Origin of the sequence: Aequorivita marisscotiae (assembly GCF_029814825.1) — a bacterium.
In the GTDB taxonomy this organism is placed as follows: Bacteria; Bacteroidota; Bacteroidia; order Flavobacteriales; family Flavobacteriaceae; genus Aequorivita; species Aequorivita marisscotiae.
Genome location: NZ_CP122379.1, coordinates 2,768,232 through 2,825,902 on the forward strand (window position 1 = coordinate 2,768,232; position 57,671 = coordinate 2,825,902).

Consider the following 57,671-nt stretch of genomic DNA (forward strand, 5'->3'; position numbering starts at 1 on the left):
TTTAAAAATTAAGGGCGATGGCAAATTAAAAGTTGAAAAAGACGATGCAATGAAATCACGCTCAGACCAAAAAACAATTTCAGAAACACTTAAAAAAATAAATTCTGAAGAAGAATAAGTAAATAAAAAAGACGATTTTTATGGTTGCACAACCTACCGTATATGCCTAAACCCAACCCCAGTAAAGCGGAACAACAAAGCAATATTGATGAAGAACTGGAAAACTCTAAGTCATCAGAGATAACCAGTACCAAATCGCACGGCGAAATCTTAAAACAGCAAATAATTGATGGGCAGGAAACTTATAATAAAAATGCTATAAGTATACTTCTAAGTTCGCTAACGGCCGGTCTGGAAATAGGTTTCAGCTACTTATTAATATGTAGCCTTTTTTTCTTTTTACAAGGAAAAGTTGAAGAAGACACTATTATAAAACTCTTGTCTGTGGTTTATCCGGTAGGCTTTATAATGATTATTTTGGGGCAATCCATATTATTTACCGAACAAACTTCACTATTAACGCTTCCGGTTCTAAATAAAAAAAGAAGTTTCCGAAGTTTATTAAAACTTTGGGGGCTGGTTATTTCAGGAAATTTAATTGGGGGCTACCTAATAGCATTTTTATTGGTTTGGATTGGACCACATTTAGGCATATTCAATTTATTAACTGTCGAAAAAATAGCGGTTCACGTAACCCATTACGATAATTCGGTAATTTTTGTCAGTGCCATTCTTGCCGGTTGGTTAATGGGGTTGCTCTCGTGGTTAATAGCAGCTTCAAAAAGTACGCTAAGCCGAATTGTTTTAATATTTATGATTACCGCAGTGCTTTCATTCACCGGGCTTCACCACAGTATTGTGGGCAATGTAGAGGTTTTTGCTGGCTGGATAAGTTCGTCTGCAATAACATTTGTAGATTATCTGTCCTTTATCCTTTTAGCGTTATTAGGAAATGCCTTGGGCGGAGCCATTTTTGTTGCTTTGCTGAAATATCGTGCCTTTGTTTACGATGTAAAAGGGTAGGTAGAGGAAGCAATTTTTAATTATAAACAACAATAAAAAAACCCTTTTTCAAGGGTTTTATTTTTAAATCTTTTAGCGAGTGGGAATATGTTAACCTGGATTAATATTTGCTCCAGGCTTAGGTTTCGCCTTTGGTTTTGCCGAAGCTTTAGCAGCAATTGGTTTTGCCGGCTTCTTTTTTTCTGTATTGTTTTCTGGTTTTTTCCCCATGGCTATATTTTTTAGTTAACATATACTGTTTAAAGGTACTAAATTAACGAACACCCTGCCGTATTTAATCTAAATATTTCGCGCTTAGGCAAATGATTTTAAGTAACTTAGCGAAACTAACCGAAGAATATGAAGCTTAGCTCCTTTTTTAAGCAGTGCCACGAAAAGGAAGTCTTTAAAATGTTGTCTATTTATGTGGTTTCTGCGTGGATTATCTTACAAGTTCTCGCAGTAACTTGGCAACCATTGGGGCTTCCCGAAAAATCCGTTACTTTTTTAATTATAATTTTATTGCTTTGTTTTCCTATTTATATTTTTCTTCTTTGGAAATTCAGATTAGCCAAAATTCATCAAGCTGAAATCGCGCAAAGCGAAAAGAAACCCAAGAAAGAACTAGCCTTTCGGAAAACATATTTCTCGGCTCTTGGAATAATCGCTTCATTATGTGTAATTGCCGTATTCTTAATAGTAAACAAGAATTTTTTACCCGCTAACAATTCCCTGCCAAAAATTATTAGTAGCGATAAGATTGCTGTGCTAAAATTTGGTAATAATACGGGAGACCATAAATACGACATTGTAAGTAAAATGGCCTCAGACTGGATAATCCACGGCATTACCGAAAACCAAGTAGCGCAGGTAATAACACAAGATTTAGTAGATGAATATAGAACAATTTTAAAAGGAAAAAAAATTGAGGAAGACGAATCAACCATTGTACGCGAATATCTAAAACCCAGTAAAATAATTTCAGGAAATTTCTATCTCAAAAATGAAAAACTTCTCTTTCAAGGGATGTTGATAGATGGAAAAACCAATAAAACCATTATATCGTTTAAACCTACACAATGTCTTGCAACCAACCCTCTAGAGTGTATTGAAGATTTAAACGAATCTATAACTGGCTATTTTATTACAAAAGATAAGCAAAAGTTAATGCTGCAAGAAACACCGCCAAAATATGAAGCGTACAAATTGCTACTTGAAGCTAAAAACAGCAACGAAAACGAAACTTATATTAACCTTTTAAACAGAGCAATAGCTTCAGATTCTACTTATTTTGAACCAAAAGTGCTCCGTGTGGCCCATTACTACAACCAACAAGATTTTAAAACGGCAGATTCTCTCTTAAACTTAATTAAACCAGATTCGTACACCAATAAACGACAGTTAAACCTGCTAAATATGTACGAAGCGCTTTTAAAAGGCGACAATCGTACTGTGTATAAAACGCTTTTAAATGAGTACAAAATTGCGCCTTTCGATTTAACCACCAATAAAACCGCTATGGTGGTAGCGCTGCAGTTTGTTAATAAGCCGGAAGATGTGGAAGCTATTTACAAAGTGATCCCGATGGACAGTATAAACCTTCAAAACTGTTCAGATTGCGTGGCGCGGATTTATGTAAACGCTTATGCCAATATAGAATTGGGCAATTATACGGCGGCGCTACAAACCATTGAAGATGCACAAAATAAGTTTGACGCCAAAATTTTAAACAAACCGCTTGCTATTGCCTACGTTCGTGCCAATAAAATTGAGGAGCTCGACCAATTTCTTAGAAAAATAGAAATTACGAATTCCCCCGCCGAAGTAAACGACTTGTATTTACAGGTAGGGAAGGAGTTTTTATTGAAAAATAACAAAACCAAGGCCATGGAATATTTTAAATATATTCTAAATTCAGACTCCGCAATTGTGGCGCCGGTAATGCTTGCAGAAGCACTGTTTTATGCTGAAGCGTATGAAAAGGCCGAAAAGATTTTAAACACCCACTACGCCAATAATCCCACAGACGTTGAGGCATTGTCAAAGTTGGCAATTTGTAATTTTAAAATGGGCAACCAAATAAAAGCCGAATCGTACCTCGAAAATTTAGAAACGTTGCCTTTAAAATATCAATTTGGAAGTATAAACTACGCACTAGCGCAGTATTATGCTGCCACAGATAATCAGCCTCAATTTCAAAACCATCTGCTGAAAGCGGTAGCTAACGGACATAAATACCATTGGAAGTTTTTCAAAAACGATCCTCAATTTTTGAAATACAGCAACACGGCAGTGTTTAAAGAAGCAATGAACTTTTGGAAATAGTATTTTGTTTTTTTGCACTTCCGTAATTTTAAAAATATGGCAAAATTAAGAAACGCGCACGCACTGTTAATTGGAGTGGGGAAGGACCTGCCCGAGTCTGCTACAGATGCCAAGGCAATTTACAATATCTTGGCAAGTAAGGAGTACGGAGGTTATTTCAAAAAAAATATAAACTTACTCACTAATAAAAAAGCTACACGAAAAAATATTCTCGACGCTTTCGAGAAGCTTTCACAAATTACGGATGAAAATTCTTCCGTATTAATCTATTATTCCGGTCACGGCGGCACATATAGCGATAATACTTTTATAAAAGACGAAGCGCTTAAAAAGCCAGAAATACAAAACCAAAAGTATTTTCATTTATGTCCAAATGATTACGACCCCAACAATTATAAAACCACCTGGGTAAAAGCCGAAGAAATTAAAGACAAAATTCAACAATTAAAATCCCGTCGCTTAATTTTTTTTCTAGACTGTTGTCACGCAGCGGGAATGACGGCGGGCGTTTCCAGCTTTGGAGCACGGCCCCAACTTACAAATGCAGACGGTCTGGCCCAAAATCTGGACGATGGCCGTGGTATGACGATTGTTTCTGCATGCCGTGCCAACCAACTATCGTATATTATGGAAGGGGATGAAAACAGCCTTTTTACAAAATGTATGCTCGAAGTTTTAAAAGGTGAAAACAAACAAGAAGACGATGAGCCATTGGTACGTATTTTTGAAGTAGTACAATATTTATTTAAAAAGGTACCTCAAGTACATCCAGAGCAAAACCCGTATGCTAACTTGCAGATATTTGAAGATTTTGTGGTGAGCTTTGCTTCAAATTCAATAAAAAATAAAACTGAAATAACTAAAACTAAAGCTTTAGAAAATTCACCTAAAATCACTACAAAAGAGCCTGTTACAAAATTTAGGGAAACTAAAAACGGCAATAGCGCCATTCTGTTTATTCACGGTTTTTCAGGAGATGCCGAAAATACCTTTTCCGAAGCCCCAATGTTGCTAATGAACAATAAGGCTTTTGATGGGTGGGATATGTTTCCGTTAGGTTACAGCAGCAATATTGTTCCCGAAATGGGCAAGAATATTTGGGCCTGTGCGAGCGATATTAAGCATAATTCAGATTATTTGTGTTCTTCGATTAAAAATAAGTTTTCAAAATACAAACGCATTGCCATAATTGCGCACGATTTGGGTGGCATTGTAGCCCAACAAGCACTAATTGCTTTAGATCCCGCAGATCTTGAAAGAATAAGCCACGTTTTATTTTTTGCTACCCCCAGTAACGGCCTCCCGGAACTTGCGCTCAAAGACTTTTTTACCTACGCCAATGACGAAAAGGAGTTAAAGGAGGGAAGTGTCTATATAAAAAATTTGCGGGAGCGATGGAATAAAGCTTTTAAACACGGCTATCCCTTCACCTTTAAAACAATTGCGGGCAGCAAGGATGAATATGTACCATTAAGCTCAAGTTTGGCGCCCTTTAACAAAAAATATCACGAGTTAATTGAAGGCAGTCATTTTTCGATAGTACAAGTTGAAAATGAAGCCGATGACGGGTATCAGGCTATTTTAAAAACCTTAACCGATAAAAGTTTTCTGAACAAATTCTCCAATAAAGAAGAAATTAACATTGCTTTGGGCGAATATAAAGCAGTAATAAATTCACTGCTTCCGAAGATAAAAACGCTGGATGGTAAAGGAGTAGAGCGATTAATATACGCACTGGAAGGCGCGGGTAGGGAGGAAGAGGCCGTAAAAATTTTGGAAGCACACCCGTTGGCAAAAAACAACTCAAATTTATTGGGAATACTGGGCGGCAGGTACAAACGGCAATATTTAAAAACGTTTACCGCCCACGATTTATCGATGACATATAAATATTACAACGGTGCTTTAAAAATAGCCGAAGCTAAAAACGATTATTCACAAATTTATTATCACGCTATAAATTTGGCTTTTGTAAGTTTAATGAAAGGCGAGAGGCCCGAAATGACGGTATTTGCCAATAAAGCCTATGAGGCAACCATACTGGATCCGTTCCCCAGTCTCTGGAAGTTTGCCACCGTGGGCGAAGCGTATCTGTATAAAGGAGAATTTGAAAATTCGAAGAACAACTATGCAAAAGCCGCAGCAATGGCTGGATTACGCGAAAAACTGTCAATTTATACCAATGCGTATAACGCGTACACTAACTTAATGCAAACCGATAATCCCAAAGATGTGTTTGTCAAATTCCTAAGAATGAATTTTTTATCGTAATTTAATGGCAAAATTAAACTTAATGTTGAAGTTTACCCAAAACAAGACCCCAAAGCTGAATTTCAAAAAAGCACTTAAAAAGCCTATACCCGTAAAATGTGTTCAGATAGACGAGCCATTTGAGGTAGAAACTATGGAAGGTGTAATGAAAGGCAAAGCTGGAGATTGGCTAATGATAGGCGTTAACGACGAAAAATACGTCTGCGATGCTTCCATATTTAAAAAAACCTACGAGCTAATGAAATAAAATCAGTTTAATGTAAAACCCGTAAGCCATGAGTGGAAAAAGAATTTTTATCAGTTATTCCAGGCGAGATATAGATTATGTAAAATCGTTAGTAGAAGCGTTGCGCTCGCAAGGCTTTGAAGTTTGGTTTGACAAAAATATTATGACGGGCAACGATTGGGACGATACCATAGAAGAAGAAATAAAAAAGGCAGATGCGCTGGTGCTAATTCTGTCTAAAACTTCGGTATCTTCAGATCCTGTAAAAGATGAAATGTCCTACGCATTAAGCTTAGGAAAGAGTTTAAACCCTATAAAAATAGAGGAGTGCGACGTTCCCATGCGCTTGGCACGAAAACAATTTATAGACTTTGAAGCACTTGGTCACGAATTGGGTTTTGAGAGATTGGTAAAAGATTTAACCCTTCAACTAACCGATAAGCCAAAAGAGAAAGTAACCGTACAAAAAGGTACATTTAAACCCCCGGTGAAACAGCAACAACGCCCCCAAAATTATACGGCAAGACGGCCAAAATCTAACAATAATTCATTGATTATTGGTGGGATAATAATTGGTGGAGGCGCAGTGGTTATTTTGATAGTTTTTCTTATAGTAGTTTCGTTACAGTCAGATTATTCAGAAGATTACGACACATACGACAACACAGACTCTTTTGTAGATTACAATGTTCCCCAACAAACGGGAACAATAGAAGATCAAGATTGGAATACTACTTTAAACAGCAATAACTTAGACGGGTATTTAGCCTTTTTATATACCTATGGAAGGACTAGTAAATATTACGATCAAGCTTATGAAATAATTAACCAAATGTTGCCAAAATCGGCTACGGTCTGGTACGGCGTACAAGGAGGTAATTACAACTTTACGAAATATTTATTCTATGATGGCGACAATTCTACACCGCCACAATACGACGATATAATTACCCCAATCTATAAAAGCGAACTCTATGAGGGCGAAAACTTTGTACGCAATGGAAATTATGTGCAACCGGGCCAGCGATTATTGGTTTACGACACTTGGGTAGATGCCAATTACAATATTTGGGCAAGGATTCGGTATAATTAGTGATTTTGCTTCTTAAAATACTTTTTATAGTACAAAGGGAGGAGGCATAAAGTAATAGCATAATATAGGAGTATATTATGGCTTATCGGTTATTCTATTTTACATAATATAAATTATAGGACAAATTATGACTTTAATTTGCCTAATTAAAAACTACAACAAGTTATCGCTACATTCTCCCAAAATCCACATTTAATAATCCGAGTTATTCTAATTGCAGATTTTGCTCATAATCCATTTGCTGACTCAATACCCTAATTATAAAAATTTCGTCTAACGACTTGAAATAAAAAATGGTATGTGATTTAAAACTGAATCTTTTTAAATTATCTATAAATTCAGAAGCATCTCGACCTAAATTTACATTTCGGCCTAGAAGTTTAAAAGTTTCTTGCATCTCGAAAAAATACTTCTGAGCTTGAATAAGTCCAAATTTACTTATCCCAAATTCATACATAATTTCTAAATCAAACTCAGCTTTACTCGAAAGTTTATAAACGCCCATCCTTTTTCATACGAGTTTCAACATCCTTCATTATTTCTGGAAGCGTTTTGTTACCCACACCACTATCCAAACCTTCAATAAGTTTAGACTTTAACGCAAGGAAGTCAACACTTTTAGCTTGATCTTGCCTTACTAGATTGCGTATGTATTCGCTATCATTAGTAAATTCTCCCGCTTGGATTTGAGCTTTAATCCATTCATCCTGTTGTTGAGTAAGTGTAATTGTTTTCCGAATTGTTGCCATTGAATAGATTTTTAAAACGTCATACTATTGGTGTAATATAGTGAATAAAATTGAATTTTGAAATTATATTCCACCACACACAGTTTTCTACCAGGTCCCTGTCCTTGCAAAAATGAGTGTTTACTTTAATAATTTAAATAGGTACTCGTGAATCTCTCCCGAAGCCTCGGGATCAATTTCATTACATCCTAAAAGAAATTTTGGAAATGACAACTTTTTGAAAAAGCAGTCTATTTTACTATTGCTATTTTATAACAATTAGTGAGTCCCATTTAATTTAATAATTAGGCGTTTACTCTTTGCATTAGTAACATTTTCATTTAAATGGTTTAATTCCGTTAGTTTTTCTTTTAGAATTAAATTTTTTAAAATTGTGTAATTAGATTGTATTTTAAGTTGGTTGTCTTTACTCTGCACTAACTCAAAAAAATATTCACCTAAATCATTTTTAAAATCTATTTTTCCATTTTCCAGTCCTAACACCTCAATTTTACAGGGAAAGTTTAGATAGAATGTAAAATAATCGGAGTAATTATAATCCAGATAGTAATTTAATTCAGAAGTACCCACCGTTTTCTCCAACTGAAAATGCTGAATAAGTTTATCAATAGAAACACTAACCAAACTATCATTAACAAAGGTAATAGCATTATTTAATGTGCCCTCCCCGCTCATAATATTAACAAATGGTTTATAGCCTTTTTGCAACCTATTAGTAACAGTATCTATCTGAATGGTGTTGTTTTCGCCTTCAAATTCAGATAGTGTACTATAGAAATTGCTTACCTCCTCATCCATACTCAACATACTGTAAAAACTCCGCATTTCGGTTGACATACCACCCGAAATCTCGAGCCTATACCTAAAGGTGGTTTTCTTTTTTTCAATATCTACATTGCCAGAAAATGACTGATTTATATAATTGTAATTTGAATCCATCCCAGGTAGATTAATTGTTGCAACAGACACGGAGTCAACCCTAGCCAATTGTAAATCACGATCAATAAATACAGCTTTTTTCTTTTTATTATCTGCCGCATTCGGTTTAACCAAAACTGCCTTCGTACTGTATAATGACGTAGGAATTTCATCAATTAAATACATGTATAACTCGTTATGTGGATAAAGTAATTGCATATCACCTTCGGCATTTTTAAAAGCAAAAAATATATGATCAAATTCTCCTTTCCTAATATAGTCAGTATCAATAGAGCCTAGGCGTTTGCTTCTCCCAAATACAGCCCAATAATCAATTTCCAAATCTTCTAATAATTGTCTATAAAACCTTCGGATACTTATAGGATCAAATCTTTCTTCCTTTAAAAAATAGCCGGTAGATTTTATAAACTCAGATTCATCAATTGGCAACATCTTGAAATTTGCTAATATTTCATTGTAAAGTAACTGGAATTGATAATATTTGGAACTGTCTTTGGCGCTTCCAATAACTCTACGCATCCATCTATTATAATAGGACGAATTTTCTTTGTCTAACGCCATTGGTTGGGTAAGAAAGTTAAATTCTTCATTATAAACATCGCGCCAAGATCTTAACTCACTGTCCTTTTTTTCTAAGGAATAGTACAAATACGGCTTTTCGCACGGTAAACAACTGTGCTCATTCTCTTCGAGAGCTATTACATTATTCATTGAAAATTGTAAGTACACAATCGTGTCATTGGCAATAACTGCGGGGGATGGAAAATCATTATAGGTTTTGTATCGCACCGTAAGTTGCGGTCCTGTTTTTATAGTATATTGTGAATTTACACTTGGCAAGTTGGCGTATAAATTTATATAGCTCTTCATGTTAGCGGTTTCTATACGCTCCGAATACACATAATGGGTTTCAATGGTGTCTCCCGGTTCTACTGCAGGAATGGGATAATGTATGGCGCCAAATTTTTCACGAGGTGAATTTTTTCGAAATACTAAACTAGAATCCAATTCAACAATGGTACCGTTGGCTTTTAGTGTTCTAATTTTAATGCTTTCTATATTGTTGCTCTCAAATTCATTTAACGTTAAAAAGGCATACTTTTCAACTCCTAAAGGCGTATTAACCACCAATTTATTATCTATTGAAATATGCTTTTTATAACTGCTCCAAAATTTTTCGTAGGTAACATCTTTATAGGAATGGGTAAAATAGGCGTCAGAATTTTTACAGATTGTTAAAAATGGATCTACCGTTGTATTAGTAACAGTAGCGTTAAAACTATAGAAAAGTCCAGCGAGGATGCAAATGGCGAAGCTAGCTCTTTTGGGTTTCGAGAACAATGGGTGCATTGATAATATTTTTAAAAGATTCTAGAATTTCATTTGTGGTATTACTGTTTTCCCTATCAATAAAGAGATGGTCAATAATAAAATTGTAATGGCATTCTATTTCAGTGTTAGATATTGCCCTAACATTTAAATGTAACGATACCCCCTCGCCTATTTTGCTGTGCTCAATGGGATTAAAAGCTTCTATGGGTTCGTCTAATTTTATGCGTACCACTACCTTTTTTTGATATGGGTTGTTTAAATATGTGCCTTCTATTAATGCCTCCCTACTTTCAGTTTCAATAAGCCTCGGTAAAAAGTCAATAAATAAATACCTGTGAGAGGCATCATTAAAAGTTTTACCGTTGATTACAATATTTCCCTTTAGTTGAAATATATCTGCGGTATTTATGAGTGATAAATCTGAAATGGTCTGGTTTCCAAAAATTTCCTTATAATAAGTCTCTGCATTCAAAGCAAATTTTTCTTCGCCATCATATTTTTGCATTCGGCGTAAATAATTACTTGAAAGCCCAGCATAATCAATCTTAAACGTTCCTTTTATAACATTTTCATTGGCATCTAAATTCAAATTTAAGTTGTAGGAAATTTCATTTTGTTGTGCACTAAATGCATCTATTTTATAAAATGAACCACCTGTCTTGTTCACAATTAAAATAGTACGGTCCTGTAAACTTTGTACAGGAGTTCTCATTAAATGAACTGGATCCGTAGGGTCCAATAGTATTGTTTCGTTATTTATATAAGCAATACAAATAACGTGATTGGCCGAGCTTAAAGAAGGAAAATCACAGTCGCTAATATGTTGAAATGTAGCAGCCAAAGCAATATCACTTTCAATACCCTTGTATTTTAAAGCTTCCGACAAAAAGTTTGAAAGATCCTTACAATCGCCTTCTTTATTTAAATAAACGTCGTTGGCGTGAGACGGAATAAACGCGCCCATCCCAATCTCAATAGCAACATATTTAAAGTTATTTTTAACGTAATTATAAAGAATTTCTACAATTTCTGAAGGTTCGGTAACAGTAGCAGTCAAGGCATCAATCTTTTTTTTAACCGAAGGGTTTAATCCTTTTTTAGAAGAAATTTTATTTAAATACCAATCGTTCATATAATTGATGGGGCGGTCGGAATATGAACTGGGCATAACCAAGGTTCGCATAAAGGGTACATTCATGTTTTTATAAATACCAAACATCTGCAGCGGATCGGGCGCTACCTTTTTTGGAGCCACTTTCATTTTCCACTTAGAACCCGCATTAGTACTGATAGAATCCATAGCAAAAAATGATATGGAATCTTGATAGATGGTATTGTGAACAAATTTAAATTCATTCGGAACATCTATAATATAGTTTAGCGTGTCTATTTGGTTATATGAAAAGAAATCTAAATTTGAAAAATACATCAATTCCTCACAGATTACAGTGTAGGTTAACTGAACCTCTTTGTCTGCGGGAATTGTAACGATTTTTATTTTCTTACTATTTATATAATCCAATTTTACGGCTTCCTCCTCAATATTTTTTATGGGTAGGCTTTTTAGTCGCCTTCCTTTTTGTTCAAAAAGTTGAATGTTTGAAATCTGCTCCAACTCTGTATCGTAGATAATTGGATAAAAACGAGGCTCCTTATTTGATTTAAACTGAATTGAAATTTCGTTTACAAAAGAAGAATCTGCTTGAATTTGAATATTTTCCAATTTCGATTTTAATTGAAAATCTTGCGCAGCGCCCCATTGGCAGTAAAAAATAGAGACTAGTAAAATCGAGGCATTTATAAAACTCTTCATAAAAAGATTTGAGCAGTTGGGGCAGGATAAAACCTACTGCAATATAATCTTTCAATTATATTTTAAAAATTTATTTCAAAAAAATATATTATTAATATCTTTTTATTGATTAGTTCGCTAATGTATATCTATGTATAGTTCAGAGTACATTAATGTATGGTTCAATGAATATATATGTATTGTTTAGGGTGACTTAATGTATGGTTAGGCCACCCTTCGTGCTACCTTAAAGCTACCTTACTCCTACCTAACCCCTAGTATGGTGCTACTTTCTTAATTTTTAAACTACTTTTAAATGTAAATGAACTTATGTATTGTAGAGCACAATAATTATATACGTTCCGAACAAAAATTAATTACTAGGATTCTGCACATAACAATCCCGTGTTGTAAATGACCAGGTATTGCTATTAATGGCCTTTATGGTGTACGAATTAAATAATAAAATATGCTGTGCCCTTCCTGAATTATTTTCTATTTCAGAAATTTTATAATCATTATTATTATTATCAGGGAAAGATTTAATGAAAAATTTACGAGTTGAAGAAACTGTGCTCAGTTCATATACATATGATGGATCATCCGTTGTTTTAACCAGTATTTCAATAGATTTATTATTATTTAAAATATTATTAGTACTATTAGGGCCATCAAAGGCAATGGCAAACGGTTTGTTTAAGACATTAACAGCCTTCGGCAGTTCTATCGTCAATCGGGTAGTAGCGTCTGTATAGGTTGTAATATTATTAGTCCTTAACACCACAATACCTCCATCGGGTAAGCTGTTTAAAGCATTCGTCATTTGAGACGATGTCACGTTTACCTGATTCCCATTACTTCCACTTGGAAGATCAATATTTACATAAATCACTTTATTCGGAACCGCACAATCAGAGAAGTATCCATCAAATTTACCTATAGTTACCCATTCAGCTGTAGAGCCAGTACTCATTAATACCTGCCCAACTTTTCCTTTTGATCCCTGAACTGATTCTGTTCCTCCCAAACGTATTCCTCCATCAATTTGTATGCTACCACCATCGTTATCAGCGGTTTTCACAATATGCAAATCGCTTTTAGGATCAACGGTTCCTATACCAACCTGCGAATAGCCAATAACAACAATCAATAGCGCAATAATTGTTAAACATCTTTTCATAAATAACGGTTTTAGATTCTAATCAATTTTAAAAACAACAAATGTAAGTAATATATAATCCTACAATTATTGAAATATACTAAATATTGAACCAATTAAAAAAGTTTCAACACCAATTAAATAGTAAAAAAACCACCCTATTTTCACTTAACAGAACATTAAACACATCTTATAAATCCTTCCCAATTGCCTGTTAAATAAAATTTAAACCAATCTACACCCCCACCCCTTTTTTATATATTCCCAAAACCATACATGTAAATAATACAAAACCTAAAAAACAAGTAGCTCATGAAGGCTGAGGCCGATACGGAAAAAGAGGAATTAATTGGTGAACTCGCAGACGGAAAACGCACTGTAAAAAGTTTGCCTCATGGCGGTTTTCTGTTTTTGGAGCACGATGTACCTTTTCTCCTAATTTATCGGAAACGCCCTGATGATAAAGCTACATTGCGACTTGCACGAACGGGCGCAAGTTACTTGATTATCGGGGAGGATAATTTTGACTATTTCAGTGAATTTATCCGGCAACTTACCGCAAAAATGAGTGCAAGATTCGGCAGCTTTTTTTTAATGGAAATCTATAGTGGCCCCACAAACAGTACTGAATTTGTAATTCGCGGTCCTTCCCATAAATTACCAGTTTCTTTAGAAGTACTACGTAAAGCCTTAGAAAATATTGAAGGTACAACCTACGGTGTAAAACTTAACGCCACCATAGAACAAACCAAGCAACGGCAACAAAAATCCGAAGATGCCTTAATGAGCATTTCCGAAATAAAAGATTGTGGCGGTACGCTAATTGGTTTAGAAATCCCACCGGTGTACCGCGCTAAAAATGGAGAGGTTTATCCGTTGTACTTTAGGCAATTTCAAGAAAGTGTAGCTGTAGCGATCCATCAATCGGTTTTTGAGTTTTTGCGGGTGCAAACTTCCAGCAATCTGGCCAGCTATTACGCCCTGGGAAAAAGAGAAATTCACAAGGAGGTCTTTAAAATGGACCGGGAACTTACTGCCATAGAAAACAGTTATCAGTTTCTGTTGTTGGTAGCTCCCGTTAATATACAAAGCATCCGATCTAAATTTTTTGAAAGCAATTTTAAAGATGTGGAAGAATATCATTATCGACTTCTGCCAATTGATCCGGATATTCTAAAAAGACGACTGTATAACTTAGCGATAGACCAAATTGACGACCCCGCCTTGTCCTACCTTTTTCAGGAAAAAAGAGAGGAACTGGACCAACAGCTAACTATGCTGAAGGAACGCGGCTCTAAAAACTTTTTTTACAGTAGCGTACGTCTTTACAAAGGATTGGAAAAAACGCTTTCTGCTGAAGCCGAACTAATTCTTCAACATATTCCTGAAGATATTTCAGAAGAAAATAAAGAGATTTTAGATGCAACCGCCTTCGCTAAAATGGCTAAAACAGAATTCGAATTCTTTAAACAACAAGATCCCAATTACCAATGTAAAGTGCATATTCGAAAAGATGTAAACGTAATGATGGTGAGCAACGGCGAACTTTACTTACCGGCAGATTACACTTTAACAAAAAAAGAGGCACAGGCATTAATTCAGCACGAAATAGGTACCCACGCCCTAACCCATTACAACGGATTGCAACAATCATTAAGCCAGTTAAGTGTAGGTTTTGCAGATTACGATCCTTTACAGGAAGGAATTGCGGTGCTTTCGGAATATTTAATTGGCGGGCTTTCTGCCAACCGTCTGCGCATGTTGGCTGGCCGGGTGGTAGCCGGTGCAGCATTAATGGATAATGCCGAATTTAAAGAAGTATTTCATCTGCTTTATACCACCCATAATTTTTCAAAAGAACGGGCTTTCAATATTACGTCCAGAATGTTTCAAGGTGGGGGTTTCTTAAAAGATATTATTTACTTAAAAGGCTTGGTTCAACTGCGCGAATACCTTATAAATGGCGGCAATTTAGAATTTTTGCTAGCGGGAAAATTTGCACTAAAACACGTGCCAATGATTACAGATCTAACAGCCCGTGGCCTTTTAAAACCACCCAAATTAAAACCGAGATACCTACAGAATAAAGATTTTAAAGAACGAATAAACAAACTTAAACAAGGGGTTTCCCTTTCTAAATTACTCTAAAAATGAAAATATGTTTTGTTATAAGCGACATTAAAACCGAAGCCTGCGGGACGACGGTAGTTATATTGAAAAAAGCGCACGAGCGTGGGCATAAAGTGTATGTAATGAGTGTGGGCGATTTTATCTTTCATCGCGATGAAAATATAAGTCTGCGTTGTAAAAAAATACCCGCATCTGTAAAAGGCGAAAGCGTTGAAGAATTTTGGGAACAGGTGCAAGACGATAAATTAAAAGCAAAAGCGGTGCCCAGCACAGATATGGATGTAGTGTTTTTGCGCAATAATCCTACCGAAGAAACATCAGACAGGCATTGGGCAGAACACAGCGGCATTGCCTTTGCGCGAATGATTCAGCAAAGTGGGGTTTTGGTGTTAAACGACGCATTTGCCATGAGCCACGCATTTATTGATAAATTATATTTTGAAGAATTACCTGCCGAAATTAAACCCGACAGTTTAATTACTCGTAATAAAGAAGACTTGCTGGAATTCTGGGAACGAATGGGTAAAAAAATGGTGCTAAAACCTTTGGAAGGCTCAGGCGGTCAAGATGTGTATTTAATTGATAAGGCCAAAAAAAATCTCAATCAAATAGTAGATACTATTAGTGCTAAAGGCTATATAATTGCTCAAGAATTTTTACCAGAAGTAAGCAAAGGCGATGTACGGGTAATTTTAATGAATGGGAAAATTCTCGAAGAAAACGGCGAAAAAGCAATTATTAGAAGGGTAAATAGCGACAATTCCGAATTTAGAAGCAATCTCTCCTTGGGTGCAAAAGCTAAAAAAGCAAAGCTCACTCCCGAAATAGAAAAAATTGTTTCATTAACGGCTCCAAAATTAATTAGAGACGGACTCTTCTTCGTGGGATTAGATATTGTAAACGATAAATTAATAGAAATTAATGTTTTAAGTCCAGGTGGATTGGATTATTGCGAAAACATAAAACTGCCCGCATTTACAGACACCGTAGTTGAAGCTATTGAACGAAAAATTGAATATAAAAAATATTATAAAAATAGCCTGACCAACAAAGAATTAGCCACCATGGATTAATTTGAATTTATACTGTAAGCTGTGTGAAGAAAAATTAAAAATGAAATGAAAAAGTTAGAAAATAAAATACCTAGAATTATAGGAACCTATACTTCTAAAATTGAAGGTCCGTTGCTGTTTATATCTGCTGGAATCCACGGCAATGAGCCCAGTGGTGTTTTGGCCCTTCAAAATGTATTTAAAATATTAGAAGCCGAAAAACCTGAAATAAAGGGTAAAATTGTCGGTGTATCGGGAAATAGAGCGGCGCTCGAAAGAGACGTTCGTTTTATAGATGAAGATTTAAACCGAACGTGGACGGTAGAAAATATTCAAAATAAAATAACAGACAGCCAGGAAAAGAAAGAAATGTTTGAAATTATTGACGTTTTAAATCAATTTTCTAAAGAAGAATTTACCGAACGATATTTTTTAGACTGTCATACCACTTCTGCAGCTAGCCTACCCTATATTTCAGTTCAGGAAGTGAATGACAATGACGCATGGGCACATAAATTTCCCACCCATATTATCCGCGGATTTTCCGATATAGTGCTTGGGTGTATAGACCATTACGAAAGTAGAATTGGAATAACCGGTTTTGTTTTTGAAGGTGGACAACACGAAAGCAAAGTGGCAAAAATGAATCACGAAGGTATTATCTGGCTAGCAATTCAAAATGCCAACGATTTAGATTTAAACAAACTAAACCAATACCCCGAAGCCGCTAAAATGCTTCAAAAAAATAAAGAAGAACAAAAAACTTTTGAAATCTGTTATCGTCACGGTTTAAATAACAACGATACATTTAAAATGCAACCCGGTTATAAAAATTTCCAACCGATTAAAAAAGGTGAGCTATTGGCACAGCAAAACGGAAAACCCATTTATAGCGAATGGGATGCCTATATTTTTATGCCATTGTACCAAAAGCAAGGAAATGACGGCTTTTTTGTAGTAACGGAAGCACAGTAAACAAACCGCACTTTTCGCTACCCTCCTATTATTTCTCCACCGTTTACGTGTATAAACTGTCCAGTTACATAACTGCTATCCTCACAAGCCAAATAAACATAAGCGGGCGCCACCTCGCTGGGTTGGCCCGGCCTACCCAAAGGTGTATCTCTACCAAAGTCCGAAACATTGTCTAGGGTTGCAGGAATTAAAGGTGTCCAAATTGGTCCGGGCGCCACGCCATTAACGCGGATTTTCTTTGCTGCAAGATTTTTAGACAAGGAACGTGTAAAACTTACAATTGCTCCTTTGGTACTTGCGTAATCTATTAAATGATCACTCCCCCGATATGCCGTAACCGAACTCGTATTTATTATACAATCGCCTTCGTTTAAATATTTCAAGGCAGCTCGCGTTATGCGGAAATACGAATAAATATTGGTTTCAAAAGTTTGGTGCAATTGTGGATCGTTAATCTGCAATAGACTGTCTTGGGCAAATTGCATTGCGGCATTATTTACTACGACATTCAGCTTTCCGAATTTGGATATACATTGCTCCACCACCTTTTCACAAAAAACAGCATCTCTAAGATCTCCTGCAATAATAATACAGTCGCTCCCTTCTGCTTTAACCATTTCGCTGGTTTTTTTGGCATCTTTGTCTTCTTCCAAATACACAATAGCAATATTGGCGCCTTCTCTTGCAAAATGCACAGCTACGCTCCTACCAATTCCGCTGTCGCCACCGGTTATTAGAGCCACTTTATTTTTTAATTTTTCACTTCCTTTATACCCCTTACGAATAATTTCGGGCTGCGGTTTCATCTTTGTTTCCTTACCGGGTTGCCTTTGTGTTTGATCGGGTATTTTTTTCTCCTTTTTCATAGAAACTTCATTTAAACCATTAAAATAATAAAAAAGAAAAATGAGTATATTATTTTTAATAGGAAATTAACAGCGCTAGTATTTGCTAATCTGCATAGGTGTTAAATTCCACTTAAAGGGGATTTAAAGTTTTATAAATGTGAAGGTTGTGCTTTAAAGTATTATTTAATTTTAAAGTACAAAACACTAAAAATTAATCATCAAATAAATTATATTATGGGAGATACAACGAATGGTTTTGGTAAAAAACGAGATTACAACCAATATGGCGAAGTGGAAAAAGATCCGGAGGACACAAAGAAAGAACGCGATTTACCCAAACCTGCCAATAAGGGTGTTAAAAAGAAAAAATAGGTCTAGACTTTTATTAGAGTGGGTTATAAACTTACTTTTCTGAATTCAAATTATCAATTGCGGCCTCCATTGAAATACCTGTTTGTAATACAGGGGAAAAAATATCGCCCATTTTTTTAATTCGTTCGGGCATGGTCTTTATTGTAAAGTCCAAAATAGATAATCCAGAAGTTAGTTCGCTCCAAAGCAGCGGTGCAGAAACCGGAGCTCCTTCTTTCGGCCGTACACAATAGGGCGCTGCCAAGGTTTGTCCGCGTCGGTTTTGCAAATAATCCAAGTATATTTTCCCTTTGCGTTTTGTTAATGCGCGTTCCATAGTTGTAAACTTTGGGAGTTTTTCTTGAACAAAATAACACAGCAGTTTTGTAAAATCCCGCGCTTCTTCAAAGCTGTATTTGTTATCTAAGGGGATATAAATATGCAACCCCGAGGAACCCGAAGTTTTTGGATAGCCTTCTATATTTGCAATATCCAAAACTTCTTTTACGGCAAGAGCTACTTCAATTACATCTTCAAAAGTGTTTTTAGCCGAAGGATCTATGTCTATAACCGTGTATGTGGGGCGCTCCAAATTTTGAATGGTTGCGTTCCAAGGATTTATTTCAATACACCCTAAATTCGCCATATAAAGCAACGTTGCCACATTTTGGCACAACAAATACGCAATGTTTTTCTTTGACGATTTAGAATATATTTCTTCCGTTTTTACCCATTCCGGCAAAGTTTCATTGTCCTTTTGATAAAAAGAGGCATTGCGAATACCATTGGGATGTCTGTGTAAATTTTGAGGTCTATCTATGAGGTAGGGCAATATGATGTCTGAAATATTTAAATAGTAATCTATTAAATCGTATTTGGTATATCCGGCATCCGGCCAATACACCTTCTCCAAATTAGTAAGAGGCACATGAAAACCATCTACTTCTAAGGTTGAAGAATTTTTTTTCGAATTAGAAACTGATCCTTCTTTTACAGTTTGCGGACTTATTTCTGCGGGTTCCTTATCATTTCGCAGGCTTTTATAAACGGGATGCCGCATTAGACCGTTTTTGGTCCACTCAGAAAATTTTACTTCGCAGATTAATTTTGGAGCTACAAAATGTGGAATTCTTCCTTTTAACGGCAATTTTTTGGCAAATGGGTTTATATCGGTTTCTATAGCTTTCAACTTTTTTAATAATTCCCTTTGCTCTTTATTTGAAAAACCAGAACCACAATTACCAACATACACCAACTTTTCGCCTTTATACATCCCTAAAATCAAGGAGCCGAAAATACTTCCTCCGCTCTCAGACTCGGTGTAACCACAAATTATGGCTTCTTCAGTAGTACTATCTTTTATTTTTAACCACTTTTCACTTCTATAACCAGGTGTATAAGTAGAATCGGCCTTTTTGGCAATTACCCCTTCCATACCTGCAGCAATAGCCCGGTTGTAAAGTGTTGGCCCCATACCTTCAATATGGTCACAATAATAAACGTGCTTTAAACCTTCTAAAATATCGGGAAGCAGACTTTTTCTTTCAAGTAACGATAAGGCAATAGTATCGTGACCGTTTAAGTGAAGCAAATCAAAAACGTAATAGCGCAATTCCCCAACGGTTTTATTAGGATCGTACTTTTGAAGTTTCTGAAAATTGGGCTTTCCTTGTTTATTTACAATAACTACTTCGCCATCCAGAATACAATTATGTGGAATGTTTTGCAATTCGTTTTGCAAGAGTGCAAACTTAGTATTGTACATTACCCCATTCCGCGAATAAAGCGACACTTCGCCATTTTTTATATGAGATAACATTCTATATCCATCCCATTTTAACTCGAAAACCCATTGTGGATCCTTAAAAATGTTTTTTGCCGGACTGGCAAGCATGGGCTTTACAAATTGATCTATATTTAATGAAATTTCACTTGCAACGGTTTTAGATTGTGGTGTGGCTGCAAAAATTTCGGCGTCGTAATGCAGTTGGGTTGCGTATTTATCTGTTTTTTTAATCAGTAGCCATTGGTTTTTCTCTTCGCCTCGCGCAGTGCGTACAAGTGCAAAACTCCCTTTAATTTTTTCCCCAAAGAATTCAATTTTTAAATCGCCGTTTTTTAATTGTTTTACGGGGTCGCTTCCCACTTCACTTTTTAATACGCTATATGTTCCCTGGTCCCAAATGCTCATAACCCCGGCGCCATAGTTGCCTTTTGGGATAGTGCCCTGAAAGCTTAAATATTTTACCGGATGATCCTCGGTCATAATCGCCAAACGTTTGTCCGTAGGATTTAAGGATGGCCCTTTAGGTACTGCCCAACTTTTAAGAACGCCTTCCATTTCCAAACGCAGGTCATAATGCAAGTGGCGCGCTTGGTGCCTTTGTATTACAAAACGCAACCCGTTAGATTTATCTAAATCGCCCGGCGGCTCAGGGGTTTTGTTGAATTCACGTTTCTTTATGTATTCGTTCAATCCCACAATTATGAGGCTTTGGCTTTTTTCTTTTTCTTCTCTAAACTGGCTTTTAACTTAGCCATTAAATCTTTGGCGGGGGTTGGAGTATTGTCAATTTTTGTGGTTTTGGTCTTTTTTCCTGAGCTTTTATTGTCAATTATTTTCATCAACTGTTTGTTGTAAACATCTTTGTATTTATCCAGTTTAAAAGTTTCGGTATAATTTTCAATTAGTGATAGGGCCATTTCAACTTCCTTTTTTGAAACTTTTGTGTCTGATAATTTTAAATCTGCAGGATCGCGAATTTCCTCCGCAAAACGGATAACGTGTAGCACCAGCACATTTTTATAAACCCCGATTAAACTCAGGTTTTCCTTTTGCCGCATTACAAATGTTGCAACTCCCAATTTCCCGGTTTTTTTTAGTGCGTCTCGCAAAAGGTTGTAACTTTTGCCTCCTTCCTTTTGGGGTTCCAAAAAATAAGGGCTCTTAAAAAGTAGGTCGCTTACCTCCTCCTCGTCCACAAATTCTTCAATGTCTATGGTTTTGCTTTTTTTCATATTGGCTTTTTCAAAATCATCTTTCTCCAAAACCACATAGGCATCGTCTTTTTTAAATCCCTTTACTATATCCTTCCAAGCTACTTCCTTCCCAGTTTCCTCATTAACACGTTTATACCGGATACGCGCATTATCGTGTTTATCCAACATATCCAAGTCCAGCCTTCTATCTTCCGTTGCGCTGTACATTTTTATGGGAATAGACACAAGGCCAAAACTGATGGAGCCGTTCCAAATTGATCTCATAATTATATTTTTATTTAAAATTAAAACTATTGTGGGTAATTGCTGTTTCCTTTCACGATTCTTTAGCTTTTTATCCTTTAAGTTGAAGTAGATAGGCTGTGGTTTAAAAGGAATAATAATATGGAAACAATACCACCCTGAGTTGTAAATAGAATCTGGTATAAAAGTAAAACGCCTTTTTTTTGAAGAACAGCCAAATTTCCTTTAATACCCCCTTAACAACCGATGTTAAACAACATATAAATTATTTTATTTTCTAAAGACGATGCGTAGCTTTAGCTTAATTAAAAACCAAAAAAAACTAAAACTATGAGAATTGAAGCCAATTTAGCCTTTAGCGGAAACTGTCGGGAAGCGTTTAATTTCTACCAAGAAATCTTCGGAGGCGAAATTAAAAATACGGAAACCTATGAAAACAACGAAATTGATATTCCAGACAATTATAGAAATAAATGGCAGCACGCCGAACTAAAAGGAAAAAATTTCACATTACTCGGTTATGATGCCTCTCCGGATACTCCGTTAACCGACGGCACAAATATACATCTAGGTGTAGATATGGATACCGAAAACGAAGCCAAGGAAGCCTTCGAAAAGCTTGCCAGCTCGGGTAAAATACACACCTCTTTTCAAAAAACTTCGTGGGGCGCTCAATATGGCAGATGTACTGATAAATTCGGTATTGGGTGGATGATTAATTATAAAAAATAAATGCTGCTCTATAAAATATAGTCTATTGGCGTTAGTAACCTATACGCCACTAGAAACTGCTATTTATTGTTTCCAGCAAATTAAAACAAATTACAGGCTACGCTTGTAATTTGTTTTTTTATATCTGTATTCCTAATAACCTTTAGCGAACTTTATAATTAAAGGCCCGCTGCGCTTTATCTTAATTGTATCTTTGCCTAATTCACTTCTTGTTATAACCCTTTATAAGTAATATGCCTTTTAAAAAACTACACTCCGATATCAAGGAAAAGTTGGAACAACTTGAAATTACAACACCTACCCCCTTTCAGAGTGCGAGTATTCCCGTTATTAAAAGCGGTGCCAATGTATATTGCATGGCGCCAGAAAGTAGTGGCAAAACCACTACACTCATTATTACTACACTTCAAAAATTAAAATGTAGGGCTATAGGAAATGCACCGCGGGCCGTAATTTTAGTTGAAAATAAAGATTTGGCTATGCAGCTGTACGATCAATTTTTAATGTACACAAAACACAGTTCGCTGCGCGTATATGTTGGTTATGAAGAGTTGCACGTAGATGTTCAAAAATCGGAGATTGCCATGGGGATAGATATTCTTATTTCGACCCCAAAATCTATGAACAAGTTATTTTTAATGAATGGCGTAAGCATTGCCGACCTAAAACTTTTTAGCATAGACGACGCCGAATTTTTAACACAAAAATCGGCGTATGCTGCAATTATGTCTATTACCCAAAGTATTCAAAAATGCCAATATGTGCTTTATGCCGAAAAAATGCACCCCATGCTTAAACGGTTCGAAAATTATTTTATGGAGTATTCAAAAAAGGTTTCAATATCTTAAAGTTTTTTTCGAAATCTAAAGTTTCAAATTAAAAATAAAGTCCTAAAATAATAGCCCATCCATCGTTTGCCTTTTTACTTGTAAACCAATGTAAGTTGCAAATTCTGTGCGATTTAAAAATTATCATTCTTTCCCAAACCATTAATAAATGGAGTTTTAATTGTGCATATTGGTCTAAATTGAAATATATATTTCGGCCTCATCAGAAATTTTAATTTAAAAAATCATTTTTTTTTCCGACATTGACCATTCAAATTTTAAAATTTTACAAACTTTAAAAATAGCTACAATGGCAGACGATTTCGATTTATTAGAAACAGATAAAAACACCACGCAGGGAAAGGTTGATGTAAACTGGGGCAAGGCCGTAGACCAAATGAAAAGCAAGTTGGCCCAGGAAGATGATCCCGAAGTTAGACAGCGCATTTTAAACGCAACCTTAGACGACGTTGTTGAAATGGCTGAAAAAGACCGGGGTAACTTGTTAGATGCCATTAAAGACCTCACCGACTATCAAGATGAGGTAGGAATCGTTTTTGAAAAATTTAGCACCTTAAATCCTGCCGAACAAAAAGTAATAGATCAAGCTGTAAAAGCATTGGAACGCGCCAAAATGGAACTGGAAGATGCCGAAAAAGTTACCGATAACTGGTGGAACAATCTCTGGGGCCGAAAGGCGAGAATTAGAAAAAAAGAACAAGAACTTGTCGCCGCACAAAAAACACGCGACGGTGCAGATTTAAAGGCGAAACAAATGTTTCAGGAACGAATTGAAAGCGCCGATGTACAAACCTTACTGAGCGAACTTTCTTTTAAAAGTCAAGCTGCCGTAGATCGTCTTAAAAATAGAGAAGTTGAAATTAAGGAAGTTGAGGAAAAACTGCAAGTAGCAATCGTTGAAGCCAGTAAAAACCACACAAAAGCATTAGAGAAAAAAGAAGAAACCGAAGCTAAATTAGAAGAGCAATACGCACTTTTAAAACAGTCTCGCCAAGCCTTGGAAGAAATTAGCGATAAACAATCGCCAGAATACAGCGAAGCCATAGGAAAAGTTACAACTATTGAACAAAAAGTTGAAGAATTGGAAGGGCTCAAAAACGCCTACACTACCTTGGCTGCAAGTAAAGATAGTTTTGTGCAAAAACACAATTTAACCATAAAAGTATTAACCTCTTTACGTAGCAACTTGCAAACCCATCGCGCCAAATTAAAGAGCGATACAGACGAGCGACTTAAATATTACGACGGTTATGTGGTTGCGTTAAAAGCCAGAACAGATCAAGAGTTTGCCGCCATTCTAGAACACTTGGGTGTAAAAACAGACGAACACATTGGTGCAACCTTAGCTTCAATGCACAGTGCAAGCGCCAAGGCCAGACAGGAAATGATGGACAACATTCCGGTTCACGAAAAGGTAATGCAAGGTGTGTATTCCAGCTATGCCGAATCGTTACAGGAAATTAGAAAGAAAGACGGTGAAATCCAGAAAAATTTCGCAGACCGCTATGGCATTGATATGAAAGAAATCTTCGAAGAATATTACGCAAAAGATGCCAATGCCCCATCCGAAAAAGACGACAATCCTGCGCCAAAAAAGCCAAAAACAGATGTCCCGGACGATTTGCTTAGTTAGTTGGTAGTCTTTTGGTAATGGGAAGATGACGTTTAATATACGGACATAGGACTGAATGGCGTCACACATACAACTAAAAATGTACAAGATTGATTTAGTTTAGTCTTAAATCTTTCAACCAAGCAGTCTTAAGTCCTATAACGTCCACGTGTTGCCAAAGCTTTAGCGGAGGCACAAATGGTCTTACGTCTCAAATCTAAAATCTGAAATCTGAACAAAAAAAATGTCACTAAACTCCATAGTTACTCCTTTAGACAGTGCTATTCTTGAAACCAAGGATCAATACAAAGTGTATTTTAAAATTGTAAATCACGCTTTTAAGAACCTTCAGGATGCTTTGGCAAAAAACGACATTTGTAATCCCATTGAAGTAACCTTTATAAAGCAATACTGCGAACTACTCACCTACTCGTTGGAAGCTTTCAGAATAAAATACCTTTTTGACGATGAAGAAAAAATGCGGGTTGATCTCACCGAATCTGGCTTTCCCAATTATTTAGAATTTAGATATCTTATCAACGACCTTAGTTTACGGTACGAACATCTAAATAAGCTTCCACAAGTAGAAACTTTAAAAAAGGAGTTTTTGGAAACCCTTTTAAAGGATCGCGAACATATTTCAGAAAGAAAGTTACGGCAAGCTGCTTCAATAATTTATTACACTTCGGTAGATAAAAACTATATTTTCAGACGATTTATTCAAGGTAAGATTATTACGAATATTAATAAATCTGATGGTGAATTTATGGTGAGTTGGAGCTTTTACGATATTACACTAAACCGTGCGTTTATCTGCTTTTTAAATTTCGATTTGTACAAAGAATCGGTTAGTGAATATACACCTAAAATATACGAAGTACTTGAGGACGTAGCAAACAGAAGCATGAGTTTAGATATGATGGCCTATGCCATAGATAAAAAATTGCCAAAACTACTGCCCAAAAAATTAAAAGTTATGGATTTTGGCCCCCTTCACAACATTTTTGCAAAAGACGAACTAGATATAACCCACGTTTTATTGCAAGGAATTGTAGATAAAACAGTAGCTATTTCGGCTTATGCTATTTCAATTTCAATAGACGAAATATACAGTTCGGGCAATTTTAGTGAGGGCAATATTTTTAACAGACAGGAATTACAACTTTGGGAGCATAAAAAGCGACAGAAATATTTGTTTACCTCGCATCGGGTCATGCAACTACTGTACGATAAAATTCCCGAAACACTCCATTCACTAACTATAGACCCAATTGAAATCCCCGAATTAAAATTAAATTGATGGAACACAACAGTACATTTCCTATAAAACTTTCAGAATTAGAGGCGCTTCGCAATGAGGCAACTTCCTATTTAAAAGGAATTCAGTGGGAACAAGGCAGCAAAGCAAAACGCCGCGACAAAAACGTGGCAGATACTTCAATTATGATGTATTTGGCCAAGGCAAATGGCACGGCAAACAATGAGGTTATTTCAATTTCAAAGACCATTTTGGCGCTAAAAAAAAGACTATTGCCAGATTCAATAGCCATTCCCTTGCGTTTAAACCAAGGACTTTTAGCCTTACAAGAGGGATTGACAATGGCCATATGGCTTCGCGATAATTACTCCGATGCCTCGGGCCTATCGGCTTTAAGTGAAAAACTCACCACGTTAGATGCTGCACAAAGACACGAATTTGACAGTAAACAACAAACCGCTACGGCATTTATGCTTTACGGTTGCGCCTACAGAATTTTACACGAGTTAAAACCAAGTGTTTCGGACGATCTGGCGGTAATGAAAAACAAATTTGCCGGTATCCCCGAATTATCCCTCATGTCGCCACTCAAGGGTATTTCGTGTATGTTGTTTTACTTTGACAAATACTTAAATCACCCTGAAATTATTACGAGCGACGAAGATGTTGCAATTTTTAGTGTTGTATTTTTTGAAACGATTATCGTTGAAATTCAAATGCGAATTGCTTCCTTAGATTTTACCGAAACCATTGAAGACCGCACCTATAAACTTGAAAAAAGCGACTTTGCCATTTCAGGATGGGAAAACACCTTGGAAGGTACCGCCAAAAGTGTTGAATTCAATAAAATACAATTCGAGGAAATTGTAGGTAATCGCGATGCAAAACACTTCGCTCGCCGTTTAACCGAACGTATGCTGAGCTATGATTTTGAAGCGAAAAAAAATCCTTTTCAAGAATTAGGTGGGTTTATGCCCGTATTTATGGGATATGGAATTCCCGGTACTGGAAAAAGTATGCTAATAGCAGCAATCGCAACAAGATTAAAAATGCATTGCGATAATCTGGATATTCCTTTTCTTTTCCATCCCATGCCAGATACCTTAATCTCTACTTTTCAGGGCGGTAGCGCCGAAAAAATGGTACAGTGGATGAAGCCGTTGAGCGATCCCACAAAACTAATTTTTGCACCAATTGATGATGCAGAAAACAATTTACAGGAACGAACCGCACAAGGCGTTTCGGCAGGTGTAAAAGAAGTTATAGGCGTATTTCTGAGATATACAGAGGGCGCCTACGCCATAAATTACGGCAATAGCAGCATTGGTTTATTTACCAATCTTCCAGAAATGTTAGATAAGGCAGTTATTAGCCGTGTACAAGGTAGGTTTAAGATAGACGGAGCACGAACTATTCCAGATTTTATTGACCAAGATTACCTTTGGTGGCGCAAGTTTGAAAAAACCATGCCCGATTTCGTAAATATGTCAAATCCTGAAAAATATACATTTTTAAGCGAGCAAGGTCTGGTTCAAAATTTAGGCGAAATATTAAACCAAAACGAAAAGCCAACAGAAGCAAAGGTTTTGGAGATATACGAGCGTACGGAAAATAAATACAACCCCAATCAGCATTTGTTTTTCGCAGAATTATATAAAAATATACAAAAGGAATTTGCTTTTTTCTCTTCACGCGATATCCGGAATATTCAGAGTGCTATTTCGCTTAGATTATCAGATTTCGATTTGCCCAAGGAATGGTTTGAAGACCCGACGCTTTACTTCAAAAAAGATTACAACACAAAGTTTAAAATGTTGCAAGACTTGATGAAGCAAAATATGAAAGGCCTCAATTTTAGCGATATTAGAAGGCAGGAAACCGTACGATACCTGGATAATGTTGCAACCATAGCCGACACTGATTTTAAACGACAGGTAGAAGGGCGCATTGCCGATATGAAAGTTCAATTGGCCGCTCGCAGTTTTTTTGACAATTAACCCAAAGATTTCCTGCCGTGGAAAATTACCCACTATAAGCCAAAAAAACTACCGGGAAATAGCCATTGGCATTGAATAAAAACATTTGAATAAACAACTATTTTGGATAAATTAAAACAAGCGGGATTATTTGGCAACGGCCTTGTAAAGGTTACCGGCAGTTTGGTAAAACGCTACAACGGATGTTTGGCATTGCTCGGCGTTTCGGCTAGCAAATTAACCACATTTTCGGTCGATGCCGCTGGATGGAGCCCAGAAATTGCCGATGAAAAAAACAATAATTTTTATCTTAACATTGGAGAAGCAAACGCCAATGCTATCATTGTTTCGCCACAACAAGAAGGTAAGCCCGTCTTTATGCCCTACCACAGTTTTGACCGAAATTTAATGGAGGCGGTCTTTGCGGCCTATCGCAATCAGATTAAGGATATTACCAAAGATTCCGCGCTGGTTGTACAGCTAGATCAGAATATTGATGCCTATTACGAACCTTTCGATTTGTTGAATTACAACAAAATTGCCATTAGTTTTCTTGTACTCGATGACCTTCAAACAAAGCAAAAGGAACAAAATGAACTTATAAAATTATTCGAAACAGGAAATAACTTTATCAATCGTGAAATTCATCAAAAACTAATTGATTCTGCTACAAAATATGGCGATTTGCGCAATCGGAAACTTCAATTAGCAGACCTGAGTTTAGATATTACTTCGTTTTACACAAAAGCTTTTGGCGGTGTATTTGTATTACAGGATTTTATTAAGCCAATTCTCGTTTTTGAATCTAAGGAAACCTTCAATCAAGCCATTAAAAATACAACCTACGACGTTTTATTATTTCACATTCAACACGACGAATTGTTGTCCACGCTTAAACGCGATATAATAACGGAGATTAATTTTGTGAAAGCTGTTAAAAAAGAGCGCTACGAACGTGTAAAAAAACATCTTTTTTCAACTTATTTAAGTAATACAGATCACCCAATTTCCGAGATATTAAATAGTAAATTGTTATTTAAAAAATACTTAAATGAATTGCCTATCGCAGCACAAAAACAAATTATGTGTGTAGAGATCTTTAATCAGAAAAAAAGCATCGAACCCAATTTGGTGGCCGAAAATTCGATAGAACCTTACTTTATAAAAGCCTTACAAGAACCGCACTCGTCATTGCAACCTGAAAATCAGGAGCTAATCTGGCAGCTTTTAACTAAGGTTATGCCTGTAGATCCTGTATATTTATATTGGTATGATAAAGAAAACTTTTACAGGCAATTTGCTTTGTGGACCGATAGTTACAAAGATTGGGCAATAGATTGTATCTTAGAAGCACTTAAAAACGAAACACCATGACCTTTGAAATCATAGTTTTTATCGCCGCTGTTTTATTTGGAATTCTCTTGTATTGGACCGAATCTAAAAGCAACCGACTTTACCGATTTTTCAACAAACTTACGCATAGCAAAGAGTTGCAGATGAAACCGGAAAGCCGAAAGGGATTCGTGCATCAACAAAATTTCCTGATGCGCTTTGTTTGGATTACCCTGATGTATTTATTGGCAGCCATTGTAATTGCAGTGGTTCTGCCTTTTGTGGTTAACTATATTCAATACTTTATTTCGGCAATCGTAGCTACAATTCTCGGAACTTATATTGCTTCGCTTTTTCTTTTTGCACGAGATAAAACGAAAAAAGAAAATCTTGAAAAGGCATTTGCCAAAGGAAAAGAAACCATTGGAGAGTTTACACAGGACATTCGTGATAATTTTGACTCTGAGGAAGAAATTGACCCAGAGCCTAAGACTAGTACAAAACCTGATGAACCCAAGTTAAGTGCGCGCGAAAGATTAAAAAACAAAGGCATGATTAAATAAATAATTACGGCTAGACCATTGACGGAAAAGATATTCTGAGAGCGTACTTTAAATTAAAACTGACGATTTATTTGAAAACAATGTACATTTAATTTTGAATTGATGGGGATAAGAAATTATTGGCAAAAAGGACCAAAGCAAAAAAGAATACTTTTAATCAGCGGGATAATTCTGCTGTTATTGCTATTCTTTCTACGCGACGATTATCAACCTGTGCTACTTTTTCTGCGCAAATTTATTTTTTTAATACTCATTAGCTTGCTGTTTTTATGGTTTACGCTTTCAAAATTTAGAAGTGCAACCAGCGGCGGAAAACGGGTGCTTATATTGTTGGGAATTGCGGCATTTTTTGTAACCAGTTGGTTTTTTGGTTGGCAAATTGGCCTTTATAAATACATGCAATCTTACAATGTGTTTAACAATCTGAAATTAATTGAACTACACGAACTCCCCTTAACCCAAAACGAACGAATTCAGCCATTTAACAATATTGTTACCATGGCTTATGAAAGCATTGGCGAAACTCAAGAGGTATCGCATCCACATTTGGTTCGGGTAGATAGCTCCAACAGATGGACTATGGCCGTACAGCCAGCTAAAGAATATACTTGGCAACGAATTAACGACAATACCAAAGAACTCTTTTCCGTGGAAAGCACCTCCCCTTTTCCGCGATTTTCAGATACCAACAGAATACCAGTAACCTTTTCTATCGGCGAATCGCTCGCTTTTAGCCGAAACACCTACAATGCAGTGGTGCAGCGCTTTAATATTCTTCAGCTATTTAATCTTGAACCTGAACAGGTTTATTATATGAAAAACGACAGCGGCAATTGGGTGCAAGTAGTAAGTTTAATTAGATGGAAAGGTTTCTTTTTTCCTTATCCAGCCTACGGTGGCGTAATGGTTATCGACGCCGGAGCGCATGGTTTTTCAGATTATTTAGAGCGAATTACAATTGGGAAAGGTACGTATATTCCACCCGACGAAATAAAGAACCATCCGTATTTAACCCGTCAAAATACATTGTCGGAAAGGGTATCGAGACTCGAAGCACAGTCCTTGCAATTTTTAGCCGGTTTTACAGATCCTTTACCGTGGAATATGGAAACTGCTGTAAAAATTCCCGATTTGGCAGACGATGAAAATCAGCAACCTTTTGTAACCGATTTCAATTTTAACGGGATGGATGTAGATGCCTTTAGTGGGTTATATCATTGGTTTGGCCTAGAGCCAATTGGCGAGGAGCGTACCAGCTTATCATTTAGCGTCCTCGTACCGGCAGACGGTACAGATAAATTATACTATTATAATCACGCAGCAAAAAAAGAAGGCTTGGCAGGTGTAAGTGCCATGCCCCTAAAGGTGATTGAATCGAGAAAGGAATACGATTGGTCTGTAAATAAACCTGTAGAGTTTAGGCCATTTATAAAAGAAATTGCCGGAAGAAAACGATTGTTCGTTCTTTCAACGGTAACTTCAAAACGCGACAACAGCAAAAAATTTGACGGAGCTGCTACCCCAGATTTAGCTTTAATTGACGTAGAATATCGCGATGTTGTCTGGGTAGATGCGAAACACCCGAGCGAGTGGAATTCAAAAATACTTGAGCAATTGGGCGAAACTTGGAAGGCTTCGGAAGGACTCACGGATAAAGATTTATATCCAGAAAAAGTTGAAATTGATGTACAACCCGTTATTGAGAGAGATTCAGTTTTAATTCAAGTGAATGGAATGTAAAAAAATTTGCCTTGCTACAAAACAAAATCACAAAATCTATTAAAAATAGATACCTACTCTTTCTATTTACTATAATTCTTATTATAGTAACAGTTTTATTTATTGTATATCGCAGCATCACAATTCAAACTTCCAATCTTCAACTTGTAAAAATTACATATAACCAAAGTTTTCTTGTGCAGAAAATCTTTGCGGCCACCCACCTTTTTGATACGCACGAATCTTATAAAATCGATCCGTTGCATGTAAAGGAATTCAGTGAACTAACTGCTAAATTTGAAATTTTTCAAAAAAAATTAATAAATCAATCCACTACCCCTAATGTAAATGCAAAGGGCGATTCGTTAATTAAAGCTAGCTTACCCATTGCAAATATGCTACTTACTTCCGCAAAAACCTTTACTGCGGCCAATGATCCAATTACGACAAAAAATGCGTTGACAGCGATTCAAAATGCGGCAACGGAGTACAATATTATTATCAATAAAATTTCTGACATACACGTAGAACTTGAAGAGGATCGTCTGTTAAATTTAAGACGTTCAATGTACTTTTTTGGCACTATTTCAATTTTACTATTATTGGGAGAATATATTTTTATCATTGTTCCTACATTGAATCAATTATTTCGAAAAAACGAACAACTTACCCAATCTAATAAAGAATTAGCAAGTTCAGAAAGCACCATATTGGCTTACGTGAAAGAACTCGAAAAACTAAAACTAGATTTAGAAAGACAGGAAGAATACAACAAAATATTTATAGAACAAGCGCCTACTGCCATTGCAATGCTAGATAAGGATATGAAGTATATAGCGGTATCGCAACGTTGGATAGAAGATTATAAGATGCAAGACCAAGAAATTATTGGCCGGTCTCACTACGATCTCTTTCCAGAAATTGGTGATGAATGGAAGAAAAACCATCAAAAATGTTTGCAAGGAGCCATAGACACTTGCGATGAAGCAATATTTAAACGTGCTGATGGTAGCGTACAATGGATTTATTGGGATGTACGCCCTTGGTATATCTCTGAAGGTGAAATTGGCGGGTTATTGATGCATACTGGTGATATTACTTCCATTAAAGAAAGAGAATTTGAAAAAACCCGTATTCAAGAAATTTTAGATAAAACCAATGAAGTTGCAAGAATAGGAACTTGGGAAGCAAACCTACAAACCCAGAAAGTACTCTGGAGCAAAGTGGTTTACGATTTACATAAAGTGCCCTACGACACAGAAATAGATATTGAATCTGCAATTAATTATTATAAAGCAGGTAAAAATAGAGACCTTATAAAACAAGTTGTTCACGAAGTTATTACTCAAGGAAAGCCCTACGATGTTGAAGTTAAGGTAGTAACAGCCGATGGATCTGAAATTTGGGCCCGTGTAATAGGACAACCGGAATATAGCAATAATGAGTGCGTTGGAATTTTAGGTGTGTTTCAAGATATTACTAATTTTAAAAAGGCCCAATTAGCTTTAGATAAAGCACATAATGAATTAATGGCAATTCTAAATTCGGGTCCCATATCAATTATTTCTTCAGATACAAATGGAGTAATAACCCATTTTAATCACGGTGCAGAAAAAATGTTAGGTTATTCTGCCGATGAAGTTATAGGAAAGCTGAGCCCCGAGATATTTCATCTTGAGGAAGAAATGGAGCAATTTAGATTAGATATGGCAAATAAAATGCACGTTAATCCAACCAAATTTGATCCCTATGAGGCCCTATTTAAGTTAAATTATGACGACACGCGCGAATGGACATATAAAAGAAAGGATGGCTCATCTTTTCCAGTACTATTAACAGTTACAGCCATTAAAAACCAGCGCGGTAAAAGCTTAGGACTGCTAGGAATGGCCCTTGACATTACTGCCCGTAAAAAAACTGAAAACGAATTAGTAAAGACCAACTACTTACTTAATACAGTGGTTGAGATAACAAAAATAGGCCATTGGCAATGGAATCTTGCAGCCGATAAGGTTGAATGGTCTAGCCATTTACACAAAATATTCGATCTTGAGGAAGTGGAAACCAATTTAAAGTATGATAGTTATTTTAATTTCGTTCATCCGGACGATAAAGATCTAGTAACTACCTCCGTAGAAAATGCCATAGCTACTAAAGTATTTGAAAAATACACACATCGTATAATAACAGCAAAAGGCAAATTAAAAACACTGCAACTCTTAGGAGAGGTATTTACAAATGACAGCGGAGAAGTAGTTGAAATGATTGGTACAGTACAAGACATTACCGAGCAAAAACTGGTAGAAAACAAATTTAGAGGGCTTTTGGAATCTGCACCCGATGCCATGGTAATTGTAAATGAACGTGGAGAAATTCAACTTATTAATAAACAAGCAGAAAAACTTTTTGGATATCACATTGACGAATTGTTAAACCAACCCGTAGAAGTCCTAATTCCAAAAAAATTTAAAGGTCAAAACAATCACAAAAACCAACGAGACAAATTCTTTACAAACCCAAAAGTTAGGTCCATGGGAGCGGGTAAATCTGAAGTTTTATACGGTATAAATAAAAAAGGAAAGGAAATTCCAGTTCAGATAAGTCTGAGCCCTTTGCAAACAGAAGAAGGTCTTTTGGTATCTGCCGCGATTCGGGATATTACTACACAGTTAAAAACAGAACGTAAAATTATTCAAGCCAAAGACAATTTAGAAGTATTAACACAGCATTTATCTGCACAAAACAAACAATTAGCAGAATTCGCTCAAATAACATCGCACAATTTACGAGCTCCCGTAAGTAATTTAAATGCCTTGTTACACCTCTACGATATTTCAGAAAGCCAGGAAGAAAAGGAAGTATTGTTTACCAAATTTGAAACTGTAATTGAACATTTAACTTCAACCTTAAACACGTTAATAGAAGCTCTTAAAATGAGAACTCGCGAAAAAGCCGAGTTAAAAATTGTTTCCTTTCAAGATACATTCAACAAAACAAAAGAAATACTTTCAGGACAAATTATTAATACCAGTGCAAAAATCACAACAGATTTCACAAAAGTTTCTAAAATTAAATACCATCAAACGTATTTAGAAAGTATTTTTCTTAACTTAGTTTCAAATGCTATAAAATATCGATCTCCTGAAAGAATTCCTGAAATTTTAATCAAAGCGGAAATTGTAGATGGAAAAATTAACTTAACAGTTCAAGACAATGGTCTTGGAATTGATTTAGAAAAACACGGTCATAAATTGTTTGGCTTAAACAAAACCTTCCACAGACATCCAGATGCCAAAGGAGTGGGACTTTATTTAACCAAAATTCAAGTAGAAACTTTAAGAGGTTCTATATTTGCCACAAGTGAAGTGGGTAAAGGCTCAGTTTTTACAATCGTATTTAATAATAAACCGTATGAATAATCTTCAAAACATCTGCATAATTGATGATGATAGCATTTACCAATATGCCATTACTGCTACTATCAAAGCTTATAAGTTAGCAGAAAACGTTTTGGTGTTTTCAGATGGCGAAGAAGCGTTAGACTTTATAAGGGAAAATGCTGAGAACAATGATAATCTACCTGATATAATTTTATTAGATATTAATATGCCGGTGATGGATGGTTTTCAATTTATAGATGAATATAAATTGATAAAACCAAGAATGGAGAAAAAAATAGTAGTATATATGGTTTCTTCCTCCGTAGATCCGCAAGATATTGAAAAAGCAAAAGCGATAAGTGAAATTGCAGACTATATTATTAAACCAATCAGACCGAAAGAATTGGCTTCTATTGTAAGTTCATTTTTTTAATTCTGAATATTTTTTAAAGCAATATAGTTGCAAAAATTAGTTACTTCGTTATACTTTAAAAATCATAAAATTATTTTGAAATTTCTAAACCAGCTAAGCAGGATTTACAAACTTATACTATTTCTGATTCTAAATTTTGCTTGTTTTAGATACCAGCATGCTGTTTGCTGGAAAAGGACCAAAATCTAAAATGTTGAAGTTGATGATAAAAATTCTGGTTCTGCATTAAGAGCTTTGCGGAAACTTTCTATTGACTACGAAATTGTTGAATGAACGGCACCCATTAATTAATTCTAAATAAGCATTCAAAAATTGGATATATTATGAAATCAATTCGCTTCTATTACTTTTTCCTTTTTACCCTATTATTTATAGGTTGTAAAACAGCATCAATAGCTGTAATACCTACAACAGAAGTTTCAACCTTTGAGAAATTAGCTTCGATTAAAAATATAGTAAGTATTGAAAAAAGAGCCGTTACGAGTCATTTTGACGAAAACTATGAGCTGTGGTTTGAACAGCCTATCGATTATAACGACGTATCAAAAGGTACCTTTAAGCAACGCGTTTTTTTAGGGTTTGAAAATCCTTCGCAACCTGTTATCGTTGAGCTTAGTGGCTATGGAATAGGTTCAGAAAACGCGGGCGAATTAGCCGGTCATTACAACGCCAATCAACTTTCAATTGAGCATCGTTATTTTAATAATTCACGGCCAGAAGAAATAGACTGGAATACATTAACTGTTGAAAATGCGGCTAAAGATCAGGCTACTATAATTAATGCAATTAGAAATGCCTTATATCCAAATGCAAAATTTATTTCTACGGGAATATCGAAAGGTTGCCAAACAGTTATGGTACATCGCCTCTATTTTCCAGAAAATGTAGATGCCTGTGTTTGCTACGTTGGTCCGTTAAATTTTAAAAAGGAAGACGACAGGATTTTTGAGTTTTTAAAAAATGTAGGGACGGCTGAGGAAAGGCTAAAAGTCAAAAATTTTCAAGAATTATGTTTCGAAAATAGAGCAGCCTTATTAGAAATACTAAAAACAAAGGCCGCAGAAAATGATATGTCTTGGGAATTCGGTATAGAAAAAGCTCTCGATTATTCAATATTGGAATATGCCTTTGCGTATTGGCAATGGGGTGTAGATGGAAATACAATTCCGTTGTCAACAGCTTCCGCAGAAGCTATTTACAAACATTTATTTGATGTTGTAGGTTATGGTTTTTTTGAAGAAAAATCTGTAGAAAAATTACAGCCGTATTTTTGGGCAGCCCTAACGGAACAAGGCATTTATGGCTATGAAACAATGCCGTTTGAAAAATATCTACATACAGATAAAATGTACACTTTTGATTGGGCTTTTCCTGAAGGGGTTACAAAAGCTTTCAATTTAAAACCTATGCAACGTATAAAATCATTCTTAGATACAAAGGCAGAAAAAATGCTCTTTATTTATGGCGAATACGACGCTTGGAGTGCTACAGCTGTTGCCTTAACCGAAAACGCAGACAAACGCGAACTATATAAATTCATAAAGCCTGAAGGTGACCATAGAACACGAATTAAAAGCTTTAGCGCGGAAGAGCAGAACCAAATTTATGGTATTATAGACCGCTGGCTGGAGGACTAGATATAAGACCGCTGCGCTCTAAAACGAGTGATGTTAACTATTCTTCGGTTTTAATAATCACGAATAAGTTGTTATAATTTTTCACACATAGCCTTTAACCATTCCACTTCATCATTATTTAATAATGGCGATAATTCCTGCAAAACCATTTGATGATAGGAATTAAACCATGCTATTTCGGAATCTGTGAGTAGCGATTTGTCAATGAGTTGTCTATCAATCGGGAATAATGTGAGGGGTGTAAAGCCTAAAAACTCACCAAATTCAGTAGTTTCTTTGGCAATTGAGAGCACTATATTTTCAATCCGAATACCATAAACACCCTTTTTGTAACACCCCGGTTCTATAGTGGTTAATTGATTTGGCAAATGTGCTGTGCTCCCACTACTCGTTGCTGGATTGGTTGTAAAACCTTGTGCGGGTTCGTGTACCATTCCAAAACTACCGATACCGTGACCCGTACCGTGAGGATAGTTTAAACCTTGATTCCACAGGTGAAATCGAGCAAATGCATCCATTTGCATGCCAACGGTACCTTTAGGGAATTGCAATTGTTCAAGTGCTATATATCCTTTTAAAACCGAAGTATAGGCTATTTTTAATTCAGAGGTTGGCGTTCCACCCAACCAAACAGTGCGCGTAATATCTGTAGTGCCATCTTTGTATTGCGCGCCGCTATCAACCAGCAAAATGTCTTCATTTTTAACCATTGCAGCGCCATTTTCTGTAGCGGTATAATGAATTATTGCGCCATTGCCTTTGTAGCCCACAATTGCCGCAAAGGATTCGCCCACGTACAAATCCTGTTGTTTCCGAAAGCCTTCCAATTTTTTACCAATTTCATATTCTGAAATTGATCGTGCCGTAAGCTCCTTTTCCAACCACATAAAAAACTTAGTTAGCGCCACCCCGTCTTTTAACATGCAATTTTTTGAGCCGGCTATTTCAGTTTCATTTTTAATAGCTTTCAATTCTTTTGCTAGTGAATTTTGAAATAAAAATTTACTCTGCACTGCACTGTAAACCGCATAATTTAAAGAAGAAACATCTGTAATAATCTTCTTATTGGCGTCTAATTTTTCAAACGCATCAATTGCTAAATGATAATCTATAATTTCAATATTCAAATTTGAAAACGAAGCAATTGCAGAGGCAGAAAATCTATTTCTATCACAAAATAAGTGGGTGTTTTCAAGTCCTACTAAAGCATAAGCGGTGACTAGTGGAGTGAAATCCACATCTTGCGAACGAATATTAAAAAGCCAAGCAATTTCATCTAAACTCGAAAACAGGTAGTAGTCGGCTTTCGCATTTGTAATTTTATTTTGAATCTTTTTTATTTTTGAAGCTGTTGATTCGCCGCTGTATTCTAACGGATGAATATTGACTGGAAAATTCGGCAAAGCAGGTCTATCAATCCAAATTTCATCAATCAAATGCGGTATGTTTTTAAGCGCAATATTTTTCGATTTCGAAATTTCCTTTATATAGTCTATTTGGGCTTTGGAAAACTGTAAAAAATCTAGGCCAATATCAGCGTTTTCCTCCAAACTATCAACAAGCCATTGCACGTGTTCGGGCGCGTGTGGAATAGATTGTTTGTGCAAGTTTATGTTATAGGTTTGGCATTCGTCTTCAAACTGTAAAAAATAACGCGAATCTGTCCAAAGGGCAGCTTCATTCTTCAATACTACCAACACACCCGCCGAGCCAGAAAACCCCGAAAAGTGTTCCCGTATTTTCCAGTGCTCCGCAACGTATTCGGATTGGTGGGGATCGGTAGATGGAATAATCACTGCGTCTAAATTATATTTAGTTAGCTGTTGCTGCAGATTTTCTAGTCTGTTATTGATCATCTTATTATTAAAGTTTTATCGCCGCGAATTCAGAAATGATGGGTTTGGGCACTGTATTTTTTAGTATCGAATTTTAAAAAATAAAAATAACAATAACTATTCAATTAACTGGGAAGTTTGGGAAGAAACCAAACGGTATGGGTTCGGCTGTCAAACTTTTTTAAAAGCATAACAATGAGAAAAATTAACTGTATTTTAGTGGAAGAAAATCTATTGAAACTAAAAAAACGGTTATGAAAAAAATTGTCTTTTGCTTACTCTGTAGCTTTATATCTATTGAAACAAATGCGCAAAGTTTAATAGGTGCATGGGAGCGTGTTTATACGTCGGAAGATGGTGAGAATTTGAGAAATGTGCTGGTTTTTTCAGAAAAACATCAGGTATTCACCACCTACAATGCAGACTCAGGTGAATTTATTTCTACCGTTGGGGGAAGTTGGAAACTGGATGACAATACAATTACGGAAGAAGTTGAATTCAACTCAGCGAATCCCGAAAAAGTAGGTTCTAAATCAAGTTTTCAGGTGGTTATAAACGATTCAATTATTGAATTTGAAGGAAGCAATGTAAAAATGAAAAGGATAGATAACGGTACTCCCGGCCAATTACAGGGTGCTTGGTTGATGTCTGGCAGAATTAAAGACAGAAAAATGGAAATACGAAATACCGAAACCCCAAGAAAAACAATGAAAATTTTATCTGGCACCCGTTTTCAGTGGATAGCATATAATACTGAAACGAAAAAATTTATGGCGACGGGGGGCGGAACTTACACAACTAAAGATGGAGTTTACACTGAAAATATAGAATTTTTTTCTAGAGATAATTCCAAGGTTGGACTACAACTTAAATTTGATTACAATTTAAAGGATGGCAATTGGTGCCATTTGGGTTTTTCAACCAAAGGAGACCCTATTAACGAAGTATGGAGCAAAAGAAAATAATTTTTCTAATTGTTTTAAAAGTTGAAATAACAGTTTCCGAATTTTGAGAATAGCCATAATTACCGATAACTTTAAAGCGCTTAACGAATTAAAAATGCGCAAAAATTTTACAACCACTTTTTGCGTTTAAAATACCACAATAATCCAAAAAACACCAAAATCATAGCGCCCCAAAGGTAGTAGTAGCCATACCTAAAATGAAGTTCGGGCATGTGGTCAAAATTCATCCCGTAAATACCCGCCATAAACGTTAGCGGAATAAATATGGAAGCCATAATGGTAAGTACTTTCATCACCTCGTTCATCTTATTGCTGATGGTGGTCATGTACATATCCATCAAGCCCCAAATCATATCGCGGTAAATTTCAACACTTTCATTCACTTGGATTATATGATCGTATAGATCGCGAATGTATTTATTGGTGCGTTCCTCGATTAACGAAGTTTCAATTTTTTCCAATCTATTTATAACTTCCCGAAGGGGTAGCACAGCGCGACGAATTTTTAAAATTTCCTTTTTAAGTTCTTGAATTTCCTCAGTAATGTTTGGATCTTCCTTATCGTCAAAAAGTTTATCTTCCAGCAATTCAACCTTATTGCTTAAAAATTCAATTACCGAAAAATAATTATCAACCACCGCATCCAAAATTGCAAACATTAAATAATCTGCTCCGGCATTTCTAATTCTACCTTTACCATTCTCCAGACGATCGCGTAAATCATTAAAAACATCACCTTCGGCTTCTTGAAGGGTCACCACATAATCTTTCCCCACCACCATACTAATATGCTCAATAGTAAGTTGCTCATTATCGTAATGCAGCATTTTAAAAACTATAAATAGGTATTCTTCGTATTCGTCAATTTTTGGCCGTTGATATGTACTTACAATATCTTCTTGGATTAATGGGTGCAGTTCAAAATGATTGCCGAGGGCGATAATATCCTGCGTGTTGCTCAGACCGTTAACGTTTATCCACGTAATATTTGTTGAATCCTCATAATTAAATGCTTCCTCAATATTATTTGTTTCAAAACGATGGAAATGTTCCTTGGAATAATCTATAATATCCAGTTCAGTAACCGTAGTGGTTTTTTTACCCGTATAGGCAACCGTTCCTGGTGAAAGATTCTTTGCTCTTTTGGGTTGAATTTTAGTGGGTTGCGTTTTTCTTCTTCTTTTGGCCGCCATATAGAAGTAAATTGTTTTTCTAAAGGTAGGAAAAAAGTATAAATCTATTTTGAAATATGCCGCTTCCGAAGTATTCTTTCAACATCGTTTAACGTAAAACCCTTTGCGCGAAGCAAAATTAAATAATGAAATAGTAGGTCGGCGCTTTCGTTTAAAAATAAGTCGTCATTGCAATCTTTTGCTTCAATAACCACTTCTATTGCCTCCTCGCCTACTTTTTGGGCAATTTTATTGATGCCTTTTCTGAAAAGGGATGCGATGTAAGAATCTTCATTTTCCGAATTGTCTTTTCTATTTTGAATTATGCTTTCCAATTCTGAAAAAAAACCAAAACTTGAAACATTCTCTGCTTTCCAGCAAGTGTCGGTGCCTTTGTGGCAAACGGGTCCCGTGGGATTTACCTTTATTAACAACGCATCGTTATCGCAATCTACCGCGATGGAAACCAGATTTAAAAAATTGCCGCTTTCCTCCCCTTTTGTCCAAAGCCGTCGTTTACTTCTGCTGAAAAAAGTAACCTGTTTTGATTGATTGGTTTTTAAAAATGCTTCCTCATTCATATAGCCAAGCATCAACACTTTGCTTGTTAAAGTATCCTGAATTATAGCTGGTACAAGGCCATCGTTGTATTTTTTAAAATCTATTTCCATATTGTTAGAGTCTAACAGGGAGGCCCTGGATTTGTAATTCTTTTTTTAAATCAACCACAGCTATTTCCTTAAAGTGAAATACACAGGCAGCCAAGGCTGCATCGGCCTTTCCGTAGATAAATGTATCTGTAAAATGCTGAATCCTTCCCGCTCCACCCGAAGCAATAATTGGAATATTCAGCTCTGTGGAAAGTTTTGCCAAAGCATCGTTCGCAAAACCGTTTTTTGTTCCGTCGTGATCCATGGATGTAAAAAGTATTTCGCCTGCCCCGCGTTGTTCCACTTCTTTTGCCCATGCAAACAAATCGAGTTCGGTAGGCACCTTTCCTCCTACCAAATGCACTTTCCAATGGCCGTCAATCTGTTTGGCATCAATTGCCACAACAATACACTGCGAGCCAAATTTTGAAGCCAAATCATTTATCAATTGCGGATTTTTTACTGCGGAAGAATTTATTGAAATCTTATCGGCGCCATTATTCAATAGTATTTCAACATCATCCACAGAAGAAATTCCACCGCCCACAGTAAAAGGAATATTGATGGTTTCTGCGACTCTTAAAACTAAGTCGGCCAATGTTTTTCTGCGTTCTTCAGTTGCTGAAATATCCAGAAAAACCAATTCATCGGCTCCGTTTTCTGAATAGAATTTTGCCAATTCCACAGGGTCACCAGCATCGCGCAAATCAAGGAAATTGATGCCTTTTACGGTTCGGCCATTTTTAATATCGAGACACGGTATTATTCGTTTTGTTAACATAAGAAGTACGAGTTACGACCGACGAGCGACGAACGGAAAGATGAGCCGGGAGTTACGAAGTTTTGAACTATTTTTCATAGTCTTTTTCTTGCAGTTTTTATGGAAGCTACTGTTATTGCCACTAACTCATCACTTTTATTGTTTAATGTTTTGATATTTTCGATATTATTCAAATTAATTTCTAATAATATCTCCAACCAAAACATACTTTCATCTGCTTCCTCCTCTACAATTTTTAACTTGTTTATAAAATCACGATCAGATTTTGCTCTGTTGGCGGCCCGATAATTTTCACCAACAGAGCTTGATGATCTAATAAGTTGACGTACAATCGAGTCGAATTCTCTTGACTTTGGAATTTTAGTACACAATGCCAAACAATCCAAAGTAAAATTTTTAGTTCTAGCCTTTAAATCCTGCATAATGCTATGTTTTAATGTTAGACAAATTCAATTTAAAATTAATTTTAATTATTTATAACCTTTTATTTTATTCATAACAAATAACTCAACCCTCGTTGCCCAGCATTCATCGCTCGTAATTCGCCGCTCGTAATTCGTCGTTCGTCATTCGTCGCTCAAACCTAGTTGTCCAAAATATAATTTTCCAATTGTTTTAAATTAATTCTGTTTTCATAAATGGCTTTTCCAATAATAACTCCTTCACAGCCAATTTCAGCGAGTTTTGGAAGTTCTTCAAATGTTGAGATTCCACCAGAGGCAAATAGCTTCAAGGTAGGTCTCGACTGCGCTCGACCTGACACTGTAATTTCTTTTAAAATTTTACGATACAAATCAAACGAAGGACCTTCCAACATCCCATCTTTACTGATGTCTGTGCAGATAACATATTCAATTCCATGTTCAACATAATTTTGAATAAATGGTATCAATTCCAAAGCTGAATCCTCGGTCCATCCACTTATTGCCACTTTTTCATCTTTGGCATCGGCACCCAGAATTATTTTTTCGCTTCCGAATTTGTCTAACCAAGATTTGAAAATTTCAGGGTTTTTCACCGCAATACTCCCACCTGTAATTTGGCTGGCACCACATTCAAAGGCAATGCGCAAATCTTCATCGGTTTTTAGTCCGCCGCCAAAATCAATTTTTAAATTTGTTTTCGAAGCGATTTCTTCCAAAATATTGTGGTTTACAATGTGCTTGCTCTTTGCACCGTCTAAATCCACCAAATGCAAATATTTTATTCCGTGAGCCTCAAATTGTTTTGCAACCTCCAAAGGGTTTTGGTTGTAGACCTTTTTTGTACTGTAGTCTCCTTTTGAAAGACGGACACATTTGCCGTCTATTATGTCTATTGCTGGTATTATTCGCATTTTTAGAATTGAGATATTAGTATTGAGATTTGAGATTTAAAAAGTTTTTTAAAATTTGTTCCCCAGCGGTGCTACTTTTTTCGGGGTGAAATTGAACGCCGTAAAAATTATCCTTCCGCAAAGCTGATGAATACTGAATTCCGTATTCGCTTGTTGCAATTGCTTCTTTACAAAGCGGCGCGTAAAAACTGTGCACCAAATACATAAACTCATTTTCTGAAATATTTTTAAACAGTCCTGATTTCAGGTTTTGAATTTGGTTCCACCCTATTTGTGGCACTTTCACACTGTTTGGAAACTTTATTACCTCTACATCAAATATTCCCAAACCCTTCGTATTTCCTTCTTCCGAAGAATTGCAGAGCAACTGCATTCCCAAACATATCCCTAAAACCGGTTGTTTCAAGGTAGGTATAACTTCGTCCAAACCCGCCTCCTTCAATTTAAGCATCGCGCTACTAGCCTCACCTACACCGGGAAAAATCACCTTATCTGCTTGGCGGATTTCAATTTCATCATTGCTCAAAATTGCCCTGATCCCTAATCTTTTCAAGGCAAATTTGATACTTTGAATGTTGCCGGCTCCGTAATTAATTATTACGATTTTCATGATTCCTGTTTTAATTTCTCGTCGCTCGTAATTCGTCTCTCGAACCTATAATTTCCCTTTTGTTGATGGCAAAATCATTTTCTCGGCGTCGCGTTTTACCGCCATTTTAATAACCTTTGCAAATGCTTTAAATATTGCTTCAATCTTGTGGTGCTCGTTGGTTCCTTCGGCTTTAATATTCAGATTCGCCTTGGCGCCATCAGTAAAACTTTTAAAAAAATGGTAAAACATTTCCGTGGGCATTTTGCCAATCATTTCTCGTTTGAAGTCCGCGTCCCAAACCAACCAATTTCTTCCCCCGAAATCTATTGCAACCTGCGCCAAACAATCGTCCATCGGCAAGCAGAAACCGTAGCGCTCCATTCCTAATTTTTCGCCTAATGCTTTGTTGAAAACTTCGCCCAATGCAATTGCGGTATCTTCAATGGTGTGGTGCTCATCCACTTCCAAATCACCATTTACAGTAATTTCTAAGTCCAATTGGCCGTGTCTCGCCAATTGGTCAAGCATATGGTCAAAGAAAGCAATTCCAGTGTTAATATTACTTTTTCCACTGCCGTCCAAATTCAATTTTATTGAAATATCAGTTTCGTTCGTTTTTCTCTGTAATTCTGAAACACGTTGCTCAAGTTTTAAAAATTCATAAATTTCTTTCCAATCGTTAGTTTCCTTAGTGATGTATTCTTGAATTTCTTCAGCTTTTATTGATATTTCCGTAGCGCCCAAATTTGTATTATCATTAATAAAAATTCCTTTCGTGCCTAAGTTTTTGGCAAGCTCGATATCCGTTAATCTGTCGCCAATTACAAATGAATTTTGAAGATCGTATTCTTCTGAAAAATACTTTTTAAGCAGTCCTATCCCCGGTTTGCGCGTGTCAGCATTTTCGTGCGGAAACGTACGATCAATTAAAACATCACTAAAATTAACGCCTTCATTTTCAAAAGCTTTCAGTATAAAATTATGCACGGGCCAAAAGGTTTCTTCGGGAAAAGAGTCAGTTCCCAAACCATCTTGATTGGTAATCATTACCAATTCAAAATCGAGCTCCTTTGCAATTTTTCCCAAGTAAGTAAACACTTTTGGGTAAAAATTCATTTTTTCAAACCCGTCAATTTGCTCATCTACGGTTTCTTTTATGATGGTGCCGTCACGGTCTATAAACAATACGCGTTTTTTCATTTATTTAATGTTTTTAATATATTGATTAGTTCTGTGTTTTCGGTTTTTGTACCAATGGTTATACGCAGTGTGTTTTCACAACGTGGCTGTGAACTTCTTTCGCGCACTACAATGCCGTTTTTTAACAATTGTGCGTAGCGTTTTTCGGCATCATCTACTTTTATTAAGATGAAATTCGCTTCGGTTGAAAAGATTTTTTCAATGAAATTAACTTGAACTATAGCTTTAAGTAGTCTTTTCTTTTCTGCTATTATTGAGCGTATATTCTTTTTTATTCTTTCTGTATGTTGAAATTGCCCAATAGCGCTTTGCTGCGTAAGTATATTAATATTGTACGGAGGTTTTATTTTGTTTAAAACCGAAATTATTTCCGCGGAAGCATAACAGATTCCCAAACGGATTCCCGCCAATCCGTATGCTTTTGAAAGGGTTTGTGTGACAATTAAATTAGGGAATTCGTCCAATCTCGAAATCCAACTTTCCGCGTTTGCAAAATCTATATAAGCCTCATCGATAACCACCAATCCATTGAAGGTTTTTAAAAGTTTCAAAATACAATCGGAAGCAATTAAATTACCCGTGGGATTGTTGGGTGAACAGATAAATAGAATTTTGGTACGTGTATCTGCTGTTCTTGAAATTTCATCCAAATCGGGCTGAAAATCTGCATCGAGCAGCACTTCCCTATTTTCAACATCGTTCAAATTTGCCAAAACGCCGTACATTCCGTAGGTTGGCGGTAACGTTATTACGTTATCTTTAGTGGGCTCGCAGAACGCCCTAAAAATTAGGTCGAGCACTTCATCGCTTCCATTTCCCAATAAAATTTGGTTGACAGGAATGTTTTTTTGTTTTGAAAGAATTTCCTTTAGCTTTCGCTGCTGCGGATCGGGATACCGGTTTACGTTAGTTTCAAACGGATTTTCATTGGCGTCGAGGAAAATCATTTCACTATCAAAATCCTTAAACTCATCCCGTGCGGAACTGTATGGCTTCATCTTGGCCACGTTTGGGCGAATTAGATTATTTATATTAAAAGCCATTTTATTCGTCGTTGTTATTTTTTAAACTTTTTAACCTAAGCGTCACAGCATTTTTGTGCGCCTGCAATCCTTCGGCTTCTGCCATTAATTCTATTGTTTTACCAATGTTCTGAATTCCCTTTTCTGAAATTTTCTGAAACGTCATACTTTTCATAAAACTGTCCAGATTTACACCGCTGTACTGTTTTGCGTAGCCGTTGGTTGGTAAGGTGTGATTGGTTCCCGAAGCGTAATCGCCAGCGCTCTCTGGCGTGTAGTTTCCAATAAAAACTGAGCCGGCATTTTGTATGTTTTCAATAAAAAAATCTTCTTCTTTTGAAATAACAATAAAGTGTTCGGGCGCGTAGGCGTTGATAAGCTTCATTGCTTCCGTGTTATTTTTAACCAAAATCAATTTTGAATTTACGATAGCTTTTTCAGCAATAGCTTTACGTGGCAGTTTTTTCAGTTGTTTCTCAACCTCCTTTTCCACTGAATTCAAAAGCTTTTTCGAAGTGGTAACTAAAACAACTTGACTATCTGCGCCGTGTTCGGCCTGCGACAACAAATCGGAAGCAACGAAAGAAATGTTGGCCGTATAGTCAGCAAATACTAGCAATTCCGAAGGCCCGGCGGGCATATCGATCGCTACGCCGTGTTTGATGGCAATTTGTTTGGCAACGGTTACAAATTGGTTTCCGGGACCGAAAATTTTGTAAACCGGAGGAACGCTTTCTGTCCCAAAAGTCATTGCACCAATGGCTTGAATACCGCCTATTTTAAAAATTTTGGTTACTCCGCACAGATTTGCGGTATATAAAATTGCCGGATTAATTTTGCTTTTTTTATCGGGCGGCGTGCATAAAACAATCTCTTTGCAACCCGCAATATTTGCAGGAATAGCCAACATTAACACCGTGGAAAACAAAGGGGCTGAACCTCCGGGAATATACAGTCCAACTTTTTGGATGGGTCTCTTTTCTTGCCAACAATTAACTCCCTCCGTAGTTTCAACCATAACACGTTCCGTTTTTTGGGCACTGTGGAATTTTTCGATGTTTGCTTTAGCAAGATTAATGGCAGTTTTTAATTCTTCGGAAACGGCCTTTTCCGAAGCCGCGATTTCTTCCTTTGAAACCAATATTTCCACTAAGGAAATTCCGTCAAAAAGTTGGGTGTATTTTTTCACCGCTGCATCCCCTTTCGATTTTACTTCAGAAAAAATATCGTTTACCGTTGCTTCTACATCGGCGATGGTTTGGGTGGGGCGTTTTAATAGTTCGCTCCAGCTTTCAGGTGTTGGGTTATATATTTTTTTCATCTTTTTAAATTCCAGATTCAAGGTTCAATTTTTTGTAAGTTTCAATTTATTGCTTACCTCCCGCAATTCGTCGCTCGTCGATCGTCATTCGTCGCTCGTCGCTCGTCGCTCGTATTTTAAAGTATCATTTTTTCAATCGGGCAGACTAAAATTCCTTCGGCGCCGGCTTGTTTCAATTCTTCAATTACTTCCCAAAAAGTATCTCGGTTTACTACGGAATGAATGCTGCTCCAGCCCTCCTCTGCCAGTGGCAGCAAAGTGGGACTTTTCATTCCGGGTAAAATTTTAATAATTTCATCAATCTTATCATTGGGCGCATTCAACAGTACATAACGTGAATCCCGGCCCTGCAAAACAGATTGAATCCTGAAGCGAATTTTGTCGAGAGTTTTGTAGGCATCTTCGGAAATAGTAGGAGACACGGCGAGAACGGCTTCACTTTTTAAAATTACTTCCACCTCCTTTAAATTATTTTTGAAAAGGGTGCTACCGCTGCTCACAATGTCGCAAATTGCATCAGCTAAGCCAATATTGGGCGCAATTTCTACACTGCCGTTGATAATATGAAGTTCGGCTTCAATTCCCTTTTCTTCTAAATATTTTCGGGTGGTTTCGGGGTAACTAGTGGCAATTCGTTTTCCGTGGAAATCTTCAATGGAATTATATTTAAAAGTCTTCGGAACCGCGAGGGAAACCCTGCATTTTGAAAACCCCAATCTATCGATAATTCCAATTTCCTCTCCTTTTTCAATTAAAAGATTCTCGCCTATAATGGCACAATCTACCACCCCATCTTTCAAATATTGCGGAATATCGCCGTTGCGCAGGTAATAGATTTCCAAAGGAAAATTAGTGGCCGAAGCCTTTAACTGGTCGCGACCATTGTCTATGTAAATGCCGCAATCCTTGAGCAGTGCAAGGGATTCATCGTGAAGTCGCCCTGATTTTTGTACTGCAATTTTAAGTTTTCTCATATAATTCTGTTCAGTTTAAGGAATAAAAAAACCCGTTTGATTGCTCAAACGGGTTTTGAATATTGTTGGGTTTACACAATAGCCATATCACCTCGCGAGCGCGTGGAGAGAAATATGGTGATGATGTAAAAATGAATTGTTCATAATTGTGATGGCAAATCTAAACAAAAAGATTGTTTATTAAACTGTGAATATAAAATTTTAACGCTTTATTATATTCGGTACAATTTATTTACTTTCACCCAAGCATTTATAAACAGCTGAAAAACCACTCCTTTTTATGCATTTAGAAACACTTGACTGGATAATTATAGTTTCATTTTTTATTGTTTTTATCGCAATAGGGCTACTCGTGGCCAAAAAATCTGGAAAGGACTCGAAGTCTTTTTTCCTTTCCGATAGAAATATGCCCTGGTGGCTGCTCGGCGTAAGTATGGTTGCAACTACGTTTGCAGCAGATACGCCCAATTTTGTTGCGGGTGTTATTCGGGAAGACGGGGTTTTTGGAAATTGGATCTGGTGGAGTTTTCTGTTAACGGGAATGTTGACTGTTTTTTTCTACGCAAAACTGTGGCGACGTAGCGGTATTACAACCGATCTGGAATTTTATGAATTGCGCTACAGCGGAAAAAGCGCCGCATTTTTAAGAGGTTTTAGAGCAATTTATCTGGGGGTATTCTTTAACATTGTTATTATGGCGAATGTGTGTCTGGCCGCAATTAAAATTGGACACGTAATGTTCGGGCTTTCTTCGTACGAAGTTTTGCTGATCGCCTCGCCAGTAGTAGTAATTTACTCGGCTTTTGGAGGATTGAAAGGTGTTTTACTAACAGATTTTGTGCAATTTATAATTGCCATGGTGGGCAGTATTTGGGCAACTATTTTTATAGTGAATATGCCAGAAATTGGTGGAATTGAAAACCTGCTCTCCACTCCTACCGTTGCTGCAAAAACTGCAATGCTGCCCGATTTTTCAAAACCTGAATTGTTAATTCCATTGCTTATCGTTCCCCTCGCTGTGCAATGGTGGAGCGTTTGGTATCCTGGAGCAGAACCCGGCGGTGGCGGTTATATTGCACAGCGAATGCTTGCAGCCAAAAACGAAAAACACGCTACTTGGGCTACTTTGTTTTTCAACTTTGCGCATTATGCGCTTCGTCCGTGGCCGTGGATTATTATCGGGCTGGCGTCAATTATAATTTATCCAAATCTTGAAAGTTTACAGGCTGCTTTTCCTAATTTAAATCCTTCATTTGTGAAAAATGATCTTTCCTATCCAGCTATGCTTACATTTTTGCCGGCTGGGCTTTTGGGAATTGTAATTACATCGCTTATCGCAGCTTTTATGAGTACTATTTCAACGCACTTAAACTGGGGAAGCTCTTACGTGGTAAACGACTTTTATGTACGTTTTCTTCGGAAAAACGCTACCGGCAAGGAACAAGTTGCCGTAGGTAGAACTTCAACAGTTGTAATGATGATTTTAGCCGGCTTACTGGCACTTGTTTTAGAAGAAGCGCGGGACGGTTTTAACTTATTGCTGTCAATTGGTGCAGGAACTGGACTACTCTTTATCCTGCGGTGGTTCTGGAGCAGAATTAATCCGTACAGTGAAATTGCAGCAATGTTAATTTCGTTTATAATCGCAGCTTTTTTCTTTGTAAACGGAAAAATGGATACCCCAATTATAGAAATGGCAGGACATTGGCAATTGGTATTTAGCGTTGCAATAACTACAATTGGATGGGTGCTTGTAACTTTAATGACGCAACCTTCAAATGCCGAGACTTTAAACAGCTTTAACAAACTTATTTTTGGAAATGAATCTAAGTTTAAAGGTTTTGGAATGAAAATCCTTGGGTTCTTTGCAGGTGTGGTTGGGGTTTATTGCTCCCTGTTTGCAATTGGGAATTTTATTTATAGCAATACCGTTTTGGCCCTTGGTTTAACCGCTGTAGCTGTGATTTGTGGGTTGGTGATTATTAGATCGTTTCAAAAGACAGATTAAAAGTTTTTAGGAACATTTTATTTTGTACCGTCAATCAGTTTCAGGATTTTATCCAAATCTTGCATTAAGGGACGATAATGAACCTCTTCAGTTGCGTAACTGGTGATGATAAACATGAGCACGTTATTTTCAAATTCCTTTGAATCCAATAAACTTAGGTTACTTTCTGTGACGTCGGTGCTGGGCAAGCCAATGGATTCAGACACTCCGGCCTTTTCAAAGATGGTGCGAAGGCTGTAATCATTTGTGCGGAACATATCCAGGACTTTTATGCGCTGAATGCCAAGTTCTTCCTCCTGTCTTCGAATATCTTCAATAGTTGAGATCCAATTGGTCAACTGTATTCTCAATTCAGTGTCGGAAAGATTTTTTAAATTTCCGGAATTGATAATTTCCTGCAAAAGTGAGTTGTTGGGGTTAAAAGCTATATCGGTTGAAAAAGTGGAATACAAAACTTTTGAAAATTCTTCTTCCGAAGGTGTTGCAGAAGGATCGCCGGTATATTCCAGTATTTGCTTGGCACCGCTGTAATTGTCTTGGTTAACCGCAATCAATTCCTTTAATTTCAATTTACTGGTCTGAAATTCTTCCTTTAAGCCCATTAAATAAGTTACTTCGTTTTTTTCAGTCAATCGTTTTTGGTTGGCGTTGTTTATGGCAAGGGCAATCAAGATGCCGATTACAACCAAGATAATTTCTCCCAAGGCGTAAAAAAGATATTTTGTAAATTTCTTTTCGGCGAGTAAGTTCTGTCTTATTCTTCTAAAAAATCTAAGCATTTATTTTCATTCTTTTAGCGCACTTTTACCTCCTTTTACCAAAAGCCAAACTGCCAGCGACATCTCTCCTATTACACTTGGAATAGCCACGAGGGCCAAAAAGATGGAACTGTATTCATCATAATTGAACAATAAAAAATGTGCTGCAGTGTCGAGCAGGTACATCGTTCCTGCAAGAATGAGGAAAAACACGATGAAGGATGGTTTTTGAAGAATTTTCCCAAGCAGGATTAAATGAATCCCGAAGAAAAATAATCCAATTAACCACATAATATTGAAGATTTCCACTTGTTTAAGAATTTCCGCAGCAGTGGTCAGCGACACTGTTAACATCAAAGCAAAAACCGCAATCCCCATAATGGCCGCGTGCATAATCCTGAAATAGGTACTTAGATTTGTCAAGGGATGTTTTTTGAACAAAAGATAGAGTGCCCAAGCTACGACAACATCAAAAACCGCCGCCACGAGAAAGGCCATCGCCCCAAAGCGCACCATTAAATTGTTTTGCTGAACTGTTTCGAGGGGCGCGGCAAGCAAGGATTCCAAAACAAAAAAGTTGGCGAATATTGCGGCAAAGAAAATTACCAAATAACTAAGTCCGGCGATAATGGATAGTTGTCTCGGGTTCATATTAAAATTTCAGTTTAAATAAAATGCATAGGAAGGTCGTTTGCCCTCTTTCAGATTCTTTTTTATACGTTTCAAATTTAATAAAAGTAAATAATATGTTCACAATCAATGGCCTATCAAAAGTTTCTCAGAAACACTGAAAGGTTATTTATACTATAATCTTGGATTTATGGGAATAATATTTGTTCTATAAAAGGAATTATAGACTCATAAAAAAACCTTCCGCGCGGGAAGGTTTTTTAAATAAATTGTAGTTCTTACTATAAGTAGATTAAAAGAGGTCTCGACCTATCAGCAGATTTAGTTATTCCCCAAAATCAAAGGCAGTCCACTATCGCCCGAACCAACCACCACTACTTTGGCATTTGGCGATTTTGCAAGTTCTAAAGTAGCGTCAATTCCTTTGTCCTGAAGGATTTTATCTGTTAATGAAGCACTTAAAATAGCATTCGCATCTGCTTTTCCTTGGGCTTCAATTCTAACTTTTTGAGCTTCTTTATCTGCTGTTACGAGTCTAAATTCATATTCCAAAGATTCTTGTTCCTGCTTCAGTTTTCTTTCGATCGCATCTTTAATTGTTGGCGGTAGGGTTACATCGCGCACCAAAATTTCATTTAATTGTACGTATTGTTTGTCAAGAATTTTTTTGGTTTCCTCAAAAATTTCTTCTTGAATTGCATCTCGCTTGGTAGAGTACAATTGTTCGGGCGTATAACGACCTACAACACTTCTTGCCGCACTTCTGATGGCTGGCTGAATAACACGTTGCAAATAATCTTCTCCTTTTTCTTGGTGTAACTTGGCAACATCACTGTAAATGGGTTGATACCAAGCAGAGGCATCCAATTTAATTTCAAGTCCGTTGCTGGATAGTACCTGCATTTTTTCACTAAGTTCTTGTTGGCGTACTTCATAAACGAAAACCCTATTCCAAGGCGCAATAATATGAAAACCTTCGCCAAGCGGCGGTTCATCGGTAACCACACCGTTTCCAAAAGTTTGATATAGCACACCTGCGTGACCGGAGTCAATAGTAACCGAAGATTTTGATACTAAAATTATCAGCAAAATAATTCCTACGATGACGGGTATTGTGAGTTTGGGTAATTTTTCCATTGTATATTTTTATATGGGTTAATATTTAGATGAGTCCGTTATATTTTCTTATAAACCATTCTGCTGCGAGTGCAAGAACGATAAGGGCGAGAAGATACTTCCAATCCACCAAAGGTACTACTTTTTGCTCGCTTTTCTCGATGTTTTGGAAGTTAGTATTTTCAATTAAAGCATTGATAAGCAAATCGCCCTCTGAGGCAAAGAAGGCTTTTCCGTTTGTATTTTGGGCCATGCGCCGAAGTTTTGAAACGTCGGCATTGAGGAATTGCTGCTCCACATTAAAATCCAAAATAGTGAAACTGCCACTGCTTGAAACCGCTTCGTTTGCCACCGAAACCGTGTAATTGTACTCTCCAGCCGAAAGACTGTTTAAATCTACTTCGTAATAATTGTTACGCAGCAGCATCGGGAAAACGGTCTGTTTTTCCGTCTCCGTATTTTTTACTGAAATATTCAACGAGGCACGATTGTCAAAAACATAATTTTTATCAAAATACTGGGCAGAAATTTTTATTGGATTATTGTTATAGTAAAATGTTTCCGAAGAGACTTCCAACCTGTTTCGGCGTTTGTTTGATGCTAAATATTGAACGAGATTTCCGATAAAATCATCAAAACTTTGAAAGCTTTCAGTTTGTAAAAAGCTACGCGCACGCCAACGCCAAAATCCTTCCCCATCCCAGATGGCATCGCGTTTGCCGTTTATTTCCATTGTGGCGAGCAATGGATTTCCGTTAGTAATTCCGTTAACGGTTTGTTCCAGCATTACTTCATTGGGCACGCTGATGGTTAATGCGCCAAATTCTGTATGCAAAGGCGGAAAATCGTTAAAGCCAATATCCTCAACCGCGAAAGTGCCATAGTTGCTGTTCAATTTGGCTTGAATGTCTTCATTGGCGTTGGAAGCCTCTTTGTTATAATGATCCTGCGCGCCGTTTAAAAAATACCAATCTGTGGATAATCCAGAAATAATTAGCGTGTTTTTACCCGTTTTTTCGATTTCATTAAAAATTGAAGCAAACCCCCTGTCCGGTTGATAGAGAATAACTAATTGATAATCGTTCAAAGAGTTTACGGCTTCCGCAGGTTTTTTAAACGCCACAGTGCGACGCTCATTAGATGTAACAGCCTTTTTTAACGCACCTAAATCTGGATGCGTAATTTTACTCACCACCAAAACGTTGGTAGCTTGGTCTATCACCTCTACCGCAAACTGCTTTTTATTGTTGGTTTTGTTATTTTCTTCGGCTAGCGGAAGCAGCTGCGCCGTATATTTTTGAAGGCCCACAGCATTGGCCGCCAGTGTAAAATTTAATGTTTTTGAAGATTCATTTTCAGAAAAAGAAACATTTGCTCTATAAACCGTTGCCGCGCCTTGTGTAACAATAAACTCAGAATTTACAGGTTTAAGGCCACTGTAATTTAAAATCACCTCTACCGGAAATTGATTTTTAAGAAATGCATACCGATTGGTATTTAGTTGTTCAATTTTTAAGTCGGTGTGTTTTACAGAATCCCCCAAAATTACTGGGTACATAGCATTTTTATATGATGCTGACGAAAATTCATAATCGTTTCCAAGGGTCTGATTGCCATCGGTTACAATAATGGTTGGTGCTGTTTTATTTTTAAACAGCCTGTTTGTTAAGGAAAGTGCTTTGGCAATGTTGGTGTTTTTTTCATCAAAAGATAGGGAATCGCTTTCGCGGAAATCATTTCCAAAGGAATAATACGAAACATCAAACTTGTTATTTAAATCTACGTTTTCCTTAAATTTTTGAAGTAATTCCGAAACATTCTCAGTTTGACCCAACTCACGTACCGACGCCGAGTTATCAATAAGCACAGGGAGTTTTGGCTTTTCAATGGTATAGGTTTCACTTTTAAATTTTGGATTAATAATTAAAAGCAGAATAGAAAATAAGGTTATAAAACGAAGTATGCCAAAAATCCATCGTAGCGAACCTGTTTGTTTAGACTTATAACCATACATAAAAACCGCCAGAGCAATAGATACTACTCCGGCGAGAATTATATAAAGTATGGTTTCTGTGGTCACTGAAAAAGTTTAAATATTTAGGAGTTTAAAAGTTGAAAAGCCAATAGTATGAGAAATTTATTATTTTCTGAATAAGTTCCGCAATCTACAACCAACCACCTAATATAACTTAGGTTAGCATTCCGCCATCAACGTTCAACACTTGGCCTGTAACGTATGCCGAAAGATCGCTAGCAAGGAAAACACACGCATTGGCAATATCTTCGGGAGAACCGCCGCGTTTTAATGGAATGGCATCCCGCCAACCTTGTACGGTAGCTTCGTCTAGTTTTCCGGTCATTTCAGTTTCAATAAAACCTGGAGCAATAACATTACAGCGAATATCGCGAGAACCTAATTCTAAAGCCACAGATTTAGAAAAACCAATGATGCCGGCCTTGGAAGCTGCATAATTTGTCTGTCCTGCATTTCCCTTCACTCCTACCACGGAGCTCATATTTATAATAGAGCCTTTTCGCTGCTTTAGCATGGTTCGTTGCACAGCTTTGGTCATATTGAAAACCGATTTTAGATTCACTTCAATCACTTTGTCGAAATCTTCTTCAGAAATACGCATTAACAGGTTATCTTTTGTAATTCCGGCATTGTTTACAAGTATATCAATGCTCCCAAAATCTTTTATAACCTCCTCGGCTAATTTTTGAGCTTCGTTAAAAGAAGCCGCATCACTTTTATAGGCTTTTGCCTGAACACCTGTTTTTGAAATCTCGTCTGCCAGGGCATTTGCGGCTTCGGCAGATGAACTATATGTAAAAGCTACATTGGCACCGTGTTGGGCAAATGTTTCAACTATACCTTTTCCTATTCCTCGGCTACCACCGGTGATTATTGCTGTTTTTCCTTCTAATAATTTCATATAATGAACATTTTTGATTTTAAACTAAATAGGTCTCGGCTGCGCTTTAGCTTCGCTCTGTGTTACCCGCTCGACCCAACATGTGTAAATTAAAAAACCGCAAAAGGCGGGGTTTCAAATATAACAAAAGGTTGCGGGTTCTCCATAAAAAAAGCCCTGCGAATTTCACAGAGCTAATTAAAGATTGAGACCTACAAGGTTCTTAAAACCTCGCAGGTTTAAAATTGCTAGTTATCCTAAAACTTCTTTTACTTTTTTACCAATTTCTGCTGGAGAATCTACAACGTGAATCCCACATTCGCGCATTACTTTTTTCTTAGCTTGCGCTGTATCGTCACTACCCCCTACAATTGCTCCGGCGTGGCCCATGGTACGCCCAGCAGGTGCCGTTTCACCAGCAATAAAACCAATTACAGGTTTTTTAATACCGCTATTTTTGTACCAATTTGCTGCATCTATTTCTAATTGCCCGCCTATTTCGCCAATCATTACTACGGCTTCGCTTTCAGAATCGTTTATTAGCATTTCCAGCGCTTCTTTAGTTGAAGTACCAATTATAGGGTCTCCTCCAATACCAATTGCAGTTGTAATGCCCAATCCTTGTTTTACTACTTGATCAGCCGCTTCATAAGTAAGTGTTCCCGATTTTGAAACAATTCCTACTGTTCCTTTTTTAAATACAAAACCTGGCATAATACCTACTTTTGCTTCGCCTGGGGTAATAACGCCCGGACAGTTAGGACCAATCAGGCGGCAGTCTCTATCTTTTAAATAGTCTGAAGCTGTAATCATATCTTTTACAGGAATTCCTTCGGTAATAGTAATAATTACTTTAATACCTGCATCGGCAGCCTCCATAATGGCGTCTGCAGCAAATGCAGGTGGCACGAAAATAATAGAAGTATCGGCGCCCGTTTTTTCAACTGCTTCTGAAACTGTGTTGAAAACAGGCCTATCTAAATGCATTTGCCCACCTTTTCCTGGAGTAACCCCTCCTACCACGTTGGTTCCGTACTCCAGCATTTGTTCGGCGTGAAATGTACCCTCACTACCCGTGAAGCCCTGAACAATTATTTTTGAATTTTTATTTACTAAAACGCTCATTTTTAACTATTTTCTATTGGTTATTTTTATTAATGATTGAAGTAGAACCAAAAGCAGATTCTCTTATAATCGCCGCAAAGATACAGTTTTTGGCAAGGCTTTTAAAAGATATTACACCTTAACTCTATGATAACTTTCGTTTGTATCATCCTTATCGGTTACAGGCTGGCTAACTTGATATCCCCGGTATATTAAATCGTCCTTTATTTCCCAAATGGCAATAAAATGGGCAATACCTAGTTCTTCATCAGAATTTTCCATCGTACGGATATAGTATTTATACCGAATGGTTAC

49 protein-coding genes (2 of these 49 cut by a window edge) are annotated in these 57,671 nt (G+C 36.7%); 23 read left to right on the forward strand and 26 right to left on the reverse strand.

The features are described from left to right. The 6 genes from QCQ61_RS12415 to QCQ61_RS12440 form a co-directional block, all read left to right on the forward strand. On the forward strand, positions 1-118 hold the 3' portion of the coding sequence (locus QCQ61_RS12415; protein ID WP_279447968.1) for a hypothetical protein. The gene continues 83 nt to the left of window position 1, outside the view; only the last 118 of its 201 coding nucleotides appear in the window; its start codon lies beyond the left edge, outside the window; the stop codon is at positions 116-118. Between the two features lie 44 nt (positions 119-162). Beyond that, a complete protein-coding gene (locus tag QCQ61_RS12420) occupies positions 163-1,023 on the forward strand; it encodes a formate/nitrite transporter family protein (RefSeq protein ID WP_279447969.1) in 861 nt (286 codons plus the stop codon). Between the two features lie 339 nt (positions 1,024-1,362). Further along, positions 1,363-3,327, forward strand: coding sequence for a tetratricopeptide repeat protein (locus tag QCQ61_RS12425; RefSeq protein WP_279447970.1), 1,965 nt, complete (start codon positions 1,363-1,365; stop codon positions 3,325-3,327). 36 nt (positions 3,328-3,363) lie between these two features. Further along, positions 3,364-5,598 carry a caspase family protein gene (locus tag QCQ61_RS12430; RefSeq protein WP_279447971.1) on the forward strand — a complete coding sequence of 745 codons (2,235 nt, stop codon included), beginning with the start codon at positions 3,364-3,366 and terminating at the stop codon, positions 5,596-5,598. A gap of 22 nt (positions 5,599-5,620) precedes the next feature. Then, entirely contained in the window at positions 5,621-5,845 is a 225-nt protein-coding gene (locus QCQ61_RS12435; protein ID WP_279447972.1) for a hypothetical protein, read from the forward strand. A 28-nt stretch (positions 5,846-5,873) separates the two neighbouring features. Then, on the forward strand, positions 5,874-6,917 hold the full coding sequence (locus QCQ61_RS12440; protein ID WP_279447973.1) for a toll/interleukin-1 receptor domain-containing protein: 1,044 nt from the start codon (positions 5,874-5,876) through the stop codon (positions 6,915-6,917). Between the two features lie 205 nt (positions 6,918-7,122). Here QCQ61_RS12440 and QCQ61_RS12445 read toward each other — a convergent pair whose 3' ends face one another. The 5 genes from QCQ61_RS12445 to QCQ61_RS12465 all read right to left on the reverse strand — a co-directional run bounded on the left by QCQ61_RS12445 (position 7,123) and on the right by QCQ61_RS12465 (position 12,909). Next, positions 7,123-7,422, reverse strand: coding sequence for a type II toxin-antitoxin system RelE/ParE family toxin (locus QCQ61_RS12445; protein WP_279447974.1), 300 nt, complete (start codon positions 7,420-7,422; stop codon positions 7,123-7,125). Beyond that, complete coding sequence (locus tag QCQ61_RS12450) at positions 7,409-7,666, reverse strand: type II toxin-antitoxin system ParD family antitoxin (RefSeq protein ID WP_279447975.1); 258 nt, start codon at positions 7,664-7,666, stop codon at positions 7,409-7,411. Before QCQ61_RS12450 ends, QCQ61_RS12445 begins: the two co-directional genes overlap by 14 nt. 258 nt (positions 7,667-7,924) lie before the next feature. Next, positions 7,925-9,955 (reverse strand): DUF3857 domain-containing protein, encoded by a 2,031-nt coding sequence (locus tag QCQ61_RS12455; RefSeq protein ID WP_279447976.1) that lies wholly within the window; start codon positions 9,953-9,955, stop codon positions 7,925-7,927. Beyond that, on the reverse strand, positions 9,921-11,750 hold the full coding sequence (locus tag QCQ61_RS12460) for a transglutaminase-like domain-containing protein (protein ID WP_279447977.1): 1,830 nt from the start codon (positions 11,748-11,750) through the stop codon (positions 9,921-9,923). Before QCQ61_RS12460 ends, QCQ61_RS12455 begins: the two co-directional genes overlap by 35 nt. Positions 11,751-12,102: 352 nt before the next feature. Next, entirely contained in the window at positions 12,103-12,909 is an 807-nt protein-coding gene (locus tag QCQ61_RS12465) for a hypothetical protein (protein WP_279447978.1), read from the reverse strand. A 291-nt stretch (positions 12,910-13,200) separates the two neighbouring features. Between QCQ61_RS12465 and QCQ61_RS12470 the strand changes: the two genes are divergently transcribed. Genes QCQ61_RS12470 through QCQ61_RS12480 form a run of 3 tightly spaced genes read left to right on the forward strand, consistent with a single transcriptional unit; the run spans position 13,201 to position 17,045 of the window. Further along, positions 13,201-15,036, forward strand: coding sequence for a peptidase MATCAP family protein (locus QCQ61_RS12470; RefSeq protein WP_279447979.1), 1,836 nt, complete (start codon positions 13,201-13,203; stop codon positions 15,034-15,036). Positions 15,037-15,038: 2 nt separating this feature from the next. After that, positions 15,039-16,091, forward strand: coding sequence for an ATP-grasp domain-containing protein (locus tag QCQ61_RS12475; protein ID WP_279447980.1), 1,053 nt, complete (start codon positions 15,039-15,041; stop codon positions 16,089-16,091). Positions 16,092-16,136: 45 nt separating this feature from the next. Next, positions 16,137-17,045 (forward strand): M14 family metallopeptidase, encoded by a 909-nt coding sequence (locus QCQ61_RS12480; protein WP_279447982.1) that lies wholly within the window; start codon positions 16,137-16,139, stop codon positions 17,043-17,045. A gap of 17 nt (positions 17,046-17,062) precedes the next feature. Here QCQ61_RS12480 and QCQ61_RS12485 read toward each other — a convergent pair whose 3' ends face one another. After that, positions 17,063-17,911, reverse strand: coding sequence for an SDR family oxidoreductase (locus tag QCQ61_RS12485; RefSeq protein ID WP_279447983.1), 849 nt, complete (start codon positions 17,909-17,911; stop codon positions 17,063-17,065). A 216-nt stretch (positions 17,912-18,127) separates the two neighbouring features. Here QCQ61_RS12485 and QCQ61_RS12490 point away from each other — a divergent pair, with 216 nt between their 5' ends. After that, positions 18,128-18,265 (forward strand): hypothetical protein, encoded by a 138-nt coding sequence (locus tag QCQ61_RS12490; RefSeq protein ID WP_279447984.1) that lies wholly within the window; start codon positions 18,128-18,130, stop codon positions 18,263-18,265. 31 nt (positions 18,266-18,296) lie between these two features. Here QCQ61_RS12490 and ligD read toward each other — a convergent pair whose 3' ends face one another. Together ligD and ku are read right to left on the reverse strand one after the other, a co-directional pair. After that, complete coding sequence (gene ligD, locus QCQ61_RS12495; protein WP_279447985.1) at positions 18,297-20,726, reverse strand: DNA ligase D; 2,430 nt, start codon at positions 20,724-20,726, stop codon at positions 18,297-18,299. Between the two features lie 2 nt (positions 20,727-20,728). Beyond that, positions 20,729-21,508 (reverse strand): non-homologous end joining protein Ku, encoded by a 780-nt coding sequence (ku, locus tag QCQ61_RS12500; RefSeq protein ID WP_279447986.1) that lies wholly within the window; start codon positions 21,506-21,508, stop codon positions 20,729-20,731. 309 nt (positions 21,509-21,817) lie between these two features. Between ku and QCQ61_RS12505 the strand changes: the two genes are divergently transcribed. The 11 genes from QCQ61_RS12505 to QCQ61_RS12555 all read left to right on the forward strand — a co-directional run bounded on the left by QCQ61_RS12505 (position 21,818) and on the right by QCQ61_RS12555 (position 36,977). Continuing rightward, a complete protein-coding gene (locus QCQ61_RS12505) occupies positions 21,818-22,219 on the forward strand; it encodes a VOC family protein (RefSeq protein ID WP_279447987.1) in 402 nt (133 codons plus the stop codon). Positions 22,220-22,452: 233 nt separating this feature from the next. Next, positions 22,453-23,067 carry a DEAD/DEAH box helicase gene (locus QCQ61_RS12510; RefSeq protein WP_279447989.1) on the forward strand — a complete coding sequence of 205 codons (615 nt, stop codon included), beginning with the start codon at positions 22,453-22,455 and terminating at the stop codon, positions 23,065-23,067. 289 nt (positions 23,068-23,356) lie between these two features. Beyond that, positions 23,357-24,700: a microtubule-binding protein gene (locus tag QCQ61_RS12515; RefSeq protein WP_279447990.1), complete on the forward strand. Its 1,344-nt coding sequence runs from the start codon at positions 23,357-23,359 to the stop codon at positions 24,698-24,700. A gap of 223 nt (positions 24,701-24,923) precedes the next feature. Then, positions 24,924-25,979, forward strand: a complete 1,056-nt coding sequence (locus tag QCQ61_RS12520) for a hypothetical protein (RefSeq protein WP_279447991.1) — start codon at positions 24,924-24,926, stop codon at positions 25,977-25,979. After that, positions 25,979-27,934, forward strand: coding sequence for an AAA family ATPase (locus QCQ61_RS12525; protein WP_279447992.1), 1,956 nt, complete (start codon positions 25,979-25,981; stop codon positions 27,932-27,934). The genes QCQ61_RS12520 and QCQ61_RS12525 overlap by 1 nt, the downstream gene beginning before the upstream one ends. Positions 27,935-28,036: 102 nt before the next feature. Then, positions 28,037-29,287 carry a DUF6638 family protein gene (locus QCQ61_RS12530; protein ID WP_279447993.1) on the forward strand — a complete coding sequence of 417 codons (1,251 nt, stop codon included), beginning with the start codon at positions 28,037-28,039 and terminating at the stop codon, positions 29,285-29,287. Further along, on the forward strand, positions 29,284-29,808 hold the full coding sequence (locus tag QCQ61_RS12535; protein WP_279447994.1) for a hypothetical protein: 525 nt from the start codon (positions 29,284-29,286) through the stop codon (positions 29,806-29,808). Before QCQ61_RS12530 ends, QCQ61_RS12535 begins: the two co-directional genes overlap by 4 nt. A gap of 102 nt (positions 29,809-29,910) precedes the next feature. Continuing rightward, positions 29,911-31,548, forward strand: a complete 1,638-nt coding sequence (locus QCQ61_RS12540) for a hypothetical protein (RefSeq protein WP_279447995.1) — start codon at positions 29,911-29,913, stop codon at positions 31,546-31,548. 11 nt (positions 31,549-31,559) lie between these two features. Further along, entirely contained in the window at positions 31,560-34,946 is a 3,387-nt protein-coding gene (locus QCQ61_RS12545; RefSeq protein WP_279447996.1) for a PAS domain-containing sensor histidine kinase, read from the forward strand. Beyond that, positions 34,888-35,340: a response regulator gene (locus QCQ61_RS12550; RefSeq protein WP_347814820.1), complete on the forward strand. Its 453-nt coding sequence runs from the start codon at positions 34,888-34,890 to the stop codon at positions 35,338-35,340. Before QCQ61_RS12545 ends, QCQ61_RS12550 begins: the two co-directional genes overlap by 59 nt. 323 nt (positions 35,341-35,663) lie before the next feature. After that, positions 35,664-36,977, forward strand: coding sequence for a S28 family serine protease (locus QCQ61_RS12555; protein ID WP_279447997.1), 1,314 nt, complete (start codon positions 35,664-35,666; stop codon positions 36,975-36,977). Between the two features lie 71 nt (positions 36,978-37,048). On the opposite strand, the gene QCQ61_RS12560 is transcribed toward QCQ61_RS12555, so the two are convergent. After that, on the reverse strand, positions 37,049-38,833 hold the full coding sequence (locus tag QCQ61_RS12560) for an aminopeptidase P family N-terminal domain-containing protein (protein WP_279447998.1): 1,785 nt from the start codon (positions 38,831-38,833) through the stop codon (positions 37,049-37,051). 233 nt (positions 38,834-39,066) lie between these two features. Here QCQ61_RS12560 and QCQ61_RS12565 point away from each other — a divergent pair, with 233 nt between their 5' ends. Continuing rightward, on the forward strand, positions 39,067-39,777 hold the full coding sequence (locus QCQ61_RS12565) for a DUF4488 domain-containing protein (RefSeq protein WP_279447999.1): 711 nt from the start codon (positions 39,067-39,069) through the stop codon (positions 39,775-39,777). 107 nt (positions 39,778-39,884) lie between these two features. Here QCQ61_RS12565 and corA read toward each other — a convergent pair whose 3' ends face one another. The 10 genes from corA to hisG form a co-directional block, all read right to left on the reverse strand. Further along, the gene (gene corA, locus QCQ61_RS12570; protein ID WP_279448000.1) at positions 39,885-40,970 is read right to left on the reverse strand and encodes a magnesium/cobalt transporter CorA; all 1,086 of its coding nucleotides are present in this window, start codon (positions 40,968-40,970) and stop codon (positions 39,885-39,887) included. A 44-nt stretch (positions 40,971-41,014) separates the two neighbouring features. Beyond that, the gene (gene hisIE, locus QCQ61_RS12575; RefSeq protein WP_279448001.1) at positions 41,015-41,620 is read right to left on the reverse strand and encodes a bifunctional phosphoribosyl-AMP cyclohydrolase/phosphoribosyl-ATP diphosphatase HisIE; all 606 of its coding nucleotides are present in this window, start codon (positions 41,618-41,620) and stop codon (positions 41,015-41,017) included. A 4-nt stretch (positions 41,621-41,624) separates the two neighbouring features. Then, positions 41,625-42,380 (reverse strand): imidazole glycerol phosphate synthase subunit HisF, encoded by a 756-nt coding sequence (gene hisF, locus QCQ61_RS12580; protein WP_279448002.1) that lies wholly within the window; start codon positions 42,378-42,380, stop codon positions 41,625-41,627. A 74-nt stretch (positions 42,381-42,454) separates the two neighbouring features. After that, a complete protein-coding gene (locus QCQ61_RS12585; RefSeq protein WP_279448003.1) occupies positions 42,455-42,802 on the reverse strand; it encodes a four helix bundle protein in 348 nt (115 codons plus the stop codon). 161 nt (positions 42,803-42,963) lie between these two features. Further along, positions 42,964-43,716: a 1-(5-phosphoribosyl)-5-[(5-phosphoribosylamino)methylideneamino]imidazole-4-carboxamide isomerase gene (gene hisA, locus QCQ61_RS12590; protein WP_279448004.1), complete on the reverse strand. Its 753-nt coding sequence runs from the start codon at positions 43,714-43,716 to the stop codon at positions 42,964-42,966. Between the two features lie 16 nt (positions 43,717-43,732). Continuing rightward, positions 43,733-44,326, reverse strand: a complete 594-nt coding sequence (gene hisH, locus QCQ61_RS12595; RefSeq protein WP_279448005.1) for an imidazole glycerol phosphate synthase subunit HisH — start codon at positions 44,324-44,326, stop codon at positions 43,733-43,735. Between the two features lie 45 nt (positions 44,327-44,371). Continuing rightward, positions 44,372-45,508: a bifunctional histidinol-phosphatase/imidazoleglycerol-phosphate dehydratase HisB gene (hisB, locus tag QCQ61_RS12600; protein WP_279448006.1), complete on the reverse strand. Its 1,137-nt coding sequence runs from the start codon at positions 45,506-45,508 to the stop codon at positions 44,372-44,374. After that, a complete protein-coding gene (gene hisC, locus QCQ61_RS12605; protein WP_279448007.1) occupies positions 45,505-46,551 on the reverse strand; it encodes a histidinol-phosphate transaminase in 1,047 nt (348 codons plus the stop codon). Before hisC ends, hisB begins: the two co-directional genes overlap by 4 nt. A 1-nt stretch (position 46,552) precedes the next feature. Then, positions 46,553-47,851, reverse strand: a complete 1,299-nt coding sequence (hisD, locus tag QCQ61_RS12610) for a histidinol dehydrogenase (RefSeq protein ID WP_279448008.1) — start codon at positions 47,849-47,851, stop codon at positions 46,553-46,555. A gap of 116 nt (positions 47,852-47,967) precedes the next feature. Further along, positions 47,968-48,825 carry an ATP phosphoribosyltransferase gene (gene hisG, locus QCQ61_RS12615; RefSeq protein ID WP_279448009.1) on the reverse strand — a complete coding sequence of 286 codons (858 nt, stop codon included), beginning with the start codon at positions 48,823-48,825 and terminating at the stop codon, positions 47,968-47,970. A 280-nt stretch (positions 48,826-49,105) separates the two neighbouring features. Between hisG and QCQ61_RS12620 the strand changes: the two genes are divergently transcribed. Further along, a complete protein-coding gene (locus QCQ61_RS12620) occupies positions 49,106-50,833 on the forward strand; it encodes a sodium:solute symporter family protein (RefSeq protein ID WP_279448010.1) in 1,728 nt (575 codons plus the stop codon). Positions 50,834-50,850: 17 nt separating this feature from the next. On the opposite strand, the gene QCQ61_RS12625 is transcribed toward QCQ61_RS12620, so the two are convergent. The 7 genes from QCQ61_RS12625 to QCQ61_RS12655 all read right to left on the reverse strand — a co-directional run. Next, positions 50,851-51,612: a DUF6090 family protein gene (locus QCQ61_RS12625; RefSeq protein WP_279448011.1), complete on the reverse strand. Its 762-nt coding sequence runs from the start codon at positions 51,610-51,612 to the stop codon at positions 50,851-50,853. Between the two features lie 6 nt (positions 51,613-51,618). Then, on the reverse strand, positions 51,619-52,242 hold the full coding sequence (locus QCQ61_RS12630) for a DUF4386 domain-containing protein (RefSeq protein WP_279448012.1): 624 nt from the start codon (positions 52,240-52,242) through the stop codon (positions 51,619-51,621). A gap of 300 nt (positions 52,243-52,542) precedes the next feature. Then, entirely contained in the window at positions 52,543-53,358 is an 816-nt protein-coding gene (locus QCQ61_RS12635) for a prohibitin family protein (protein WP_279448013.1), read from the reverse strand. Positions 53,359-53,383: 25 nt separating this feature from the next. Further along, the gene (locus QCQ61_RS12640; protein ID WP_279448014.1) at positions 53,384-55,417 is read right to left on the reverse strand and encodes a vWA domain-containing protein; all 2,034 of its coding nucleotides are present in this window, start codon (positions 55,415-55,417) and stop codon (positions 53,384-53,386) included. 109 nt (positions 55,418-55,526) lie between these two features. Continuing rightward, on the reverse strand, positions 55,527-56,273 hold the full coding sequence (fabG, locus tag QCQ61_RS12645) for a 3-oxoacyl-[acyl-carrier-protein] reductase (RefSeq protein WP_279448015.1): 747 nt from the start codon (positions 56,271-56,273) through the stop codon (positions 55,527-55,529). Positions 56,274-56,504: 231 nt separating this feature from the next. Beyond that, positions 56,505-57,377, reverse strand: coding sequence for a succinate--CoA ligase subunit alpha (gene sucD / locus QCQ61_RS12650; protein WP_279448016.1), 873 nt, complete (start codon positions 57,375-57,377; stop codon positions 56,505-56,507). Between the two features lie 111 nt (positions 57,378-57,488). Then, positions 57,489-57,671, reverse strand: the 3' end of a protein-coding gene (locus QCQ61_RS12655) for a nuclear transport factor 2 family protein (RefSeq protein WP_279448017.1). The gene runs 231 nt beyond the window's last position; only the last 183 of its 414 coding nucleotides appear in the window; its start codon lies beyond the right edge, outside the window; its stop codon occupies positions 57,489-57,491.

Bases quoted from the DNA above. Each gene is read 5' to 3' on its own strand.
- QCQ61_RS12420 (WP_279447969.1), top strand. From the start codon at position 163: ATGCCTAAACCCAACCCCAGTAAAGCGGAACAACAAAGCAATATTGAT.
- QCQ61_RS12425 (WP_279447970.1), top strand. From the start codon at position 1,363: ATGAAGCTTAGCTCCTTTTTTAAGCAGTGCCACGAAAAGGAAGTCTTT.
- QCQ61_RS12430 (WP_279447971.1), top strand. From the start codon at position 3,364: ATGGCAAAATTAAGAAACGCGCACGCACTGTTAATTGGAGTGGGGAAG.
- QCQ61_RS12435 (WP_279447972.1), top strand. From the start codon at position 5,621: ATGTTGAAGTTTACCCAAAACAAGACCCCAAAGCTGAATTTCAAAAAA.
- QCQ61_RS12440 (WP_279447973.1), top strand. From the start codon at position 5,874: ATGAGTGGAAAAAGAATTTTTATCAGTTATTCCAGGCGAGATATAGAT.
- QCQ61_RS12445 (WP_279447974.1), bottom strand. From the start codon at position 7,422: ATGGGCGTTTATAAACTTTCGAGTAAAGCTGAGTTTGATTTAGAAATT.
- QCQ61_RS12450 (WP_279447975.1), bottom strand. From the start codon at position 7,666: ATGGCAACAATTCGGAAAACAATTACACTTACTCAACAACAGGATGAA.
- QCQ61_RS12455 (WP_279447976.1), bottom strand. From the start codon at position 9,955: ATGCACCCATTGTTCTCGAAACCCAAAAGAGCTAGCTTCGCCATTTGC.
- QCQ61_RS12460 (WP_279447977.1), bottom strand. From the start codon at position 11,750: ATGAAGAGTTTTATAAATGCCTCGATTTTACTAGTCTCTATTTTTTAC.
- QCQ61_RS12465 (WP_279447978.1), bottom strand. From the start codon at position 12,909: ATGAAAAGATGTTTAACAATTATTGCGCTATTGATTGTTGTTATTGGC.
- QCQ61_RS12470 (WP_279447979.1), top strand. From the start codon at position 13,201: ATGAAGGCTGAGGCCGATACGGAAAAAGAGGAATTAATTGGTGAACTC.
- QCQ61_RS12475 (WP_279447980.1), top strand. From the start codon at position 15,039: ATGAAAATATGTTTTGTTATAAGCGACATTAAAACCGAAGCCTGCGGG.
- QCQ61_RS12480 (WP_279447982.1), top strand. From the start codon at position 16,137: ATGAAAAAGTTAGAAAATAAAATACCTAGAATTATAGGAACCTATACT.
- QCQ61_RS12485 (WP_279447983.1), bottom strand. From the start codon at position 17,911: ATGAAAAAGGAGAAAAAAATACCCGATCAAACACAAAGGCAACCCGGT.
- QCQ61_RS12490 (WP_279447984.1), top strand. From the start codon at position 18,128: ATGGGAGATACAACGAATGGTTTTGGTAAAAAACGAGATTACAACCAA.
- ku (WP_279447986.1), bottom strand. From the start codon at position 21,508: ATGAGATCAATTTGGAACGGCTCCATCAGTTTTGGCCTTGTGTCTATT.
- QCQ61_RS12505 (WP_279447987.1), top strand. From the start codon at position 21,818: ATGAGAATTGAAGCCAATTTAGCCTTTAGCGGAAACTGTCGGGAAGCG.
- QCQ61_RS12510 (WP_279447989.1), top strand. From the start codon at position 22,453: ATGCCTTTTAAAAAACTACACTCCGATATCAAGGAAAAGTTGGAACAA.
- QCQ61_RS12515 (WP_279447990.1), top strand. From the start codon at position 23,357: ATGGCAGACGATTTCGATTTATTAGAAACAGATAAAAACACCACGCAG.
- QCQ61_RS12520 (WP_279447991.1), top strand. From the start codon at position 24,924: ATGTCACTAAACTCCATAGTTACTCCTTTAGACAGTGCTATTCTTGAA.
- QCQ61_RS12525 (WP_279447992.1), top strand. From the start codon at position 25,979: ATGGAACACAACAGTACATTTCCTATAAAACTTTCAGAATTAGAGGCG.
- QCQ61_RS12535 (WP_279447994.1), top strand. From the start codon at position 29,284: ATGACCTTTGAAATCATAGTTTTTATCGCCGCTGTTTTATTTGGAATT.
- QCQ61_RS12540 (WP_279447995.1), top strand. From the start codon at position 29,911: ATGGGGATAAGAAATTATTGGCAAAAAGGACCAAAGCAAAAAAGAATA.
- QCQ61_RS12555 (WP_279447997.1), top strand. From the start codon at position 35,664: ATGAAATCAATTCGCTTCTATTACTTTTTCCTTTTTACCCTATTATTT.
- QCQ61_RS12560 (WP_279447998.1), bottom strand. From the start codon at position 38,833: ATGATCAATAACAGACTAGAAAATCTGCAGCAACAGCTAACTAAATAT.
- QCQ61_RS12565 (WP_279447999.1), top strand. From the start codon at position 39,067: ATGAAAAAAATTGTCTTTTGCTTACTCTGTAGCTTTATATCTATTGAA.
- corA (WP_279448000.1), bottom strand. From the start codon at position 40,970: ATGGCGGCCAAAAGAAGAAGAAAAACGCAACCCACTAAAATTCAACCC.
- hisIE (WP_279448001.1), bottom strand. From the start codon at position 41,620: ATGGAAATAGATTTTAAAAAATACAACGATGGCCTTGTACCAGCTATA.
- hisF (WP_279448002.1), bottom strand. From the start codon at position 42,380: ATGTTAACAAAACGAATAATACCGTGTCTCGATATTAAAAATGGCCGA.
- QCQ61_RS12585 (WP_279448003.1), bottom strand. From the start codon at position 42,802: ATGCAGGATTTAAAGGCTAGAACTAAAAATTTTACTTTGGATTGTTTG.
- hisA (WP_279448004.1), bottom strand. From the start codon at position 43,716: ATGCGAATAATACCAGCAATAGACATAATAGACGGCAAATGTGTCCGT.
- hisH (WP_279448005.1), bottom strand. From the start codon at position 44,326: ATGAAAATCGTAATAATTAATTACGGAGCCGGCAACATTCAAAGTATC.
- hisB (WP_279448006.1), bottom strand. From the start codon at position 45,508: ATGAAAAAACGCGTATTGTTTATAGACCGTGACGGCACCATCATAAAA.
- hisC (WP_279448007.1), bottom strand. From the start codon at position 46,551: ATGGCTTTTAATATAAATAATCTAATTCGCCCAAACGTGGCCAAGATG.
- hisD (WP_279448008.1), bottom strand. From the start codon at position 47,851: ATGAAAAAAATATATAACCCAACACCTGAAAGCTGGAGCGAACTATTA.
- hisG (WP_279448009.1), bottom strand. From the start codon at position 48,825: ATGAGAAAACTTAAAATTGCAGTACAAAAATCAGGGCGACTTCACGAT.
- QCQ61_RS12620 (WP_279448010.1), top strand. From the start codon at position 49,106: ATGCATTTAGAAACACTTGACTGGATAATTATAGTTTCATTTTTTATT.
- QCQ61_RS12625 (WP_279448011.1), bottom strand. From the start codon at position 51,612: ATGCTTAGATTTTTTAGAAGAATAAGACAGAACTTACTCGCCGAAAAG.
- QCQ61_RS12630 (WP_279448012.1), bottom strand. From the start codon at position 52,242: ATGAACCCGAGACAACTATCCATTATCGCCGGACTTAGTTATTTGGTA.
- QCQ61_RS12635 (WP_279448013.1), bottom strand. From the start codon at position 53,358: ATGGAAAAATTACCCAAACTCACAATACCCGTCATCGTAGGAATTATT.
- fabG (WP_279448015.1), bottom strand. From the start codon at position 56,273: ATGAAATTATTAGAAGGAAAAACAGCAATAATCACCGGTGGTAGCCGA.
- sucD (WP_279448016.1), bottom strand. From the start codon at position 57,377: ATGAGCGTTTTAGTAAATAAAAATTCAAAAATAATTGTTCAGGGCTTC.